This is a genomic window from Caballeronia sp. INDeC2 (genome assembly GCF_023631325.1).
Taxonomy (GTDB): domain Bacteria; phylum Pseudomonadota; class Gammaproteobacteria; order Burkholderiales; family Burkholderiaceae; genus Caballeronia.
Genome location: NZ_JALQDG010000033.1, coordinates 1 through 55945, shown reverse-complemented (window position 1 = coordinate 55945; position 55945 = coordinate 1). Strand labels below are relative to the sequence as shown.

The window sequence follows — 55945 nt, the reverse complement described above, 5'->3', positions numbered from 1 at the left end:
GCCTGTTCCGTCGGCATGTTCATATCGTCAAAGGGTCCCCGTTGCGGCGCGCTGCGCAAGCAGCAGATTCGCCGTGTTCAATTCGATGCGGTCGTTGCTGATCATGAGCGGCGCCGAATGCAGATCGCGCAGATGGCGCCCCACGCTGAACGGCGTGTCGTTCTTGTAGCCCGCCATGCCGCAGACCATCAGCGTTTCCTGCACGACATGCAGGGCCGATTGCGAGATCGCCAGCTTGAGCATGTTCAGGTCCGCGTTGATGCCGATCGACGCCGTGAGCGGCGCGTCGTCGTCATTGCTCTGGCTCGCCTTGCGCGCGGCGCGCTCTGCCTGTGCCGCTTCGACGTTCGCGAGCGATTCGCGCAGACGCGCCTGCATCATCTTGATGAGCGTGAGCACTTGCGAAAGCCGTGCGGCCGAAGGCGGCAATGCGGGCTTGCCGCGGGCCTGATTGCGGAAGAACTGATGCGCGCGATTGGCCGCGTCACTGGCGATGCCGCACCATACCGACGACCACAAGGTATGCGATACGGGCAACATGCTTTCGTCGGCGATGCGCGAGAACGGCGCGGGCAGGATCTGTTCGGCGATGCCGCTTGCGACCAGACGATGTCCTTCGCTGCAGGTTCCGCGCATGCCGAGCGTGTCCCACGTGCCGCGCTGCTCGAGCGTGAACGTATCGCGCGGCGCGACGATCAGCACCTGATCGGAGGGCGGCGCATCGGGATGACGGCGCGCCGTCACCAGAATGCAATCGGCATACTTGCCGTACGAGATGGTCGGCGCGAGCTTCTCGATGCGAAATGCATTGTCGATAAGATCCACCGCGCATGCGCTCGTGCGCATGTTGCCGCCGATGTTCTCTTCCGAGGTCGCCGATGCGAGCAACAGTTGTTCGCTGACCATGCGCGCGAGGAAGTCGCGCTGCCAGGCCACGTTCGCACCATGATCGACGATGCACACGACCTGGCTCTGATGCATCGCATAGATCATCGCGGACGATGCACAGCCTTGCGCCATCGCCTCGCACAAACGCGCGACGCCGGTGAGCGAAAGGCCGTCGCCGCCGTACATCGCCGGGATCATCGCGGAGAAGAGACGTTCCTCGCGCATTGCCGCAACGGCTTCGGCGGGGAAGCGCGCTTCGCGATCGACCGCATCGGCGTGCTGTGCCGCGACGGCGGCCACGCGCTTCGCGGCTTCGATCAACTCGCTTTCGCTGCGCGCGCCGGCGCTCTGCGCGAGTTCTGCAATTTCCATCTCTTGAGCGGGCGCGTTCATGCTGCCGCCTGCGAACGGCGCAGTTCGTTGACGGCCGATGCGAGCGAATCGACGCTCGAAAAGAGCCGGCGCGTGAGCATGTGATCGGGAATCTCGATGCCGAATTCGTCTTCGATCGCCAGCATCACGTGGACCGTGGCGAGCGAAGAGAGACCGGCGGCATAGAGATCGTCGCCATCGGCAAGCGTGTCGATGGGCACGTCGAGACGAGCGGACTCGGCGAGGATGCGGCGCAATTCAGTTTTCATTGTCTGTGTTTTCCCTTGTACCCGGCCAGTGGTGCAACAAATCCGGATTGCGACGATGAGTTCTTATCGAATGTCGCTAACTCCGGGGCGAATCGGCAGCGGTGTTGTTATGTCTCGTAAAGACGATTCCCACGAGCGCCCTCGCACGCACTGTCTTCTTGTTAATTTTCTTTGATCGTATTTAACGAATTTGCGGCCCCATGCGTCCGTGCGATGGCGCACGGTGCACCTCGAAGACGAATCCTCGCTTTGTGCGATATCGAGCATGTAGGGATCCGATGCCATCATGCAAACTCAAGTCAGCCGCGCGTCTGTATTGAATAGGTAACTCCTTCACGTCCTTCGACGAATACCTTGCAAAAACTATGCGCATTGCGAAAGCTGTTTGAAAAATAACGATCGGGGTAAGGTAATTGATACTGATATCTCTGCTGTTGATATGCGTTGCGCTGTTCATCGTGTGGAAGAAACGGCGCGGCATGATCCTGCTGGTTACGGGCGTTGTGTTCTGGCTGCTTGGCAGTTGTCTTCCCGGTTCGCTCGTGCGGCTTGCGAACGACACGTATGCCTCGATGAAAGAGCCGACCTTCGGCTCTCGCATGGCGATCGTCGTCCTCGGCGGCGGAACGTCTTATGATCGTGAGCGGCGGCTCGTGCCCAAAGGCGATGCGACGACGCGTATCGATCTCGCGGCGTCGCTTTATAAGCGCTGCGTCGAGATGGAGAAGGCTTGCTTCGTCATCGTGAGCGGCGGCAATCCGCAGCATCACGAGCAAAGCGAAGCGCAGGTGTACGGCGACTTGCTTCTTCGCGCCGGCGTGGCGCGCAAGGATCTCATCCTCGAAGATAAGAGCCTCGATACGTACGAGAACGCACGCAATTCCGAGAAAATCTTGCGCTCGCGGCAATACGACACGTCGGTGCTGATTACGTCGTCGCTGCATATGCGTCGCGCGATGCTCGCGTTCAATGCGTTCGATTTGCATCCACAGCCCGCGGTCGCGTACATTCGTCCCGCATTGACGTGGTGGCTGCCGCGCCGGAAAGGATGGTTCGATTCGAATAGCGCACTGCATGAACTGATCGGTATCGCACGTTTCTATGTGTGGCGATGGATCGGTTGGTATTGAGATGGAGTCGTTTGTGCGACGCATATACTTCTTTTTGCCCGCAAGGGAGACCATTCAATGAATCGACTGCCCCGGGCCATCGCGTTTGCCGGGGACAAGCATCGCAATCAGCACCGCTCGCGAATGAAAGCGGCATCGACGACGAACGCGTGCTGCTCGGGGCCGTTTTACACGACACGATCGAAGATGCGGCCATATAGCACGACGAACTCGTGCAATGGTTTGGCGCGGAGGTCGCGGACATCGCCGCTGAAGTGACGGACGACAAGTCCTTGCCGAACGCGCGAAAGAAAGCGCCTGCAAATCGAGCATGCGGCGCATATCGGTCACGCCGCGCAACTCGTGAAGCGTGCGGACAAGATCTGCAATCTGCGCGATATTCTCGCCATGCCGCTCTCGAACTGGAGCGAAGAGAGGAAGCGCGAATACTTCGATTGGGCGAAGCGTGTCGTCGATGGTTTGCGCGGCGCGCACCGGACTCGAAGCCGCGTTCGACGAGACGTATCGAAAGGGCGTCGCTTCAGGGCGCGCGGCGGCCTGATCCCAGCGCTTCCGTCAGATAACGCGCGGTGCGGCTCGCGGCATGTTCCGCAATGCGTTGCGGCGTGCCCGTCACGACGATCTTGCCGCCATCCTCCCCCGCGCCCGGGCCGATATCGATCACCCAGTCCGAGAGCGCGGCGACGCGCATGTCATGCTCCACGACGACTACCGTATTGCCCGCATCGACGAGCCCTTGCAGTTGCGCCATGAGCCGGTCCACATCGACGGGGTGCAGGCCTGTCGTGGGTTCATCGAGGATATAGAGCGTGTCGCCACGATGCGCGCGCTGCAGTTCCGTCGCGAGCTTGATGCGCTGCGCTTCGCCGCCCGAGAGTTCCGTCGCGGGTTGCCCGAGCCGCAGATAACCGAGGCCGATGTCGCGTAATACGGCGAGCGCGCGCATCACGTTCGGTTCATCGGCGAAGAACTCGCATGCGGTATCGACGGTCATGCCGAGCACATCCGCGATGTTCTTGTCGCGCCATGTGATCTCCAGCGTCTGCGGGTTGTAACGCGAGCCGTGGCATGTGGCGCATGAGCTGTAGACGCTCGGCAGAAACAGCAGCTCGACGCTGACGAAGCCTTCGCCTTCGCATGTCGGGCAGCGCCCTTGCGCGACGTTGAAGGAGAAGCGTCCTGCGCCATAGCGGCGCTTCCGGGCAGCGGGCGTATCCGCGAACAGCTTGCGCACGTGATCGAAGAGACCCGTGTAGGTCGCGAGGTTCGAGCGCGGCGTGCGGCCGATCGGCTTCTGATCGACGCGCACGAGACGACGGATCGTCTCCATGCCTTCGACGATGCGTCCGCCAGCCGATGCGTCGGCCGGCGCGAAGAGCGGGTCTTGTTCGTCTTCATCGGCGTCGTCGAGTGAGCGGCCCAGACGCTCCGCGATGAGCTCCGGCAACGCCTGACTGACGAGGCTCGACTTGCCCGAACCCGAAATACCGGTGACGGTCGTAAAGGCGCCGAGCGGAAACGCGGCATCGATGCCATGCAGGTTGTTGCGCGTGATGCCTTCGATCCGCAACCAGCCGCGCGGCTCGCGCGCGATGCGTTCGATCGTCTGTTCTGGCGCGAAGAGATGCTTGCGCGTTTGCGATGCCTCGATCGATGCGAGACCTTCCGGCGGTCCGCTATAGAGCACATGTCCGCCGCGTTCGCCCGCGGCTGGACCGACATCGACGAGCCAGTCCGCGCGCCGCATCGTATTCAGATCGTGTTCGATGACGAAGAGCGAATTGCCCGCGGCTTTGAGGCGCTGCAACGCGGCAAAGAGCGCTTCGCTGTCCGCGGGATGCAGGCCCGCTGAAGGTTCGTCGAGCACGTACACGACGCCGAAAAGTTGCGACGCGAGTTGTGTCGCGAGCCGCAGGCGTTGCAGTTCGCCGGAGGAGAGCGTCGGCGTCGCGCGATCGAGCGACAGATAGCCCAGACCCAAATCGATCAGCGTGCCGAGCCGTTCCAGCAAGTCGGCCGCGATGCGTTCGGCGGCGGCGCGTTTCTCATCGGAGAGATTGGCCGTACGGCGCACGTCGGGCGCGGCCTTGTGCGCCGAGCCGCCAGCCGCCACGCGCTTCGCCGTTGCCGCGATCCGGTCTTTCTTTGCGAGCGCGGTACTCGGTGCATCGTCCTGAGCAGGCCAATCGCCGCGTGCGATGGGTGCGAGCAGATCCGCGAGACGGCTTAGGGGAAGACGCGCGAATTCGGCGATGTCGAGCCCCGCGAACGTCACCGACAGCGCTTCCTTCTTGAGCCGCTTGCCGTGACACGTGTGGCAATCGCTGCCGACCATGAAGCGCGATACGCGTTTTTTCATGAGCGCGCTTTGCGTGTGCGCGAAGGTATGCAACACGTAGCGGCGCGCGCCGGTGAAGGTGCCCTGATAGCTCGGCTCGGCGCCGCGCTTCAACGCGGCTTGCGTTTCCTTCGGCGTGAGGCCGGCATACACGGGCACGGTCGGCTGCTCTTCGGTGAAGAGAATCCAGTCGCGATCCTTCTTCGGCAAGTCGCGCCACGGTGTGTCGACGTCATAGCCGAGCGTGACGAGAATGTCCCGCAGATTCTGGCCGTGCCACGCGGGCGGCCACGCTGCGACGGCGCGTTCGCGGATCGTGAGCGAGTCGTCGGGCACCATCGACTTTTCCGTGACTTCGTAGACGCGCCCGAGGCCGTGACAGACGGGGCACGCGCCCTGGACCGTGTTCGGCGAGAAGTCTTCGGCGTAGAGCATCGGCTGCTTCGGCGGGTAGCTGCCGGTGCGCGAATACAGCATGCGCAGGAGGCTCGATAGCGTCGTCACGCTGCCCACCGACGAACGCGCATTCGGTGCGCCGCGCTGCTGCTGAAGCGCGACGGCGGGCGGCAAACCCTCGATAGAGTCCACCTGCGGCACGCCGACTTGTTCGATGAGCCGCCGCGCATACGGCGCGACCGATTCGAAATAGCGCCGCTGCGCCTCGGCGTAGAGCGTGCCGAAAGCAAGCGACGATTTGCCTGAACCGGACACGCCGGTGAAGACGACCAGCGCATCGCGCGGCACGTCGACATCGACGTTTTTCAGGTTGTGTTCGCGCGCGCCGCGAACGCGCACGAAACCTGCTCTCGATGCAGACGCGGCATGGTCGTGTTCGGCTGACTTGCGGGTGTTTTTGCGGACATCCATGAGTGGGGTAGCTTTTCCTGCCGGACACGGCAACGGGAGTGAGAGGGCGAGCATGCAGCATGCCATATACCAAGTGGCATTTTGCGTTAGGCATCTTGCATGCGAAATGCACGCCGACCGGCAGTGAATTAATTGACGAGGGAAAAATGAGGAAAACTGGACTGAGGGTTTTGATCGCGCTGACAGCGGGCGCGACGATAGGCGTGACAGGCGTGGCGATGGCGCAGTCAGGCGGCAACGGCAATGGCGGAGCGGGCGGCGGCAACGCCCACGGTGCGGCGACGGCCGGACCGACCGCAGGCGGGGATAACACGTCCGCGCCCGGCAGCACGCGCCAGGGCGGCTTTCACTTCAAGCACAAGAAGAAGGCGAAGCCCGCGACGCCGGCGCTTTCCACGTCGATGTCGTCGGTGCCGAGGCGAGAGAAGATGTCGCACACAGCGCGCATCTCCGCTTCGTCGCGAATGCTCACGACTACGCGCGTGACGCCGCAGGACAGGTCCGCATCGCCGCCGTCAACGCCGAACGAGGGAAGGATGTCGTCGCTCGAAGCGTCCAGACCGTAGGGATAGTCGTGCGTGTCGACCACGCCCAGATGCTCGCCGTGGCCTGCGTACTCAGCCGCGATCCATTGCGTCTGCGCGTTGTTGCTCTGTACTTGCGAGGTATGGAAGTCTGCGAAGCCGCTCATGCTCGCCACGCGGACGCGATCGCTCGCAATGCCTTCCGCGCGCAAGTCTTCAAGTGCTTCATCCAGCTTACGCGAGCCGTAAAAAGCTCCGGTCACTTCACGCATCATTTGCTCGTCTCCTTGCCTGCCAACCTCGATGCTGCGCCCAAGTATCGCTGCGAAATCCGCGAATGTGAATACGGACGTACACCGGCTTTCGCCTGATCGATGAACGAGACGCGCGAGAGGCGCAAGGCGCGTGGGGTATCGCATAGACGCGCGCGGCGACGGGCCGGTGAACCGCTGCGACGGGCTCGCGACTGCGCGAGATGATGGCGGATCCAACGGATGCGGCATGGATTCGCGAGCCTTGTTTCAGATAAATAACGCCGCCGGCGCGCGACTGATGCCGCCTGGCTGGCGAGGTTTCACTTCATGCGGTACTTGAACTTTACGCCGCAACAGGCGGTTTATCAACGCTTTGTTTTGTCCCTAATCGCATGATTTTGATGGGGTTTTCCATCACGTCGATGGCGGCTTCAAGAACGCCCACGCCAAAATGGCTTTTCCTCGCTCACTGAAGCGAATTCTGCATCTAAGGTCGGCGAAGCAACGCGGTACATTGCATGCCGAATTCAATAGTCATCGTACAAGCTGTGACGCGCCCTATAATGGCCAATCGAGCATACAAAGATGGCCTTTCAATGTCACAAGCCCTGGCGTCCGGCGCGCTTCGCCGCTCCCGCAATCTCACCGAGGAAGTCGTTGCCGAGTTGTCGGAGCGGATTCGCAGCGGCGCGCTTCGACCTGGCGACAAGCTGCCGACGGAATCGGAAATCATGGCGCAGCTCGGCGTAAGCCGTACGGTCGTGCGCGAGTCCATCTCGCGACTACAGGCTGCGCGCCTCGTGCAGACGCGGCACGGCATCGGCACGTTCGTACTCGAAGCGACCGACCAAGACCGTTTCCAGATCGAAGCCGCGGGCGAACTTACGGTGCGCGACGTGATGGCGATTCTCGAACTGCGCATCAGCCTCGAAGCGGAGGCGGCGGGCCTTGCCGCCGTGCGCCGTACCGATGAAAATCTCGCGCATATGCGTCGCGCGCTCGACGACTTCGAGCGGCTCATCGAAGCGGGCGAGGGCAACGCGGTCGCTGCCGATGTCGCGTTTCATCTCGAGCTCGCGAAGGCTACGGGAAATCGTTACTTCCACAGCATCCTGAGCCAGCTCGGGAATACCATCATCCCGCGCACGCGCGTCAATTCGGCGGCGCTCGCGCACAACGATCCGGCCGGCTACCTCGATCGCGTGAATCGCGAGCACGAAGATATCTACGATGCCATCGAGCGTCGCGATCCCGAGGCGGCGCGCGCAGCGATGCGCATGCATCTCTCGAATAGTCGTGAACGGTTGCGGCGGGCGCAGGAAGCGTCGGTAAAGGCGCAGGACGCGGGTTGACTGCGATCGGCTGAAAGAGATCGAATGAATAACGCGTTCATTTGCGCTGTTTTAATCGACGCCGGGCTTTGATCCACGCCAGCGGTAAGCCTTACCTCAACGCGCTGTTGCAAGTGCGCCTGCAAGCATTGTCTAGAGACTGTCCATGGCTATTAATTCTAACGACGCAAAGCAAACGTTTGCGCGTCGCATAGGAATTCTTAGCGCTCTCGTAAGCGCGCGCACGGAAAAGGTTTAATGACAATCGACGCGCACTCACGCTAAGATCGCATAGCCCCAAGCTGACAAAACCGCCAGCTACGCGTCAACCAACTTGCTACCTCAGCCGTTAGCCCATCAGGTCATCAGGTCGCTTTGCCGAACATGTCCATCGACCTCGAAGCGGAACGACGATTGGTCATGTAAAGCCCGCCAGCAAATGCGCATTCATTGCGCTTGCGAGTCCTGCATTTCTTTTCGATAAGCCTCATTCGAGGCTTCGCTTCTAATTCCCTTGCTTTTTCTTTACGAATTACCAAGGGTGGAAAGGTATTCGAATTATTACCAAATATTTCCCGCCTCAATGCCGGGATTGTGGAGACCAGCGTTTGAAGATCTTACATAGCGAGTCCTCAAAGGGATGGGGCGGGCAAGAGATTCGCACTTTGAAGGAAATGGTCGCACTCCGAGAAAGCGGTCATACCGTCGAGCTGATTTGCCCGAGCGATGCGCGCATCGGGCAGCATTGCGCTGAACTCGGATTCGCCGTTCATCACGCGCGCATGCGCAGCGGCGGCGATATGCAATCGATGCTGCGTATCAAGGCGCTGTTGCGCCGTCGCGCATTCGACGTTCTCAACACGCATAGCGGTCACGACAGTCTCGTCGCCGGCACGGCAGGAAGGCTGGCAGGCACGCCGCTCATCGTGCGTACGCGACATCTCGCACTGCCCATATCTTCGCTCGCGACTTATACGTGGATTCCGCACCGCGTTATCGCGGTGAGCCATTACGTGCGCCGCTATCTGATTTCAGCGGGCGTCGCGGAAAAGCGCGTGCAGACGATCTATGACGGCATCCCACGGCCGCAGGCCGTCGCGCATTCGACGCTACGCGAGGAACTCGGTCTCGCACCGGATGCGTTCGTCGCCTGCATGGTCGCGATCATGCGCGACAAGAAAGGGCATGAAGATCTGATTGCCGCGGTGCGTCCGCTGGTCGATACGCATCCCGACTTGCATGTCGTGATGGCGGGCGATGGTCCGCGCTTCGATAACATCAAAGCTATCGTCGATAGCCTTGGTCTCGCGAATCGAATTCATTTGCTGGGCTTTCGCACCGATATCCCCAACATCTTTCGCGGTTCCGATCTCTTCGTGCTGCCCACGCATCAGGAAGCGCTTGGCCAGGCGTTTATCGAAGCGATGGCGGCGGGCTTGCCGGTCATCGGCACGCGTGTCGATGGCGTGCCCGAACTCATCGAAGACAACGTGAATGGACTGCTCGTGGCACCGCATGATCCGGTTGCATTGCGTGGCGCGATCGCACGCATGATCGACGATCCCGCTTTACGCCAGCGGCTGCGGGACGAAGGCCGACGCATCACCGAACGCGGCTTCACGGTGGGCGACATGGCGCACGAAACGGCGCACTTCTATCGGTGCGCATTGCACGAGCGGGGCTATCGCAGATGAGCGCCAAGCAGGCACGCGCCGTTCCCGTGCTGATGTATCACCACGTCAGCACGTCGCCCGGCATGATCACCGTGACGCCCGATAACTTCGCCGCGCAAATGGACTACCTTGCAAGCGCGGGTTATCGCACGATCGGCTCGGCGCAACTCGCTGCTTTCCTGAATGGCGACGACGTGCCCGCGAAATCGATTGTCATAACTTTCGACGATGGCTATCTCGACAACTGGGTGCATGCGCATCCGGTATTGAAACGCCACGGCTTCATGGCACTATGTTTTCTCGTGAGTAGCTGGCCCGGCGAAGGCGGCGTGCGTCCGAATGCATCGAATGCACCCTCGGCCCTTCCGCGTTTGCTCGATCATCACGCGGGTGAGCATGCCATCGAGAACGGAAGCGTCGACGATGTGATCTTGCGCTGGTCCGAAATCGAAGCGATGCGTGAAGCCGGCACGTTCGAGTTTCATAGCCACACGCATACGCATGTGCGCTGGGATCAGGTCACGGCATCGTCCGATGAGAAACGCAAGCGCCTTCAAGACGATCTTAGCGCCTCGCGTGCCGCATTGCGCGCGCGTCTCGGCGAAGTGTCCGATCATCTGTGCTGGCCACAAGGCTATTACGATGACGACTATCGCGAAGTGGCGCTTGACGCGGGCTTCAGGCAATTCTATACGTGCCATACGGGGACGAATGTCGGAGCAAATCACTTCGATCGCAATGCATCCATTGATGCGGAACGCACGGTCAAACGACTGGAAGTGCGCGACCGTTCCGCCTCATGGCTAGCCTCGCGCTTGTGGGTGCATACACGGCCCGCGATCAGTCGCGCCTATCTGAAGATCAAGCGTTGATTCAATCTCGATGCGCGCGCACGAAAGCGGCGATCGCATCGTTCACTTCATCGGTCGCATCGCGATGTGGTGAGTGCCGGCACTTCGTCAGCTTGACGAGTTGCGCGTGATCGACAGCCGCCTTGATCTTGTCGAGTTGCCGCATCGATGCATATTCGTCGTCATAGCCTTGAATGGCGAGCAACGGCCGCTTTATCGATGCTATTTCTTCAGTGATGTCCCAATGCAGAAACGCGGGATTCAGCCATGCATCGTTCCATCCGTAGAAGGCCGAATCTGCATCGTCGTGATAAGCCTGTAGCTTGTCTCTGAACGACGTTGTTTCATAGGTGTTGCGGGCTTTTTCGATGCCTTCAACCGTCATCGGTTCAACGAACACATGCGGCGCCATGATGGCGAGACCGGCAAGCGCTTCGGGAAACTCGCTCGCATAGAGCAGGGCGATCGTGCCGCCGTCGCTATGCCCGATGAGCCACATGCGGGAGCGTTCTTCAGCGTCTAAGCCGAGCGCATCGAGCAATGCAGGCAGTACCTGGTGCGCCTGTAAATGCAGAAACTTGACCGGCCAGCGTTCGCCTGTCTGGCGTGGCGTGGAGCGCCCATAACCTGGCCTTGAATAAGCGAGGCCCCGACAGTTCAGGCGATCGCAAAGCATCTGCGGCCAGCCTTTCCATAGCGCGACCGACCCCAGCCCTTCATGCAGGAACAACGCGATGGGGGCATCGACGCGTTCAGGATTCAACCACTGATATTCGATGCGTACAGGATAAGCGCCGCCGTTCAGTTCGATGAAAGACGTTGTATCGATACTCGTTGCTGGTTCGGTCATGTGTATGCGGAAGCTGAGCTTGAAGCGCTAAAGATTATCAGACGACGCGCGCGCCGATGAAACACAACGGTCGCATCCGTCATTTGCGTTCATACCGCCACATTTTTTTCTCTGGCGTCACGATGACTCTGGGTTGCAGTGCAGCGAGCTCCTTACGAATAACTGACGCAGCACGACGATCATTATCTTGTGTCGTGCCGCACGGACGTTTGTTTGTCGGCAAGGTCACGTTGAAGCATCATCTGCGCACTATCCTCCATAGTGCGACGGTGATCTTCGAGACAAGAGATAACTTCCGCGTAGGCAATCAGCCCGGCGTCGATGGCGTCAGTTGTGCATAGACATCGTGCGCGAGTTCGAGCATCACATTGCGATCGATGCCACCTGATACCGCATAGCCGAAATCGCCATCGATCCAGTAAAAAACGCTCACGGGCCCGTCCTGATACAGCTTGAATGCAGTGGTGGTCGTGCTTGTCTTGCGATGCGAGATGCAGAGCGTGACGCGTTCGCCTTTGGCGTCGCGATACATGAATTGCGCGGTGGGGCCGTTTTCGCCGGGCAGAATGCGTCCGCCCATCAGCTCGAAGCCGCTTTTCGTGAGCAGTGGCGGATGCACCTCGGTGCCGAGCTTGTTCGAAAGATATTGAACGAAGTCCTGATCGCGGTCCTTGCCGATATCGTCGGGACGATCGACAGCTGGCATATACACGACATGCGCGATCGCGGCCTGACGCGCCATGCCTTCCATGCCTTCGGCGCTCACGTCACGTGCGTTCGACGCAATCGATGCGTTCGTACCCGGAAGCGACACCGTATCGCGGCCCATGTTCGTGCCGATGCCAATGCCCAACACGAGCGCGGCCGCCATGCCCGCGACTTGCGGCCAATTCGCCGCGCTGAACCAACGCGGTTTTTTCAGCGTGCGCAAGCGCGCGGGAATGGGTTCGTTGAGCACGCGATCATAGCGCTCATGAAACATGTTATTGAGCGAAAAGTAGTCGCTCACGCGCGCGGCCAGCGCGGGATTCAGTTCGACAGCGCGCTCGACCTGTTCGCGACGCTCGGCCGAAAGCGCGCCGTCGACATACGCGTGCAGATCTTCTTCGCTGATGGGAGTCTGTTGATCGTTCATCGCACCACCTTCAACTTCGTGCTGAGTTGCGTGCCTGCCATCAGCGCGCGCAGGCGTTCGCGTCCACGCGACAGGCGTGACATCACTGTGCCGATGGGAATGTCGAGCGCAATCGCCACTTCCGCGTAGCTCATTTCTTCGAGCCCGATGAGCAGAACGACTTCACGTTGCTCGGCGGGCAGTCGCTGCAAAGCGTAGTCGAGATCGCGCACTTCGAGTGAGCGCATCTGACCGCCCGATGTTGCGAACTCGCGCTCGCCGATGTCGTCATCGTCGATAGATACATGAACTGCGCGCGCCGACGCCTTTCGCACCTGATTCACGAATACGTTATGCATGATGGTGAAAAGCCATGCGCGCAGATCGGTGCCCGCTTCGAAACCTTGCGCGCGCGATAAGGCCCGCTCGATCGTGTCCTGCACGAGATCGTCGGCGATATCCCGATTGTTCAACAGTGCGCGTGCATAGCGGCGCAGCCTGGGGATGTGTTCCATCAAGTCGTCGCGGATGTCCGGCATATTATTCCGCCTCTCGCGCCGTCATCGTCAACGCGTCGGCGGCGCGCATGATTCCGTGAGTGCTCGCGCGCCCCGCGAGCACATAGCGCTTGCCGCCATCAATATGCACGAGCGTTCCCGCACGCCGCGTCCGTGTCGCGATCAGTCCGAGGCCCACCGGCGTGAGTCCGATGAAATGCGGATCGTGCGACATGAGCGGGCTCGCCCTCGTGCCGCACTGATTCGCGCTTTCCATCAAAGCCATGACGGCGATTGAATCGAGCATATCGGCGGAGATGTGCGTTGCAGCGCACCAGCCCGCGGCGGCCGAGGCAACGCACAAGCCGACGAATACGCGCTGCAACGGACGTAGGCGCGCGATCTCATGCGATGCGGCGTTATCGAATGCACGCTGCCGATAAAACGCGACCTGTTCAGCGCGCACGCCGTCTGTGAAGGCTTGAATGTCTCGTCGGGTAAGCGGCTCGTCCATGTCGGTGCATCGATTTTCTAGGCTCTCGATGCGCTAACCTTTCGGACGAGCGGTTTATTCCATCGGCGTCGCGGAAATTTTAAAATCGGTCACGAGACGATAGAAAGCGAGAATCCGTCCCATCCCTTGCTGCCGACCGTCTGAATTGCCGTAGAAGAAACATGCGCGTCTGCGGCGAGCATATCCAGGAACGCTCGCACGCCTATCACGTCCGGATCGCTGCTTCGCGCATTCGCGACGCGGCCTTGACGAATCACGTTATCCGCGACGATCACGGTGCCCGGGCGGCTCAGACGCAACACGAGTTGCAGATACGCGGGATAGCTTTGCTTGTCGGCATCGAGAAAAATGAAATCGAAAGGAGGGATGCCATCGCGCACGAATGCTTCGAGTGTATCGATCGCATCGCCCACGATGACCGACACCAACCCCGACAATCCCGCGCGGTCGATATTCTTGCGCGCGACAACCGCATGATGCTCGACGGCCTCGAGCGTGAGCAGCGTGCCATCGGCGGGCAGGGCGCGCGCGAGCCAAATCGTGCTGTATCCGCCGAGCGTGCCGAGTTCGAGAATGCGGCGCGCGCCACGCAGACGGGCGAGCATCTGTAGCAGCTTGCCCTGATTCGGCGCGACGTTGATCGCGGGCAATCCCGCTTCCTTGCTGGACTTCAGGGCTGCGTCGAGCGCATCGTCGGGCGTTTGCGTTCGATCGCACAGGTATTCGTCCATCGCAATCCATTGCTGCTCGTCCATTGCATCTCCCTTTCGTTGCAGTGATCGCGCCAGGCGATAAACGATTCAGATAACCTTGAACATTCAGGCAATAGTGTTGACGAAGCCGCGCGATTCACGGCGCAACTCATGCCCGAGCTGATCGACGGTCAAGCGGATTGCATCGATCAACGCACGTGCCGCCGGCGATGGCGTGCCGCCTGCGCGCATCGTAAGGCCGATTTCACGCCGCGTGTTGTGTAGAGGAATGTCTATCACGACGAGCTGACCCGACTCGCATTCGTAGTGCAATTGCTGTGCCGAAACGGCCGCGAGCATATCCGTGTGCATCAAGAGACCGCGAATGACGGCGAGGTCGGCAGTCTCGACGGTCGGCATCGGCGGCTTCAGCTTCCCGCGTTTGAACTGCGCCTCGAACATGCCGCGCGCGGGCGCCTGACTGCGCGGCAAGATCCATTGCGCGGCGATCAGATCCTTCAGCGTCAAGCCGCTTTCATTCGCAAGCGGATGCCCGCGACGCGCGAGCACGACGATATCTTCCGACATCATGCGCTCGTTCACCAGTCCGCTCGACGCATCGTTTTGACGCAGTGCGCCGAGCACGAAGTCGATATCGCCCGCGCGCAGTCCTGCGACGAGCGTTTCATAGGCGCTCTCGTCGGTCACGATGCGCACGCCCGGATATTGCACGGCCACGCGCGCGATCGCTCCCGGCAGAATAAGCGTTCTGCCGAGCGGCAGCGCGCCGACCGTGACATAGCCCTGAATCGTGCCCCGCAATGCCGCGAGATCATCGGGGATGTGGCGCAGTTCGTTCAGCGCGCGGCGCACACGCAGGACGAATGTTTCGCCTTCGCTCGTGAGCAGCAGTCCGCGCGGACTGCGATAAAACAGTTGCATGCCCGAGCCCGTTTCCATGATGCGTATCGCGCTGCTGACCGCCGGCTGACTGAGGCCCAATGTCTGCGCCGCGCTCGGCATATGACGATGTCGCGCGAGCGCGGAGAACAATTGCAGCCGCCGTGTGTTGAGCAGAAAGGCGGGAAGCGCGTCGCTCATCGCGGTGCGGCGGCGCGATTGCCGCGTCGCGCACCAGTGCGCCAGTTCTTCCAGTTCCGCGAATATGCGTTGACAGCGCAACAGCACGGCGCGCCCCGCGGGCGTCGGCAACATGCCCGACGGACGGCGCTCCAGCAAGGTCTCGCCTACCGCCGCTTCGAGTTCTTGCAGCGAACGCGTGACTGCCGATTGCGCGCGGAATAGCGCGGCAGCAGCCCGCGTGGCGCTGCCTGTCTGCGCGACGAGACGAAACGCGCGCAAGTACGCGAGGTTGAGCAGTTCGCGATTGTCCATGTGTGAAAAGTGAATGGAGGCTATCAGTTTGATTTATCGCATCGTAACGCCTTGAAGCGGGCGCTCAGTTTCCGCTAATTATCGGCGCGGATCATGACGTCATGGAATCGAATGACAGGCGCCTAGAACGGCGCTCTTCAATGATCGGAGGGTTGCGCCATGTACCAACATATCCTTGTCGCCGTAGGACCGAGCTTCAGCGAAGCCGCCTTGTCTGCCGCCATAGCGCGGGCGCGCGATAGCAATGCGCGTTTGACCGTGCTGCACGTGATCGATTCGGTTCCGTCGTGGGCGGGCTGGCAGATGGAATGTCTTTCCGACATGCCCGCGCTCGTGAATCAGCTCGCGCTCGTGATTCGCCGCAGCAGCGAAAAGATGCTTGGGCGCGCGGGTATCGACGCGGACTGGCAAACGCGCAGATTGCCCGAAGACGGCCGCAACATCGGGCGTGTGATCGCCGATGAAGCCGATCGTCTCAATGCCGATCTGATTGTGCTCGGCGCGAGAAAGCGCGGACGCTTCCACCTGGGCGTGAACCACGTGCGTACCGTGGTGTGCCGCCGTACGAATCGTGAAGTGTTGATCGCTAACGCATCTGTCGCGGATAAGGTGCGTGTGACCGACTTGCGCGAGACAGCCTTGCAAGCTTCGTGATCAAACGTCGAGAATCCTGAAGCGTTGCAATGCTTCGATTTGCGTCTGAAGATTGCGAGCGCGATTCTTGCGACATAAAGCTTGGGCCGACGACACATCGCCTTGCCGCAATGCATCGACGATCGCGTGCAGATCCTGCGCTTGCGATTCGTCGAGTTCGATAAGCCGCAGCGTCAATTCACGCACACGACGCACCTGATCCTCGCATTCGCCGACGATCTGCGTGAGGCGCGGGTTGTCGCTCAGTTCGACGAGCCGCGCATAGAACGCTTCACGCGCGGCCGACCACGCATCGCGATCGTTTTTTGCGAACGCGCGATCCATTTCCATACATGTTTTTTCGAGCGCTTTCAGTTCTCTTGCGGCCGGCTTGCGCGCCGCGACGGTCGCGGCCGCTGTGGCTTCGAGACTCGTCTGTACTTGAAAGACTTCTTCGATATCCCCCATCGACACATTGCGCACGCGCATGCCGTGACGCGGAATGATCTGCACGAGACGCTCGTTTTGCAGACGGATGAGCGCCTCGCGCACCGGCGTGCGGCTCACGCCGAACAACGCTACGAGTTCCTGTTCGAGCATCTGCGTGCCGGGGCGCAGTTCATTGCTGAGTATCTTTTCGCGCAGCGCTTGATAGACCGTGTCGGTCGATTTCTCGCGCGGTTTGCTGATCGCTTCGGCGGGCCGGGCTGGAGCCATTGTGGGCATTCCGAAAACGTTGCCGTCGATGCACGGACGATAAATCCGCCGGGCCACGCACCGGCGGACGGAATGCCTTCATTATATGAAAAGAAATTCGCCGTATCGCTCAACGTATACGTTAGCGCACGGGAATCATTTATCCCAGACTTCTTCCGGCAGCGGCAGGCCTGCGAGGTCGTTCGCGGTCAAGGGACGATCGATCGTCACGCCGTCGCTTTCCAGCATCAGCATGACTTGCCGCGTGTGTTGCGCGCTATGCCACGCGGTGCGTTCGAGCACTTCATGCATCGAGCGGCGGCCGTAATAGGTCGGCACGTCATACGCGAGCGAGCGATCGGATTCATGCTCCCACCAATCCAATAACTTCTCGCGCACACCTTCGCCCCAGCGCGCGATATCTTCGGCCTGCCATTCCATTGGCGGTTGATCGTCGAAGCCTTCGAAACGCAATTCGATCTGATGCGCCGCCTGAACGCCCATTTCAGCCACGCGAAACACATGGAACGTCAAACCGGCCGGCGTGCGATTGCGATTGCGAAAAGGTTTGCGAAAGTATTCGGCGCCGAACTGACGCGCATAGCGCACATTGGATTCAAGCACATGCGCGAGTTTGCTGACCAACTCGGCGGGTGGCAAGGGCGGCGTCGGCGTGGTCTTGAGATCGAGAAAGCGGATCACATCGTTGATGGACTGGCATAACGTGTACTTCGATCCCAAAGCGACCACGGGCACGCTGCGCGCACCGAGCGCCGCAAGCGCGGCGCGGCCTTCGGGATCGTTGTGCACGTCGATCGATTCGAACTCGATGCCCTGACGCGCGAGAAATTCCTTCGTGCGCAGGCACGACGAACATCCCGGTTGCCAGAACACGCGGATTCGGCTTGCAACAGCGGCTTCCTGCATAGCGGCTCCTTGCGAGTGCATGATTCAAGGCATTTTCCGCGCGCTGCGGTGCGTGGCAAAGCTACGCTTCGTCATGCCGTCATCGCCATCCACGATGGCACGCGTTCTTTGAGTACACTGCGCACGTGACTGATAGAAGAAGACGCCATCCATGCAGCCGATCGATCCGCTTTCGCTGAGACTGTTCCTCGCCGTCGTCGATGCGGGCACGATCGCCGCGGCCGCACAGCGCGAACACATCGCGGCCGCGGCGGTGAGCAGGCGCATCAGCGAGATAGAGGCCATGTTCGGCGTGCCGCTATTGCGCCGCACGAATAAGGGCGTGGAGCCGACCGAAGCGGGCGACCGGCTCGCGGCGCTCGCACATCGTGCATTGCATCAATTCGACGACATCGCCATACAGATGCGCGATTTCGCGAGCGGCACGAGCGGCATCGTGCGCATTGCGGCGAACATATCTTCGATCGTTCAGTTCCTGCCGCGCGACATTCAATCGTTCGCGGCGCGTCACCCGCATGTGCGCATCGTGCTCGATGAAAAGCCGAGCGCGCAAGTCGTGCGCGCAGTGGCGGACAATGCGGCGGACATCGGCGTGTTCACGTCTGTTCCTCACGGCCATGCGATTCACGCGATTCCCTATCGCACGGATTACCTCGTGCTCGCCGCACCGCGAGGACATGCGTTGACGAAAGCGCAATCGATCATGTTCGCCGATGCGCTCGATGAAGAGTTCGTCGCCTTACCATCCGATACCGCGATCAGCCAGTGCCTCACGCGCGCGGCAAATGAACTCGGACGCTCGGTGCGCGTGCGCATTCAGGTGTCGAGCTATGACGCGCAATGCCTGATGATAGAAGCGGGCTTGGGATTCGGCGTGATGCCCGAGGCAGTGGCGAAACAACATGCGCTCGCCGTCGTCGCATTGAGCGACGCATGGGCCGCGCGCGAATTGCTCATCGGCGTGCGCTCGCTCGATGCGTTGCCGGAGGCGTGCCGCAAGCTCGTCGCGCACCTCACCGACGTTTGACGCGGTGTTACCATCGTCGCAAGACGGATATCCATCGGGGAGGTCAAGCGTGGCCGCTTCATTGAACGACAAACCCGTCGAAGGCGCGAAGCCTGCGAAACGCAACACGACCGAGCTTGCTTATCGCGAACTGCGCCGAAGGATCATTGAAAGCGAGCTCACGCCGGGCTCGTATTTGCTCGAGCAGGAATTGGGGCTGATGCTCGGCTTTAGCCGCACGCCGATCCGCGAGGCCGCACTGCGTCTGCAAGGCGAAGGCCTCGTACAGATCGTGCCGCGCCACGGCATCCGCATCGTGCCGACTTCCATCTCCGATATCAAACACATCTATGAAGTGCTGATCAGCCTGGAATCGACAGCGGCGGCGCTCGTCGCATCGAGAAAGGACGTGGACTTAGCGCCGCTCATTCACTCATGCGAGACGATGACCGCCGCACTCGAACGCGGCGACATGTTCACGTGGGCCGCGGCGGATGAAGTCTTTCATGAGACGCTCATTGCGTTGAGCGGAAATGCGCGACTTCATGCCATCGTCGTGAATTGCCGTGATCAGGTGCACCGCGTGCGCCGCTTCACGCAGATGGTCAAGCCGCATCCGCAGCCGTCGAAGTCGATACAAGAGCATTACGACATCATCGACGCAATGCGTTGCGGCGATGCAGCGAAAGCAAGCGACTTGTATCGCGCTCACCGCGAGCGTGGGTGGCGCGACCAGACCAACGTGCTGCAGCAATACGGCATTCAGCAAGCCTGATTCAAGACTCGCGCCCGATTCGACGAGGGTATCTACGCCCTCGATGAATCTGGACTTTCACGGATTTAATGCATACATTAACTTGCACGGTTATGCGATACGGCCGTGCGAGCAATGCATTCGTTTGCGGCGCTCGAGCAGACAGCAACGTATAGAGCAGGTCCGGAAAAACACAGTGCGGCCGCATGCGCCGAGCACGCTGCGAGACCGCCGATCATGGATGGAGACCCTACATGTTTGCGCTTGCAAAGATCGCGAGGTTCGCGTGCGGTGCCTGTCTCACGTCTCTTGCAGCCGGCTGCGTTTGGAGCACCGGCGCTCTCGCCGCACCGCTCACCGTCACGCATTGGGGCGACGGCATGTACGGCGTGCCCTTCGCGGTCGCGATGGAAAAGGGCTTTTTCAAGGAAGAAGGCGTTGACGTATCGGGCTTCATCACGTCCGAAGGCGGTGGCACCACTGTGCGCAACGCGATGGCATCCGAGATTCCTTATGGCGAAGTCGCACTGCCCGCGGCGATCTCGGCAGTGAAGCAGGGTGTCGATCTGACCATCGTGCATGGCGGCGTACAGAGCCTCGCCGATCTTGTCTGGGTCGAAAAGAAGGATGGAACGATCAACAATATCCAGCAGATGAAAGGCAAGACGATCGGCTATAGCAGTCCGAAATCGACGACCGATACGATCGTGACCATTGCGCTCGATCGCGCCGGATTGACGGGACAAGTACAGCGCAAACCCGTCGGAAGTTCGAGCGGCATGCTCACTTCATTGCAGCAGGGCGCGGTCGATGTCGCTTACATGACGGAGCCTTCATACAGCGCGAAGAAGGATCAGTTGCGCATCGCTTTTCGTTCGACCGATATCGTGCCCAATGAAACGCAGACGGTCGGCATCGTGCGCACCGATTATCTGAAGTCGCATCCCGAAGTGATCAAAGGGATCATCAAGGCGCGTCGCAAGGCGGTGCAATACATGGCCGCGCATCGCGACGAGTCCGCGCAGATTCTGGCGAAGCAGTACAAGATGGACCCGGCGGTGGCGGCTTCCGCACTGAATAATGTGCTGCAATCGGATCCGAAATACTGGAGCGAAGGCAGCTTCGATCGCAAGGGCATGGACGAAGTGCTAAAGGGTTTGATTCTCGTGAAGGCGATTCCCGATGGTCCGTTCGACTGGTCGAAGATCGTCGATGAATCGCTGCTTCCCGCCGATCTGCAAACAAAGAAGTGAGGCCGCGATGAGCGTGTTGTCACGTCGCACGAAGATATCGGTCGTATCGCGCGATTCTTCTCTCCAGGATGCGGAGCGCGTGCAGGCGCGTCTTATCGATGTCACACGCATCTATCCCGGCGTGTCGGGCAAGCCGCCGTTTCATGCGCTAGGACCGGTGACTCTCGAACTGCGCGCGGGTGAATTCTTTTCGGTCGTGGGTCCTTCAGGATGCGGAAAATCCACCTTGCTCGACGTGCTTGCGGGCCTCAATCCCGCGAGCGGCGGCACGGTCGAGTTCGAAGGGCAGCCGGTGAATCGCGAAGTGCCTGATGGCGTCGCTGTCGTGTTTCAGGAAGACGCGAGCTTTCCGTGGCTCAACGTGTTCGACAATGCCGCGTTCGCCGCGCGTCGCGCGGGCGTGGCGGAAAACGAAGTGCGCAAGCGCGTCGAGCACGCGTTGTCTTTCATGGGGCTGAAGTCGTTTGCACGCGCTTATCCGGCGCAGCTTTCCGGCGGCATGCGTCAGCGTGTATGCATCGCGCGCGCGATGGTCGTTCGTCCACGTCTCATGCTGCTCGACGAACCCTTCGGTGCACTCGATCAGCAAACGCGTCTTCTCATGGGCGATGAAACGCTGAAGCTATGGCGCGATACTGGCGCGACCGTGATGCTCATCACGCATTCGATCGATGAAGCCGTGCTTCTGTCGGATCGCATCGGCGTGATGTCGGCATGTCCGGGCCGCTTCATCGCGACGATCGAAACAGGCTGGCCGCGTCTGCGCGACAGCAAGATCGCACTCGATGCGCGCTTCGGCGAACTCACGGCGCAAGTGTGGGGCCTGTTGCGCGACGAAGCGTTGAAAGCGCTCGGGAGCCAGCCGTGAACAAGGCGGCGCGCTGGCGAATCGGGCTCATCGTCGGGTTGATAGCCTTGCTCGAAATCGCCACGCGTCTTGCATGGATCAATCCAGTTTCGTTCATTCCACCTTCGCGCATGGCGGTGAGCGCGTGGGACATTCTCACGTCGGGGCAATTCACCGTCGATATCGTGCAGACGCTCGGCAGCGCATTGGCCGCGGTGGCGCTTGCCGTGATCGTCGGATTCATCGGCGGCGTGTTGCTCTTTCGTTTGCCGCGACTGCGCCGTGTCCTCGATCCCTTGCTGCTGTCGTATTACGCGGTGCCCGTATTCGTGCTTTATCCGATTCTCATCGTGATCTTCGGGCTGAACCGCTGGCCGCTCGTCGGCATCGGCTTTCTGTTCGCGGTCGTCGCGATGGCCGTGAACACGCTCAATGGCCTCGAACGCGTGCCGCGCGTGCTCCTACGAACCGCGCGCGTATGCCGTCTGAGCACGCTCGATGAGATTCGTTTGATCACGCTGCCCTCGAGCCTTCCGTTCGTCTTCACGGGCATCAAACTGACGGTGGTGTACGCGTTCATCGCGGTCGTCGCGGGCGAGTTCGTGTTGTCGGGATCGGGCTTCGGCTATCAGATTGCATTCGCCTACAACGCATTCGATAACCTGACGATGTACGGACTCATGGTCCTCATGCTGGTCTTCGTCACTACGATCAACGGCTTGCTGCGGCACGCCGAAAGGCGCTTGTACCGGCGCATCAGAAGGGAGGCGGCATGAGCACCGTCGTCATCACGCATGGTACGAGAACGCGCCACGCGCAGCGCTGGACCGATGCGTTCGTGCTGATCGTCGTGCTCGTCGCGCTATGGCAGATCCTGAGCGAAGTGCTCGGCCCCGATGTTCTGACGACGCCTGTGCATACCGTGCAGCGCGCGGTGCATATCGTGAGCGATGCGGATTTCCCGACGAGCCTTTACGTGACCTCGCTCGCGTTCGCATCGGCGTTCGCGATATCCGCCATCGCAGGCGTGTGCCTCGGCTTGCTCCTAGGGTCGCGCCGCATGGCCGGCGACGTGATGGAACCGCTGATGATGGGCTTCTACTCGATCCCGAAGGTCACCCTCTATCCCGTCGTGCTGCTCGCGTGCGGCCTCGGCCTATGGGCGAAGATCGTCTTCGGCGTGATGCACGGCATCGTGCCCATCACGCTCTTCACCATGAACGCAGTGCGCAACATGCCGCCGATTTACGCGCGCGCGGCGAGGACATATCGCATGAGCCCGGGCGATTTTGCGTGTCATGTGCTGCTTCCCGCATGCGTGCCGGAAGTGGTATCAGGCTTGCGCATCGGCTTTTCGTTGACGTTGCTTGGGACGCTGATCGGTGAAATGTTTGCATCGCAGAGCGGCATCGGACGTTTGCTGATGATCGCGATGAACCGCAACGAAACCAGCACGATCATGGCGCTCGCGCTGATGCTCTTCGTGTTCGCGACGCTCGTCAATATGTTGTTCCTCGCCTGGCAGCGTCATCTCACGCATAGCGACTGATCATGAAAACGCTCTTCGACAAGCTGTGGGACAGTCATGCAATTGCGCATCTAGCAGGCGGCATCGATCTTCTGCAAGTGGATCGTCATCTGATGCACGAACTGACTGGCGTCGAAGCGGTTCGCGTGCTCGAACGACGCCACCTGAACGTGGATAGCCCCGCGCTGACGTTCACAACGCTGGACCATGTGATCTCGACGATGCCCGGTCGCACGGCAGGCGATGCCGCCTGGAGCACGGAGATGGTCGATGCAATGCGCTTGCAGGCGGCACATCACGCGATTCCTATCTTCGATATCGGTAATGATGGCCAGCAAGGCATCGTGCATGTGATCGGGCCGGAGCTTGGGCTGTCGTTGCCGGGCACGTCGATCGTATGCGCGGATAGCCACACCTGCACGCACGGCGCGATGGGTGCGCTTGCATTCGGCATCGGCTCGACGGAAGTGGTTCATGTACTGGCCACGCAAACCATTCGCCAGAAGCGGCCGAAGACGATGCGCGTGCGCTTCGAAGGCCGCGTGCGCGAAGGCGTGAGCGCGAAGGACATGATTCTGTATGTGATCGGCAAGATCGGCGCGGCGGGCGGCACCGGACATGCGGTGGAGTATGCGGGCGAGGCGATCGAAGAACTGTCGATGGAAGGGCGTCTTACGCTATGCAACCTGAGCATCGAACTGGGCGCGAAGTTCGGGCTGATAGCGCCCGACGAGAAGACGTTCGCGTATCTGCGCGATAAACCGTATGCACCGCAAGGCGCGCAATTCGATGCCGCGCTCGCGGACTGGAAGGCGCTCGCGAGTGATGAAGGCGCGCACTTCGATTCTGAAGTGATCGTCGATGCAGCCGCGATACGCGTGCAAGTGACATGGGGCACGAGCCCCGAACATGTGATCGCACTCGACGACACGATTCCCGATCCGGCGGCACTCACGGACGAATCGCGTCGGCGCGCCGCGCAAGACGCGATCGACTACATGGGCGTTCATGCGGGACAGCATCTCGATGAGCTTGCCGTGGATCGCGTGTTCATCGGCTCATGCACGAACAGCCGTATCGAAGACTTGCGAACGGCCGCGCGTATCGTCGATGGTCTTCATGTTGCGGACAACGTGAAGGCGTGGGTCGTGCCGGGTTCGCTCACGGTCGCACGTCAGGCGCATGAAGAGGGGCTCGACGATATCTTTCGCGCGGCAGGCTTCGAATGGCGCGAGCCGGGCTGCTCGATGTGCGTCGGTGCGAATGGCGATGTCGTCGGGCGCGGTGAGCGTTGCGTATCGACGTCGAATCGCAATTTCATCGGCAGACAAGGGCCGGGAGCGCGCACGCATCTGGCGAGTCCCGCAGTTGCGGCGGCGAGTGCGATTGCAGGCCATATCGCCGCGCCGCAATCGGGAGTATCGCGATGAAAGCCGTCACGACGATCATCGGTCCGGCCGCGCCGCTCTTGCGCGATAACATCGATACGGATCTCATCATTCGCATCGAACGCATTTCGCAATTGAAGCGCGGTCAGCTTGGACCTTATTTGCTGGAGACATTGCGCTATCGCGGCAATGGACCGGAGAGCGGCGAGCGGGATGACTTCGTGCTGAATCAGCCGGCCTTCCGTCACGCATGCATCATGCTTGTCGGCAAGAACTTCGGTTGCGGCAGTTCACGTGAAATGGCCGTGTGGGCGCTCGAGGAAGCGGGCATTCGCTGCGTGATCGCACCATCGTTCGGCGATATCTTCTATAGCAATTGCCTGCAAAACGGCTTGCTCGCGGTGCAACTCGATGCAAACGTTATCGAACGAATTGCCGCTGTTTCGCGCGACGGCGCGAATGTCGAAGTCGATTTGCGTGCGCTCGAAATACGCGCTCCGGCAATCGATCCGATTCGCTTCGAGTTCGACGAAGCACCACGCGAGGCGCTGCTCGAAGGACTGGATGAAATCGACCAGACACGACGCATGAGCGAACAGATCGCGCGATATCGCGCCGACGATCGCAAGGCGCGCGGCTGGGCTTACCGTGGCTGACTTCCGGAGACTCATCTTGACCCGTTCCGCACGTTTTCGCGAGTTGTTCAAGGAAGGTCCTTTCGTTTGTATGGGCGCGCATGACGCGATCACCGCCATGCTTGCCGAGCAGGCCGGCGCGAAGTCCATCTATGTATCGGGCTTCGTCGCGTCGGGTGTCGTCGCCGGACAGCCCGATGTCGGCGTGCTGTCGCAAACGGAGATGTTCGAGCATATTCGCCGCATATGCCGAGTGACGTCGGTGCCGATCTTCGCCGATGCCGATACGGGTTATGGCGGCATTCTCGACGTGCAGCGCACGATGCGCCTTTGGGAAGAAGCGGGCGCCTCCGTGCTGCATCTCGAAGATCAGGCGCTGCCGAAGAAGTGCGGGCACTATGCGGGCAAGCAGCTCGTATCGAAGGAAGAAATGGTGCTGAAGTTGCGCGCGATGATCGACGCGCGTCGAGATCCGGATTTTTTCATCGTGGCGCGCACGGATGCGATCGCGGTCACGGGCATCGACGACGCCATCGCACGACTCGAAGCGTACGCGCAAGCGGGCGCGGACGGTCTCTATGCCGACGCGCCGGAAAGCATCGAACATATGCGCGAGCTCACGCGACGCTTGAAGCCGCTTGGCAAGCCGATTCTCTTCAATCAGGCGCGTACCGGAAAGAGCCCCTACGTGTCGATGAAAGAGGCCTACGAAATAGGCTTCGATTACACGTTGAGCCCCATCGAGCCGATGCTCGCGATGCACAAGGCGGTGAAGGACATGCTCGCCGTGTTCATGCGGGAAGGCTCGACGGATGCGATCGCCGATCGCTTAACGCCGTTCGAGGAGTACAACCGCTTTGTCGGGCTGGACAAAGCGGTCGATGTCGAGAAACGCTTCGCCATCGTGCAGCCGAAATAGCGGGCGTGATTGTTATTCTTTTATCCGCGTGGAATCACGCCTCGCGTTTGCGTCGCGCGCAGGAAGTCGAAATCGACGCCCTTGTCCGCTTGCGTCACCGTGTCATAGAACAGCTTGCGATAACCGCGATCCGCGCTCGGCACGCTGACAGGCGATGCCTTCGCGCGCGCGTCGAGTTCTTCATCGCTGACGAGTAAAGTTATCTCGCGTTTCGATACGCTCAGGCGAATGCGATCGCCCGTCCGAACGTGCGCGAGCGGTCCGCCCACTGCCGATTCGGGCGTCACATGCAGCACGATAGTGCCGAACGCCGTGCCGCTCATGCGTCCATCCGAGATGCGCACGATATCTTTCACGCCCTTCACCGCGAGCTTGCGCGGAATCGGGATATAGCCGGCTTCCGGCATGCCCGGTGCGCCTTTGGGTCCGATGCTCTTCAGCACGAGGATATCGTCAGGTGTGACGTCGAGATCGTCGGAATCGATGCGCGCCGCGAGATCCACGCCATTCTCGAACACGACCGCGCGGCCTTCGTGTTCCATCAACTTCGCATTCGCCGCCGATTGCTTGATGATCGCGCCGCCCGGCGCGAGATTGCCTTCGAGCACTGCGATGCCGCCTTGCGGATAGATCGGTTTGTCGAAAGGACGCACGACGTCCTGCTCGAATGCCGGGCCCGCGGTTTCGATCTCTTCGCCGAGCGTGCGGCCCGTTACCGTCAATGTGTCGAGGTTCAGAAGCGGCTTCAATTCGCGCAATAGCGTCGCCATGCCGCCGGCCTTGTGAAAGTCCTCCATGTAATGCGAACCGGATGGCTTCAGGTCGACGAGTACGGGCGTCTCGCGTCCCATTCGATCGAGCGCTTTCAGATCGACGTCATAACCCATGCGTCCGGCAATCGCCGTGAGATGCACAATGCCATTCGTCGAGCCGCCGATCGCGAGCAGCACGCGCATTGCGTTTTCGAATGCCTCGGCGGTGAGAATCTTGTCGATGGTGAGGTTATCCAGCGCCATCTGCACCGCTTGCGTGCCCGTGAGTTCTGCGATGCGCATGCGATCCGACGTGACCGCGGGCGGCGATGCGCCTCCCGGCACCGTCATGCCGAGCGCTTCGGCGATGCATGCCATCGTGCTCGCCGTGCCCATCACGGAACATGTGCCCACGCTTGCGACGAGCTGATTGTTCACGGCCGCGATTTCCGCTTCGTCGATTTCCTCCGCGCGAAAACGCCCCCAATAGCGGCGGCAATCCGTGCATGCGCCGACGCGCTCGCCGCGATGCGCGCCCGTCAGCATCGAGCCCGTGATGAGTTGAATCGCGGGAATGCCGGCCGATGCCGCGCCCATCAATTGCGCGGGCACGGTCTTGTCGCATCCGCCGATCAGCACGACCGCGTCCATCGGCTGGGCGCGAATCATCTCTTCCGTGTCGATCGACATCAGATTGCGCAGGTACATGCTCGTTGGTTGCGAGAACGATTCGGCGACCGATATCGTCGGGAAGTCCATCGGCAAGCCGCCTGCCAGCATCACGCCGCGCTTCACCGCTTCGATCAATTGCGGCGCATTGCCGTGACACGGGTTATACGCGCTGCCCGTGTTCACGATGCCGATCAACGGGCGATCCAGCACACTGTCGGTATAACCCGCACCCTTGATGAACGCTTTGCGCAGGAACAGCGAGAAGCCGTTGTCTCCATAGCTCGTCAGCGATTTACGCAGGCCGCCTGCTTGCACGGGCTCTTCGCTGGGCTTTTTCCCGAATGTGTCGGTCATGGTCGCATTACCGTTCGATGAGCGTTGAATGTCTCCGTTGCCACGATTATCGCGGCTTTGCGCTCACTGTGCGTCGAACCATGCTGGATGCTGTCAGAAAGAATTGAATCAGCCTTCGATCGTCTCGTGTACGCCTTGTTCGCCGCGCTTCCAGTAAGCGGAAGCACGAATGCGCTTCTTGTCGACGCCGCGTTCATCGCACAGCAGCTTGCGGACTGCGCGCATCAGCGTGGCTTCGCCCGCGGCCCACACGTAGCCTTCGCCTTCGGGCACGTAGATTTCGCGCAAGGCAAGCAGCAGCGCGCCGCCGGGATGCTCGCTCTCGTTACGATAACGCCATTGCGCATAGAGATCGGCGCGCGTATCGAACTCGATACGTGCGGATTGATCGGCAACTTCGATCAGCGTCGCCACGCGCGTCCCTTCGGGCAGCTCTTCCAGACGACGCGCGATGGCGGGCAACGCGGTCTCATCGCCGATCATCAGATGCCAGTCGAACTGCGTCGGAATCACGAACGATCCACGCGGCCCGCCGATGCCGAGATACTGACCCGGCGCGGCTTGCGCGGCCCATGCGGTCGCGGGACCGGCTTCGTGCAGCGCGAATTCGATATCGAGTTCGCGCGCTTCACGATCGAAGCGGCGCGGTGTGAAATCGCGCGCGATCGGACGCGGCTTCGCAGGATCGAACACGGGTCCATCGGGACCGGCTTGCGGCAGCGCGGGCATCGTCTCGCCGGGCTGCGGGAAGAACAGCTTCACGTGATCGTCGAATGAGGCGCTCACGAAATCGTCGAGCGAATCGCCGGTGAAGGTCACGCGTACGAGATACGGATTGAGCGCCGTCACGCGCGTGACTTGAAGCAGGCGAAACTTGAGCGCGTGGCGCACGCGCGTGACTTCGAGCTCGGGCCGGTCTTGCAGAACGGAATCTGTCATCGTGTATGGCTTCTTTTCACGCCTGCTTCGGCGCGGGGTTCTGTTCGATTTCGGCTGTCGCGCGCGCAAGGATCGCGGCGATCCGGCGTTGCTCGTCCTGTGATGCATCGGTGCGCAAGAGCAGCGCTTTCTTCAGCGCGCGCCGCGCGGCGATCAGCTCGGGCGCCCAGCCGCTGTCGGCGGCGTCATCGACTTCCTCGCCCATGTAGGCGCGGCGCACAAGGTCCATCTTTCGTGCAAAATGCGTGAGCTTCGCGAGCATGATGTCGACGCGCTCGCGATTCGATGCGAGATAGTCGCGACCTGCATCCGAGAGCGCGTAGCGCTTGCGATTGCCTTCCAGTTCGACGGTCGCATAACCCAGTTCCTCCAGATACGTGAGCGCCGGATAGACCATGCCGGGGCTCGGCGTATAGAAGCCGTTCGAGCGGTCTTCCAGCGCCTTGATGAGCTCGTAGCCATGACGCGGCGCTTCGGCGAGCATCGCGAGCAGCAGCAGTTGCAGATCGTCGGAGGAGAACTTGCGGCCGCGCGGCATGCCGTCCTCGCCACCAAATCCACCCATGCCGCCCATGCCACCACCCATGCGGCCGGGACCGCCGCCGTGGCGATGGCGCCCGATCATGCCCCAGCGCTCGAAGATCGAGCGTTCGGCCCACTCGGGGGTGTCGAAGGGAAAGCCAAATCCGAATGCGCGGAAGCCGGCTTCACGTGCGCGGTGAAAGCAACGGGATTTCATAGAACACTCCAGATATGTCGTAAAACATATCTAAAGATATATATCGAAAGACTGTCTGTCAAGCGAGAGTTGCGATCACGCAGTGGATGGGCGGTGAGGCATCCACGAGGACAATGCATTCAAAATTCCGAATGCCAGGCGCTGGTTGGCCGGGAAGGTTGCGCAACTCAACCCGCGAGCGCAGCCGGATCGATCTCGGGAATCGCCTTGAATGCAGGTCTCGCCAGAAGATAGCCCTGCATCAGAGTCACGCCGTTTGCCGCGAAGAAATCGCGCTCCCCGCGCGTTTCGATCCCTTCGGCAATCACCCGGATACCCAAATCACGGCAGATGGAAAGCACCCCGCACACGATCCGCTGGCGCACGAAATCCGTATCGATTCCCCGCACCAGTTCCATGTCGAGCTTGATCAGATCGGGCTGAAAGTCCGCCAGCAGCGTCAGTCCGGAGTATCCCGCGCCGAAATCGTCGATGGCGGTCTGGAAGCCAAAGCGCTTGTACGCGCGAAATATGTCGACCAGATGCGGCCGGCTGATGATGTTCTCGCCCTCGACCGTCTCGAAGATGATCCTCTCGATGGGAAAGCCGTAGCGCTCGGCCGCCTCGAGCGTGCTGCGGATACAGGCTTCCGGCCGGTAGACGGCGTTCGGCATGAAGTTGATGGACAGAAGCCCGTCCATCTTCAGCGCGGCGGCCTGGGCGATCGCGGTCGTCCGGCAGCGCTGGTCGAAGTGATAGCGATTGGTCGCGTCGACCTGCGCGAGCACCGATCCCGCCGACTCGCCGTTCGGACCGCGCACGAGCGCCTCGTGCGCGTATGCGCGGCCGGCGGCCATATCGACGATCGGCTGAAAGGCAAACGCGAACTCGAATGGCGTGGCTGAATCGTTTCTGCAACCCGCGCAACCACTCTTCACGGCGGAAATTTCGGGGATGCTGGCGTCGGACGTCTTCGTCATGCGTTGTGCTCGATCAGTGCAACGAGGGAATGTGTTCTGCGGACTTGCTCTTGTTTAACGGACGACGCGTTCGGATCTTGAGCGCAGCGAGAACGGCTCATGTTCATCAATGCGTCGCGAGCCGGAAAAACGACACGGCCTCGGTCGACGGCGTCCCTGATCGTCGAGCGATTGCGATGCCGCCGCGTCTTCCTCGACGAGCGCCGCGTTCTGCTGCGTCACCGGATCCATCTGCGCGATCGCCTGACTCAAATGCTCGATGCGGCGACTCTGTTCATTCGACGCCGCCGCGATTTCGTTCATGATGTCGCGCACTTTCATTACCGCGTGCAGGACTTCGGACATCGTCGTGTCCGCAAGGCAGGGTCTATGATGCTTTGACTTTCCCCATGCACGCATTTGTATTGCAACGATTGCGCGCGTTGCTTCGAACCTATGAAATCGGCAGGAGATTGGCAATGATTCGAAACGCTCTCATCTCCGGCGCCGGCGTCACTGGCCTGGCCCTTGCCTTCTGGCTGGATCGTGCGGGTGTTGCCGTCACGCTCGTGGAACGCTCCGATGGATTCCGGCGCGGCGGTCAGGCGGTCGATATCCGTGGCGTTGCGTTGCATGTCGTCGCGGCGATGGACCTGATCGATGACGCCCGCACCTTGCGCACGCGGCTCAAAGGCATGTCGATGCTCGACGCCGAAGGCAATGAGATCCATCGGACGGAAGAACGCACGTATAGTGCCGGCCGCCTCGACAGCGACGACATCGAGATCTTTCGCGACGACCTGTGCGAATTGCTGATCAACGCATTGAGCGAGGATGTCGAACTCATCTACGGGGACAGCATTCGCGCTATCGATCAACGCGCGGACGGTGTCGCTGTCGCATTCGAAAGCGGTTCGGACCGATCGTTCGATCTCTTGATGGGCGCCGATGGCGTCTACTCGAACGTCCGTAAGCAAGTGTTCAACGCTGAGGCGGATGTCGTATTCCCTATGGGCGTGGTGCTTGCGCTATTTTCGACGCCCAATTTCATCGGGCTCGATGACTGGCAGATAGGGCATCGCATGAACGATATCGGCTATGTCATCTACCCGAGCCGGGACAAGCGCGAATTGCGCATTGGCGTGGGATTCGAGGCGCCCGAGCCGCCGTTGTCCCGAAGCGATATCGATGCGCAGAAGCTCGCCGTGTCGAAGAGTTGCGCGCATCTGAAGGGCGACTTCCCCCGGTTCCTCGATGCGATGAAGAGCACAGACCAGTTCTACTACAACGAACTTGCGCAGATACACATGCCTGCGTGGTCGCAAGGACGTGTCGTGTTGGCGGGCGATGCGGCACACTGTGCATCGCCGTGTCGGGGCAGGGCACGAGCCTTGGGCTTGTCGGCGCGTTCGTCCTTGCGCATGAACTCGTGCGTCACCCGCAAGATCTCGCGGGTGCTTTCGCGGCTTATGAAGTGCGCATGCGGCCGTATGTCGATCTGAATCAGGCGCTTGTCGATCTCGAACGCGAAGGACCGGTGCCCGACGAGCAACTGGACGAGGCGAAGAACGGGATCGATCTGACGGATTTGCTGGCCGATAGGATCGGTCCGCAGAGAGGCTGAAGACTGCGGCTCGCCAGGCGCCGATTTTCACCGCGCGCCATTCTGGGTCAGAAAATCACCCACTGAGTCGATTGCCGGACGCAAGCTCAGGCGAGCCCGGCCATCAGTGTCCGGAAGCGCGGATGAGCGTTTCTTCGTTCCATGCGCATTTCAGAGCTACGACGAATACATCGCCCTTGCTGTACCTCAAATCGACGCGGCTTCAACACGCGCATCTATTGATGGCGAGATAAGGCATGACTGCGGCAGCGGCGAGCGCACAGGTCGGATATGAAAGTCCTCGCAATTCAGCCGGGAGTTCAAGCGGCTCTTTGGGGCACGCCTTCGCAGGAGATTTTGCGGATGAAGCGAATGTTTGCAGTGCCGGATGGGGATGCGGATGTGAGCGCGGTTTGTGTGTCGTCGCATTGAGCGTCGATGGTGTCGGGGCGCCCGCGCTCAGGGTCACGTGGTCCGCCCCGCCAGGGGTCAACTAGTCCAATGCGACGGCAGGCGCCTGCACGCGCGTTCGAGAGGGTGCCGTTTCCTTCAGACTGAGCGTCACGACAAACCCGATCGCAAGCGCGGCCAATCCGAGGTGCATGATGTACTGAATGCCGAAATGCTTTGCGATGTAACCCGCGATCGCCGGGGCGAATCCACCACCAAATACCTCGCCGATGCCGACCACCAGTCCCGAAGCCGTCGACATTAGCTTCGCCGGCACCGATTCCGCGCTCAAGGGTCCTACGGTCAGCGTGATCATGCTGAAGACGAAGAGAAGCGCGAGCGTCAGGTAGGTGAAGAGCAAAGTCGGGCTCGCGCCGGTCCGCATGAGAAGAAACAGGAAGACGGCTGCGCCGATTACCGAGAAGATCATGACCGGTTTCCTGCCGAGCTTGTCGGAGAGCGCGGGCATCACGAGCGTGCCGAGCGTGCCGCCGAAGCCGATCGCGGAAAGCACGTAACCCATCTGCTGCATGCTCAGGTGCAGATAGTCGATCAGGTAACTGGGGAAAAGCGCGCTCAGCACGACGAGACACGTCAGCCAGCACAACATGCCGACGATGTTCAACGTTATGTTGCGGTAGCGAAAGACGTCGGTCCACTTGTGGGCGGTGACATCGCGCGTCGCAGTATGCTGCGCAGCGGACGAAGCTTGCGTGTTGCGCAACACCTTGAACATCAGGTAAGCCACCAGCAAACCAGGAATCGACACCACCGCGAAGATCCAGTGCCACGGCAGCACTTTCAGCAACTGCGTGACGAGGATCGGCGCGATACCTAAACCAAAGAGCGGCAGCGCCATCTGCTGAATGCCGATATTGCGGCCGTGACGCGCCGGCTTCGATGCATCGAGCGTCGCGATGATGCTCGCAGGCGTGTAGGCGCCTTCGGCGAAACCCATCACGGCGCGGATCAGGATCAACGAGCCGACGCCGGTTGCAAGACCGCTCAACCCCGCAAGCAACGAAAACACGATGATCGCCGGAATGATGACCTTGCGGTGGCCCACGCGGTCGGAGAGGTTGCCCATGAACATCGCCGAGATGCCCCACGCGACGGCAAGCGCGCCGGTGATGTGCCCGAGGTCCTGATAGTCGAGATGCAGATCCGTCATCATGACGGGAAAGAGCGGCATGATCATGAACCGGTCTATACCGACCAGTCCGAAGCCCAGCGACAGCAACGCCACGGCTTTCCACTCGTAGGCGACATCCCACTTTGAAGCGTTGACGTGTTCCATGTTTTCGATCTCCAGATCGTTTGCGCCGTCGTCGGATGCGACGTTCGATTCATGTCAGAAAATAGTCTGCAGGCCGAGGCGGCCAATGACCTGATGCGTGGTGCTCGATTGACTCGCACCGTTGATCCAGGCGTTGTGCCCGCCTTCGACGTCGCCGCCGGTCCACTGGCAGACCGCTTCGGCGTACAACGTAGTGCGCTTGGAAAGAAGATACTGAGCGACACTCGTGACTTGCTGCGCCCTGTTGTGGCTCAGTTGCGCGTTGCCCTTCATGTATTGATAGTTCGCGCCGAACCGGATATCCGGCATGAACGTGTACAGGCCGCCGACCTGAACTGCTTGCACGACGCCGCCCGTCAGCGTATTGCGCGTGTTGGTGTAGAGCGCGTTGAGATACACGTCGCCGATGGTCTGACTCAGTCCGCCTCCGAAATTGCGGATGCCGTCGTGGCCGTCGTTCAGCGCCGCATACCGGGTTTCGTTGTACGCGGCCGCGATACCGAAGCCGCCGATCGCATAGTTCACGCCGAAGCCGATCGTGTTGTTCGCGGAGAACGAGCCGGGCGTGTTGCCGAAGCCGTACAGTGCGCCGAGTCTCAAGCCTGCGAAGGCGGCGGATACGACCTTGATCGAGTTCGACACGCGCGACGTACCGCCGGTCTGGTCGAAGTCGAACGAGCCGGTCGGATTCTGTGGAATGCCGAGCGCGGCGAACGGCCCCTGACGCATGTTGTAAAGGCCGCCGTAGGTGAACGCGCCATCCAGTCTCGCGGGCGGAAAGAAGAGGAAGTCGGCCATCAGGTTGTATTGCTGGCCGAAGGTGATGCGCCCGATGTCGTCCTTCGACAGACCGACGAAAGCCTGCCGGTTGAAGTCGGCACTAGGTCCCGGAATCCCCGCGCCGCTGTTCACCGAGAACTGCGAGGCAAGCTCGAAGAGCGTCTTGTAGCCGCCGCCGAGATCTTCGACGCCACGCATACCCCAGATGCTCGGCGTCCAGATCGAATCGTCGGCTTTGAAGTTGTGGCTGCCGTTTTCGTTGCTCACATAGCTCACGCCCACGTCGAGAATACCGAACAGCGTCACGCTGCTTTGCGCTTGTGCGTGCGTAGTGAGCGCGCATGCCACGGCCAGCGCGCATAGTGTCTTCCTCATGCTCTTTTCCTTTTTGTTTGAAGTCAGAGGACGACCGCTTCCGTGTGTTCGTCGATCGAAAGGCGCGACACGAGATCGCTCAACAACGTCGGAAGTTGGTCGAGCGTCTTCACGCCACCGAAGATGTAGAAGTCCGGCCGCACGACGATGGCTTTGACGCCGTGCTCGTCGAAGAACTGCTTGTACTTGCCGCTGACGTCGAGCAGCACGCGATCCTTGACGACTTTGTCCTCGTCGGTCGTGATGCCGATCGAGCGCCCGCCGATGGCAGCGAGAGCGGCCTTGCCTTGCGCGTCGAGATACCGGTTCGGGTGCGTATCGAGCGTGACGACGTGAAAGCCGTTGGGCACCGCGTCGTCGTAACGGGATGCATCGCCCAGGTTCTTTATCTGGCCATGCACGCTCAGCAGTCCGGCCACGCTCTCGCAAGCGAACGCCGGGTCCTTGCAGATCAGGCCGTCGGTGAGACCCGGGAACGGCGGCAGCGGAGGTACGTCGCCTGCGAGATACGCCTCGTCGCGTCGAGCCGCTTCTTCCTTGTCGGAGATGCAAACGACCTGTCCCATAGCGATGGATGCATCGATCACGGCGCGCACTTGCGGACGACGCTCGGGCGTATAGCCTTCGAGCACACGGTCCGATGCAATGCCCTTGAGGATAAGGTCGAAGCGCCAGGCGAGATTCCATGCGTCCCGAATGCCTGAGCACATGCCCTGGCCCATGAACGGCGGCATCTGATGGGCAGCGTCGCCCGCGAGCACCACGCGCCCGTTATGCCAGTTTCTTGCGATCAGCGAGCGGAACTTGTAGACGGCGAAGCGCACGAGCGTCGCGTTCTCCGGCGTGACCCAGGGCGACAGCAGTTCCCACACCTTCTCAGGCTTTTGCAGGTCTTCGATCGATTCGTGCGGCAGACGCATGAACTCCCAGCGACGAAAGCCAGGACCGCCCGGCACCATCGTCGTCGGGCGCGCCGGGTTGCACCACTGGCCGATGTCGGGCACGTCGAGCTTCACGCCATCGTTAGGCTTCAGATCGATGACGAGCCAGTCTTCCTGGAAGCCGAGATCATCGAACTCGATGTTCTGCGACTTGCGCACGAAGCTGTTCGCGCCGTCCGCGCCGACGACGTATCGCGCGCGCACCGTCTGTGTCTCGCCGGTCGGCTCCCAAATCGCGCCGTTCATTACGCCGCGACGCAAAGTCAATTCGCAGCAGTCGGGCAACTGGCGCAAATCGGTTGCTTCCCAGCCTTGTTGCACGGAAACGTTGGTAAGCGACTTCGCTTTCCTGTCGAGGAGCGCTTCGAGCGACGGTTGATTGAAGAGATAACCGACCGGTCCATCGCTGATCGATTCCGCCGACCAGTCGATCTCGACGAGCGTTTTCCAGTCCGCGTTGAACCACTGATACTTGGACGACGGTTGCGAGATGCGCTCGACGTCTTCTCCAATGTCCATCGCATGGAATACGCGACGGATCTCATGGTCGTGGAAAACGGCACGCGGAAGCGGATACAGCGAAGGCCAGCGATCGAAGACCGCGACGTTATAGCCGCGTTCTCCAAGCAATATCGATAGAGATTGCCCGACCGGTCCGTATCCAACGATCGCGACGTCGAGAATGGTTTGATCTGTCATTTCGGTTCACCTGCTGAAAAAAGAGCGAGTTGTGCCCTGGCGCCGGATGAACCGGCTGCCATCGAATCGATGCAAGGGGTGTGAAGCGATCAGTCTTTCAGGACGACGCCGGCTTCGGTGTTGTGGATGAAGTCGTCGGGAACCGGCGGACCCCAGAGATACAGCGAGTCTTCCGGCGCGAAGTCGCCAGCGGGCCACGCCTGCCCTGCGGACACGAAGTCGATATCGGCGGAGTACTCGCAGAACGAGCCCCACGGGTCCTGCACATAGTGGAAGTAGTTCGAGCCCAGAACGTGCCTGCCGGTACCCCAGCCTTTCGTAAAGCCGGCCGCGGCCATTTGCGACGCGCCTTGACCGACGAGGTTCACGGTATCGACGTCCCACGCCGCGTGGTGCCAGCCGCGCGCGCTGCTCTTGGCGAAAGCAACCAGATGATGGTCGCTGCCGTGCGGCGCATGCGTGAACGCGATGATGTCGAGCGACTTGTCCGACAGGCGCAGGCCGAGCGCCTTGCCGTAGAAATCGAGCGCGCCGAGAACGTCCGGCGAAAACAGCAACACATGAGAGAGACGTCGCGGACGCACGGTCTTCGCTTCCGAGCGCATGTGCGCGCCGCGCTCGTCCGCATTGCTCGATGCGACGACGCACGGTGCCTTGCCGAACGGCGTCGTCTTGGGGCCGATCTTCACCTGGATCAGATTGCCGTCGGGATCGTGGAACCAGAAGCCTTCATCGGGTGATGCAACCACGTCCGCGCCTGTCGCCTTCACCTGTTCGCGGATCGCTGTGAAATCCGCTTCGAAGCAGTTGAAACTCAAATACGCCAGCGACTTGCTCGATGCGGGAAGGATGCGCGCCCAACGATGTCCATCGGCTGCGCGCAACTCGAGTTCCTCGGCGGTCGCTGCCACATCGAGACCGAACGCGCTGAAGAAACGCTCGGCATCGGCAAGCGAGGGAACGTTGAGCGCGAAGTGATCGATCGAGTGAACACTCGCGCATGCGGATGCTACGTTGGGGTCGCTCATGACCGCGTCTCCATGTTCGGTATATTCGATAAGCGCCGGCTCTGCGGCCGGCTTCGCGAGTAGGAATTAGCGCGCGGCTTCGTCGGCGATGACATTGCGCAGCGTGCCGATCTTCTCCACCGACACTTCGCAAACGTCGCCGGCTTTCATCAGAAGCCGCGGCGTGCGCGCCCAGCCGATGCCCGAGGGCGTGCCGGTCACGATCACGTCGCCCGGTTCGAGCGTGATGGCTTCGCTGATCACGCTGATGAGCGTCGCGACGTCGAAGACCATGTCGTCGGTGCTGGCCGACTGAACCACTTCACCGTTCACCCGCGTTTCCAGCAGCAGACCTTTCGCCCCGACCGGCAGTTCGTCGGCGGTCACGAGATCGGGACCGAACGCGCCTGTGCCGTCGAAGTTTTTGCCGACGGTCCACTGCGGCGTCTTGAACTGATACTCGCGCACAGAACCGTCGTTGAAGAGCGCATAGCCCGCGACGTGCGAAAGCGCGTTCTCCTTCGAGATATGACGGCCGCCCGTGCCCAGCACGACCGCGACTTCGCCTTCGTAATCGAGCCCTTCGGAATCGGCGACGCCCGGACGAATCATCGGCTGATCGTGCGCGACGAGGCTCGTATTGACGCGCAGGAACAGAGTCGGATAGTCGGGTTGCTCGTACTTGCTTTCCTTCGTGTGGTCGGCGTAGTTCAGACCCACGCAAACGATCTTCGGCGGTTTTTGCAGCGGCGGAAGGTACTTCAGGCCGGCGGCAGGAACTTTGTCCTCCGTCGCGTTGGTCTTGGCGTATTCATCGAGCCGGACGCCGCGCGCGAGCAGCGATTCCAGCGGCTCGCCGCCGACGATGCGCACGTAATCGCCTTCGCGAACGCCGAGGGTTGCACGGCCATCCTTTTCGAAACTGACGAACCTCATTTCTGCCTCCTGTGACCCCGAAGACGAAGCGCCTCAGGGTGTGCTGAATCTCGTATTGACGAATTTGTCAGTTCCAATTCTATGCAAATTGACAAACTCGTCAACTTGAATTCGCTCAGGACAAACCCGCACAGTGCATGCTGCTAAAATCAAACCGGATCAACGGGATAGCCAATGGAAGTGACAGAATCGAGCGAGAATCATCGGACGCGCGTGGGTGCATTGCGGCGCGAAAAGACACGCATTCGTCTGATCGAAAGCGCGCTGGCGGTTTTTGCGGAGAAGGGCGCAGATGCTCCGACCATCGACGATTTCATCGCTGCGGCGGGCGTCGCGCGCGGGACGTTCTACAACTACTTCCGCACGACCGCGGAACTGCTGTCGGCGGTGGCGGGCGAGAGCAGCGACGAAGTGCTCGCGGTCATCGATCCGCTCGTGCGCGCGATCGACGATCCGGCGCAGCGCGTGGTAGTGGGTTCGCGCCTCTATATGGGCATGGCGGCACGTTATCCGCTGTGGGGCGCGTTCATCACGCGAGTGGGCACGAAACGTGGATCGCGAGGCCGCTTGCTCGACGAATACCTCATGCGAGATCTGCAGATGGCGCTGGATGCCGGTCGATTCGACGTCGCGGATGTGGTTGTCGCGCGCGATATCGCTCTCGGCTCGATCATGTACGGCATCGAAACGCTTTTATCCGGCGACGCGCCTGTCGACTACGCCGAGCAATCGATGTACGCGCTCATGCGCGCCTTTGGCATCGGCGCGAAGGAAGCCCGAAAACTTGCCTATGCGCCGATCACCGATCCTTCCGCGCCACGTGGCGCCATCTTCGAGCGGGTCGATGCATTGGCAGACGAAGACGACGGTCTGCATCGTGACGGGGCGAGTTAGCGCCGAGCCAGTGTGATGCCGCGGCGCAAGCGAACGGCCGCTCCATACAGCCCAGCGCCTACGCTCCCATCCAACTTACATGCGCGCTCACCACGCGCCAACCCTCCCTCATCTTCACCCACGTCTGACTCTGTCTGCCAATGCGCGGCTCGCCATCGCGCCGGAACTCGATATTAGCAACGGCGAACGCCTCGCCGTATGTCGTCACGACACGCGCCGTAATCTCCCGCGCAAGTCCTTTACCCGGCCGCGCAGCGCGAAACGCGCGGATCGCATCGTAGCCGTAGAGGTTTTCCGTCGCACCGTAGCGCAAGGTATGCGGCGAGTCGAAGAACAGCGTGTCGAGCACGGCGACGTCGTTGGTGACGAGCGCTTGCTCGTACGCGTCGAAGGCCGCATCGACTTCGGCGAGCACGTCGGGCCGATTGATCTCGTTCATGCGTCCGCCCCCGGGGAAAGAACCGCCTCGTCGAACACCGGCGGCGGCGGGCAATACGCGACCTGCGCCGTCTCCAGCCTGCGCGCCGCTTCGAACGCGAGATCCTCGCGCCATGGCGGCGCGATCAGTTGCACGGCGATCGGCAAGCCGCTTCGCGTGCGCATCGGCGCGGCGACGACCGGCAGTCCGAGGCACGACACCGGCTGAGTCAACAGACCCAGATTCGGCCGCACAGCAAGCCGCTCGCCGTCGATGTCCATGAACTCGTCGCCGATGCGCGGCGCGACCATCGGCGTGGCCGGCGCGATGAGCACGTCGTAACGTTCGAACAGTTCGAGCACGCGCGTCCGTAACGCAGCGCGCACGCGCTGCGCCTGCACGATCCACGCCGCGGGCAACAGCGCGCCCGCGATCAGACGATCGCGCGACAACGGTTCGCGTTCGTCGTAACGCGCGCGCAGGTTCGCCATATGCAGTTGACCGCCCTCGGCCGCCGTGATGAGAAACGCCGCACCGCGCGCGGCATCGGCATCCGGATACTCGACGGTCTCCGACGCGCCGAGCGCCTCGGCCGCCGCATGCGATGCGTGACGCGCGTCGTCGTTCGCGTGTTCGTCGAAATAGCCGCCCAGCCGCGCGACGCGCAATGCGCCGTGCTTCGTATGCGCGGATTCGAAAGCCCGCTGCGCGCATGCAGGATCGAGCGGATCGGCGAACTGCAATGCGTCGTAGATTGCCGCGAGGTCGTCGACGCTACGCGCGAAGGCGCCCATGTGATCCAGGCTCGCGACGAACGGATAAGTGCCGTGGCGCGACAGACGTCCATAAGTCGGCTTCACGCCGAACACGCCGCACAGCGACGCGGGCACGCGCACCGACCCGTTCGTGTCGGTGCCGAGCGTGACGGGGACGAAGCCCGCCGCGACAGCGGCTGCGCTGCCGCCCGACGATCCGCCCGCCGAGCGCGTCGGATCGTGCGGATTGCGGCACGGCCCCGCATGATGATTCTCGGTGGTGAAGCCATAGGCGAACTCGTCCATGTTGAGCGCGCCGATCAAGATCGCGCCTTGGTCGATGAGACGCGTCACGAGCGTCGCATCGCGGACGGCGGCCGGCGCATCCGCTAGCACGCGCGAGCCCGCGATCGTCGCGATGCCCTCGATATCGAAGAGATTCTTCGCAGCGAACGGAACGCCCGCGAGCGGCGGCAACGTGTCGCGACGCGCGCGGCGGGTATCGAGCGCGTCCGCTTCGGCGAGCGCGCGTTCGCGTGTGACGGCAGTGAACGCGTTGACCCGCGCATCGTATGCATCGATGCGCGCAAGCGTCGCTTCGATCAGTTCGCGCGCGCTGAAGTCGCCGTCGGCATAAGCGCGCGCGATGGCGAGGGCGCCATAAGGGAAATGGTTCGATGTCGTCATGGGCGATACACCGGCGCGGGTTCGTCGTTTGCATCGACGGGATAAGCGAGCACGGGCGCGGCGAGTTGCACGATGCGCGCGAATTGCGCTTTCACGCGCGCGGCGGCTTCGTCGGAAAGCGACGGAAAATGCAACGCGAGCGCGGCGTCGGCATAGGCGTCGAGCGTGGCGTCGATGGGAGAGGACATGGCGTTCATGCTCATGAAACAGTGGGAAGGAGTCGACGCACGCGGGCGATCAGCGCGCGATCGCTGCCGCGCGGACCGATGAGCGACAGCGCGAGCGGCCTGCCGGGTTCGTTCACGACAGGCACCGTGACTTGCGGCAAGCCCGCGAGCGCGGCGACCGCGTTCATCGTGAGCGCATCGCGATAGAAAGCGCCGATGCCGTCAGGCGATTCGTGCTTGTCGAGCAGCGCGCGTGGTGTCGTCGGAAGCACGATCAGTGCTTGGTTCACGATGCTTTCTACGCGAACGGCGAGTGTCGTGCGCATCGCGCGGCAGCGTTCGACTTCCGTATCGTCGAGCGACTTCATCCGCGCGAAACGCGTGGCGATGTCCGCGCCGAAGCGCGGCGCATGCGCATCGATCCACGCGCCGAGCGAGGCGCGAATGGCATCGTCCTGCAAGTGCTGATAGACGTGCAGCCAGCGCGTGCGATCGCCTCCGAAGATCTCGATCTCGTCATGCGTCGTCGACAGCTCACGCAGGCGTTGCGCATCGTCCGGCTCGTGGGCCGCACGCGTATCGAATGCTTCCTTGAAGAGCACGAACGATGCGGGCACGTCGAGCGCGGCGACGTCATCGAGCAATACGTCGGCCACGCGCGCGAGCATCTCGCCCGAACGCGCGAACAAGCCGACCGTATCGAAGCCGGGCGCGAAGGGCAGCACGCCGTCGAGCGCGGCGTCGTCGTGCGTCGGACGGATGCCCCACAGGCCGCAGAACGCGGCGGGCACGCGCACGGAGCCGCCGGTGTCCGTGCCGAGCGCGAAGTCGACGTCGCCATTCGCAACCGCCGATGCCGAGCCGCTCGACGATCCGCCCGGCAACGCGCGCGGCCAGCGCGGATTGAGCGGCGTGCCGTAATGCGCGTTCACGCCTTCGAGGCTATAGGCGAGCTCATCGGTGATGGTCTTGCCGTCCACGCTCGCGCCGGCGGCGAGCAGTTTAGCGACACAAGCCGCATGGCGTGCAGCGGGTTCGTGCGTGGCGAGCCAGTCGGGATTGCCGCCGCCCGTCGTGACGCCGGCCACGTCGATCAGATCCTTGACGGCAAAGCGCAGACCATCGAGCGGACCGCCCGAAGTCGCGGCGACTTGCACGCGCGTGCCGGGAACGAAGGCGCTCATCGGTCCGTTCCCCTCAACGCATCGGCGAACTGCAGCGAGTCCGCGACGAAGCCATAGCATTTCTTCACGTTCCAGACGCTCGCCTCGGTGCAGAACGCGGGCGATGACGTCGCGCAGCAGTCGGTCAGCATCACGCAGCCGTAGCCGAGGAAGTTGGCGTCGGTGAGCGTGTGCATCACGCATTGATCGGTGTTCACGCCCGCGAAGAAGAGCGTGCGCGCGCCGAGATTGCGCAGGATGCTGTCGAGCGGCGTGTCCCAGAAACCGCTGATGCGGTACTTGTCCACGCGAATGTCCTGCGGCTCGATCTTCAGTTCATCGACGACGGCTGCGGCCCACGAATCTTTCTCCAGCACGCGCGCGCCGTGTTCCGGCAACGGCTCGCCGAGGCCGATGCCCGTGCCCTTCGGCTTGTACAGATGAAGCTGGTTCGGCGGCATGTTGGCGAGATCCGGCCGGTTGCCCCAGTTCACCCAGATCACCGGCACGCCGCTCTCTCGCGCGATCGGCAGCAGGCGCTGCAGTGGTGCAATCGGCGCGCGGTCCGCACCGTAATCGCCCCCGATATGGTCCACCCACCCGCCTTTGGTGCAGAAGTCGTTCTGCATGTCGATGATGACGAGCGCCGATTTTTCGATGTCTAAGCGCACTTTCTGCGGCGCGGAATCGAGTATCGCGATGCGCGGCGCGGGCGCTTGCACGGCCATGTCGACGAGCGCATCGGTCGCATGCCAACGGGTCTGCGCGAAGGCGCCGAGCGGGCCGCCGGGCTTGGTCGGCTCTGGGTTTGAAGCGTGGTCCATCGGGTTCTCCGAAGCGTTGGATCAGTGAGGCGCGCGTGCATCGGAGACGCGGTGCAACCGCGTCGTCAGATGGCGTTCTGCGTGGCATCGAGGAAGCGGTTCTTCATCGCACTGAAGGCGCATTGGCATCGAAGTTGCAATGAGCGTTTCAGTCATGAATAACCTACTTACCGAAAGTCAACGCAAAAGGAGTGCCAGTGATGTTCAGCTTGCAGCAGGCTTCCCGCGAAAAATTGCGCCGTCGTCTAACGTCGCGCCTCGTCGTGTCGGCCGGTGTCGTCGCGCTCGCCGCGCCCGCGTTTTTTCTCTCCGATGCGCACGCCGCCGATGACGCGATGCGCGTCGGCGTGCTGATTCCCGGCTCGAAGACGGACAAGGGCTGGATGGAATCGGGCTACGACGGCGTGCTCGCCGCGCAGAAGGAGTTCGGACCGAAGCTCAAGACGCAGATCATCGAGAACATCAACTACGCGGACATGGAGCAGGCGCTCACCAATCTCGCGACGAAGAATCAGCTCGTGATCGGCATCGGCGGACAGACACAGGCGGCCGTGCTGAAGATCGCGAAGCGTTTTCCGAACGTGAAGTTCTCCGTCGTCGGCGGCAACAAGGGCGAGAACATGCCGCCGAACGTCGCGGGCTATGACGTGAAGCAGGCCGAGATCGCGTTCGTCGCGGGGGCGGCGGCCGCGATGCTGTCGAAGAACGGCGCGGTGAGTTATGTCGGCGGCATGGAGATTCCGTCGATCGTCAACGCGGGCAAGGAGTTCGGCAACGGCGCGCGTTACATCAATCCGAAGGTCAAGTACTTCGAGAGTTATACCGGCGACTTCGACAACGTCGCGAAGTCGCGCGAAGCAACGGCGGCGGCCATCGCGCAGGGCGCCGACGTGCACTATCACATCCTGAACCTCGGCTTGCGCGGGCTCGAACAGGCGGCGAAGGAAAAGAACACGCATATCATCGGCAGCTATACGGACCGCTGCGGAAGTGATCCGCTCTATATCGCATACAGCATCACGGGCGTGGGCTATCAGGCGCAATACGCGATCGAGCAACTGGAGAAGGGACAGTGGCAGCCCGGCTACAAGGCGTTCGGCCTCGCGATGGGACCGAAGGCGTCGGGCATGGTCGTCTGCAAGTCGACGCCCGCGATGGACGCGAAGCTCAAGCAGATCGAAGACGACATCCTGAGCGGCAAGATCAAGGTGTCGGAGGGATGAGCACGCTGCCTTCTCCTTCGTCCGATGCCGCGCCGATCCTCTCGCTCACGGACATCGGCAAGCGCTTCGGCACGTTCACCGCGCTCGAAGGCGTATCGCTCGATCTGATGGCCGGCGACGTGCATTGCCTGCTCGGCGAAAACGGCGCGGGCAAATCGACGCTATGCAATGTGATCTTCGGCGTGCATCAGCCGGATTCCGGCGCCATGCGCGTGAACGGCACGCCGTATCGTCCGCGCAATCCGCGCGAGGCGCTTGCGCACGGCATCGCGATGGTGCATCAGCATTTCAGTCTCGTCGACGATGCCAGCGTGCTCGACAATCTGCTGCTCGGACAAGCGCGTGGATGGCTTCATCGGCAGCGTGAAGCCGAACGCGTGCGCAATGTGCTCGCAAGCGTCGGACTTGAGCTGGCGCTCGAAGCGAAGGTCGCGGATCTTTCCGTCGGCGAGCGGCAGCGCGTGGAGATCGTGAAGTGCCTGATGCGCGAGCCGCGTCTTCTGCTGCTCGATGAACCGACCGCCGTGCTCCTGCCCGCCGAGATCGATGCGCTGCTCGGCACCTGCGAGCGCGTGGCCTCGCGCGGCTGCGCGGTGGTGCTCGTCACGCACAAGCTGAAGGAGATCAGCCGCATCGCCACGCATGCGACCGTGCTGCAATCGGGCCGCGTGGTGGCGCGCTCGGCCTCGCCCGCGACCGAGATCGACAGGCTCGTGCACGCGATGATCCATCGCGAAGGCGACGATACGCCCGACGATCTCGCCGGCCGCCTGTCGCTCGTGAATAGCGCCTCGCCATACTCGCGCCCGTTGCAGGACGAAGTGCTGCAGATCGACGGCCTCAGCGCGAACGATGCCGAAGGCGTCGCGCGGCTCAGAGACTGCACGCTCGTCGTGAATCGCGGCGAGATCGTCGGCATCGCGGGTGTGGAGGGCAATGGTCAGAGCGAACTCGGCGCGGTGCTCGCGGGCATGGCGAGCGCATCGGCGGGGCGCTTTTTCATCGCGGGGCGCGACATGACTCAGGCAAGCCCGCGCGAACTCACGCAAGCGGGCGTGGGCATCGTGCCGGAAGACCGGCATGCGGTCGGCTGCGTGACCGGCATGAGCCTCGCCGACAATCTGCTGCTCAATCATCTCGACCGCTACACGCGCGGCGGCTTTCTGAAGCGCCGTGCGATGCGCGCCGCCGCGCTCGAACTGATGCAGCGTTTCGACGTGCGCGCGAGCGGCCCCGATGCGCTCTTCGGCGGCCTGTCGGGCGGCAATCAGCAAAAGGCCGTGCTCGCGCGCGAACTCACGCTCGATCCGCTGATCTTTCTGCTCGCCGCGCAGCCGACTCGCGGTCTCGATGTCGGCGCGGTCGCCGCCGTGTATTCGCACATCCGCGCGGCGCGTGATCGCGGCGTGGGCGTGCTGCTTATTTCCTCCGAACTCGACGAGCTGATGAGCGTCGCCGATCGCATCGTCGTGCTGTATCGCGGCCGCATCATGGGCGCATGCACGCCCGATGCGAGCAATCGCGGACGTATCGGCGCGTGGATGGCGGGCTCGGGAGACACTGCATGAATCCGCATATGAAGCTGCAAACACCGCTCGCGTCCGCGCATCGCACGCAACGCCTGCGCGCGCGCTGGCCGCAATTGCGCGTGGCATGCGTGATAGGGGCGGCCGTCGCGTTCGCGATGCTCGCCGCGCTCGCCTTGATCGCGCTGATGCACGTTTCCATCGCCGAAGCGCTCGCCGCCTTCGCCGATGGCGCATGGGGCTCGCCTTACGCAATCGGCGCGTCGGTCAATCGCGCCCTTGCGTTCGCGCTCGTCGGCACGGGTTTCGTCGTCGCGAACCGCGCGAAGCTCACGAATGTCGGCGGAGAAGGGCAGCTCGCGATCGGCGGCATCGTCGCGACCGCGATGAGTCTCTACGGCGGTTGCGCGCATCTGCCCTTCGGTATGTCGTTCATCGTGCCGATGCTGTGCGCGGCCGCGGCGGGCGCGGTATGGGGCGGCGTGCCCGGCGTGCTGAAGGCGAAGGCCGGCACCAACGAAGTCATCAGCACGTTGCTGCTCTCGTTCATCGCGGTGTGGCTGCTTTATTGGTGCGTGCAAAGTGAAGCGCTGCTGCGCCAGCCGATGACGACCGGCGCCACCTTGCCCGAGTCGCTCGAAATCGCCGATCCGACCAAGCTGCCCGCGATCCTCGCCGCGAGCGGCATGAATCTGAACATCGGCTTGCCGGTGACGATCGTGCTCGCGGTTGCATCCGCGATCCTGCTCGCGCGCACGCGCTTCGGTCTCGCGCTGCGCGCCGCCGGGCTGAATGCCATGGCTGCGAAACGCGCTGGCTTGCCGATCACGTCGTCGCTGGTCGGCGCGCTCGCGCTCGCGGGCGCGTTCAGCGGACTCGCCGGCGCGCTGATGCTGCAAGGCGATCAATACTCGCTCAAGGCGGGCTTCTCGTCGGGCTATGGTTTCGATGGGCTCGTCGTCGGCCTGCTCGCGCGCGGGTCGATCACCGGCGTGTTCGCCGCGGCGCTGCTGTTCGGCTTTCTGCGCTCGGGCGGAATCAACATGGAGATGGTCGCACAGGTGCCGTCGGCGCTCGTGCTGATCGTGCAGGGCATCGTCACGATCGCGCTGGCGGGCGGCGCGTTGTGGCTCGATAAGGGAGAAGCACGGCGATGAATCTCGAACTTCTCGCGGTCTTCGCGGGCGCATCGATCCGCCTTTGCGCGCCGATGATGCTTGCCGCAACCGGCGAGCTCGTGAGCGAGCGCGCGGGCGTGCTCAACATGAGCGTCGAAGGCATGATGCTCACCGGCGCGTTTCTCGGCGCGACGTTTTCGTGGCTCACCGGCAATCCGACGATCGGCCTCTTGTGCGGCATGCTCGGCGTGATTCCGCTCGCGCTGCTGCAAGCGTTCCTGAGCGTGACCTTGCGCGCGAACCAGATCGTGACGGGCATCGGCATCAATATTCTCGCGCTCGGCGGCACGACGCTCGCTTATCGCGAGATCTTCGGCGAACGATCGAGCGCCGCGATTCCGGGACTCGCGCACTGGTCGCCGCCCGTGCTCGGCACATTGCCGCTGATCGGCGAACCGGTATTCGGGCAAGTGTGGCTGCTCTATGCGGGGCTCGCGGTGCTGCTCGCTACATCGGTCGTCATGCGCCGCACGGCGCTCGGCGTCGCGCTGCATGCAACGGGCGTCGCGCCGCGCGCGGTCGATCAGTCGGGGCTGCCCGTCGCGCGCATTCGCTACGGCGCGGTGCTGTTCTCGGGCGTGATGTCGGCGGCGGCGGGATGCTTCATTTCCATCGGCGATATTCATACGTTTACCGAAGGCATGACCAACGGCACGGGTTATCTCGCGATTGCGGCGATCATCTTCGGCAACTGGAAGATCGGCCGCACGGCGCTCGCATGTCTGCTGTTCGGCGCGGCCACCGCCATGCAGTTTCAGTTGCCGATGTTCGGCCTGCACGTGCCGACGGCGTTGCTCATCATGCTGCCGTACTTGCTCGCGCTGATCGCGGTAGCGGGCCTGATCGGCCGGCAGACCGCGCCGCCCGCGCTCACGCAGCCCTTCAAACGCTAGCGGCGGCGGTGCGACGGAGTACCATCGTGTTCGTCGCGCCGCGTTCAACTCATCGATCGAATTCATGCCACGTACCGCTGTTTCCGCGAAGAACAAGAAAGACGAACCCACGCGCCGCCAGCAGCTCGCCGCGAAAACGCGCGAGCGCATCTTCAGGATCGCGATCCGCGAGTTCGCGGACAAGGGCTTCAGCGGCGCGCGCGTCGAGACGATCGCGAGCCGCGCGAAGGTGAATATCCGCATGATCTATCACTACTTCGGCGGCAAGGAAGCGCTGTATGTCGAAGTGCTCGAACATGTGCTCGCGCGGCTGCGCGAAGCGGAACTCGCGGTGACGCTCGACGTGCGCACCGTCGATCCCGCGGCCGGCATTCTACAACTCTACGACTTCACCGAAGGCCATTTCTCGGCGCATCCGGAATTGCTGTGTCTGCTGTCATGGGAGAACCTGAATCGCGCGCGCTTTCTGAAGCGCTCGAAAGTGATCCAGGCGATGTCGTCGCCCGTGCTCGACAAGCTGCGCACGCTGATCCGGCGCGGCGAGACCGCAGGCACCTTGCGTCGCGGCATCGATCCGCTGCATTTGTACGTGACGCTCGTGAGCCTCGCCTATTTTCACAAGTCGAACGCGTACACGATCTCGCGGATGTTCGATACCGACATGCTCTCGCCCTCATGGCAGGCCGCGCACAAGACGCAGGCGCATGAACTGGTGCGCGCGTTTCTCGCCGGAGAGCGCGTGCTCGAACTGACGTAGGGCGCTTCAGTCGGCGAGCTTTCGACGCCTGGCAATCGATCTCACGATCAACAAGCCGCCGACCATCACCGCAAGCGACATCAGCGTGGTCATCGTGCCGAGCGCGTAGATGACGGGCGTCGTCACCGATGTCGTCAAGCCCTGCAATTCGAGCGGCAGCGTGTTCTGATCGCCGATCGCCTGCGACGTTCGCGCGATTTCATCCCACGACAGCGTGAAGCCGAACATGCCTACACCGATCACGGAAGGCCCGATGATCGGCAGCACCACATGCTTGAACGACTGCCACGGCGAAGCGCCGAGATCGCGCGCCGCTTCCTCGTACGCCGGATTGAAACGGTTGAAGACCGCGAACATCACGAGCAAGCCGAACGGCAGCGTCCACGTGAGATGCGCGCCGAGCGCCGAAGTGAAGAGACCCATCGACGTGGTCCAGCCATCCGCGAACGACTGGAAGCCCCATTCGTTCGCCAGATATTTGATGAGCGTGTCGAGCAGACGAAAGGTGAGGCCGATACCGAGCGACACGATGATCGACGGCATGATGAGGCTCGCCACGGAGACATAGAACACGGCCGTATCGCCGCGAAAGCGCCGCCTGAACGCAAGGCCCGCGCTTAGCGAGAACAGCACGGTCAAAACCGTCACCGTGAGCGCGAGCTTCACGGAGCGTCCGAACGCGGCCCAGATGTCGATATCGCCGACGCCGTCGCGCAAGACGGCGAACCAGTGCAGGGAGACGCCGCGCATCGGGAAGGTGAGACCGCCTTCCGGACCCTGGAATGACAAGATGAAGATCGTGATGACCGGTCCGTACAGGAACAGCACGAAGAGGGCGAAGACGAGCGCGAGCCAGTAGAAGCTCGCGGGCCGATGTTCGCGATGCGCGATTGCACCCGCCATGTCACAGCTCCTTTCTAATATCGACGACGCGCGTGAGCGCCCACACGATCATCAGCACGACGGCGAGCAGGATGATCGCGTTGGCCGCCGCGGCGGGAAACTGCAGATAGCCGGTCTGCACCTGAATGATCTTGCCGACCGACGCGATCTGCTGTCCGCCCATCACGCCCACGGTGAGGAAGTCGCCCATCACGATGGTCACGACGAAGATCGAGCCGATCACGATGCCCGTCTTCGATAGCGGCAACACCACGTCGCGAATCACTTGCCAGCCGCTCGCGCCGGCATCGCGCGCGGCTTCGAGCAAAGCACGATCGATGCGCATCATCGCGTTGAAGATCGGCACGATCATGAAGAACGTGTAGAGATGCACGAACGCGAGCACGACCGAGAAGTTCGAGTACAGCAGCCATTCGATCGGCCGGTCGACGAGATGCGCCGACATCAGCGCCTGATTCACGAGTCCGTTGCGCCCGAGAAGCGGAATCCACGAGATCATGCGGATCACGTTCGAGGTCCAGAACGGAATGGTGCAGACGAGGAACAGCACGGTCTGCATTGCGGTCGTGCGCACGTGAAAGGCGAGGAAATACGCGATCGTGAAGCCGAGCGCGAGCGTCACCGCCCACACGATCGCGCAGAACCTGAGCGTCGACCAGTACGTCTTGAAGGTCACGCAGACGTCCGTGAAGGAACCGCAGCCGTCGAAGATCGCCGCGTAGTTCTTCAGCGTGAAGGCCGGGATGATCTGATATTCGTTGAAGTCCCAGAAGCTCACGATCAGCGTGATCACGAGCGGCACGATGAAGAACAGCAGGAAGGTCAGCGTGAGCGGCGTCGCTTGCAGCCACGCACTCACGCGACGGTGACGCACCGGCGTTTGCTTCGCCGGCTGGAGATATTCGACCGAAGCCATCGTGAGCGGCGCTCCGTTATGCGGCGATGAACTCGTTCCATTTCTGGACCATGTAGATGTTCTCGTCCATCACCGCGTTCCAGCAGGCGATCGCGCCCATGCGCTGGTTGTACGATCCGCCGTCGCGCACGGTGCCGGCCTTTTCGAGCAACTGGCCGTCGGGCGCCTTGATGTCCTGCGCGGCGGGCTTGCCTTCCATCCAGTAGTCCCACTCGTAGGCCTGCATGTGTGACTTGGCCGTTTCGGTCACGCCGGGGTAATAGCCCTGACGCATCAGATACGCGCCTGCCCAGCCGTCCTGGAACCAGTTGACGAATTCATACGCGGCATCGAGCTTCTTGCCTTGCAGCGAGCGGGGAAAACCGAAGCCCGAGGCCCACGAGCGATAGCCTTCCTTGAGCGGCTGGAACTTGCACGCGATGCCCATCGTGCGGACCTTGGTGACGGCGGGCGACCACATCGACTGGATCACCACTTCACCCGAGGCCATCAGGTTCACGCTCTCGTTGAAGTCGCGCCAGAACGCGCGGAACTGTCCGGCGCGCTTCGCTTCGATCAGCACCTTGATGGTCTGATCGATCTCCGCCTTCGTCATGTTGCCCTTGTCGCCGTACTTGACGTGACCGGTCGCCTCGATCGCCATCGCCGCATCCATGATGCCGATGGCCGGAATGTTGAGCAGCGCCGCCTTGCCCTTGAACTGCGGATCGAGCAGGTCCGCCCATGTCGTCACAGGCCGTGAGATCAGATCGGGGCGGATGCCGAGCGTGTCCGCGTTATACGTCGTGGGGATGAGCGTCATCCATTCGGTCGGTGTCGTGCTGAACTCGGTCGAGCGCGCGCCCTTGAGGAACATCACCTTCTTCGGCGCCGTGCCCTGATCGCCGATCTTCTTGCCGTTCACCTCGCCTTGGGTCAAGACGGGCGTGATCTTGTCCGCGAGCTTGATGCGCTTCGCGTCCATGCCCGCGAGCGTGCCCGCCGGAATCAGCTTCTTGAGCGAGAAGTATTCGGTGTCGACGATATCGAACGAATTGGGCTGCGTGATGATGCGCTTGGTCACATCGTCGGTCGTGACGGGAATGTATTGAATCTCGATGCCCGTATCTTCCTTGAACTTCTTCGCGATCTCCGCGCTCTGGTTCACCGCGGTGCCGAGATAGCGCAGCGTGATCTTCTCCTGCGCGTGCACATACGGAAACCCGGCGATGCCCGCCGCCGCTACCGCGCCCTTGATGAACGTGCGGCGTGACATGCCTGCGTTCGTGGTGTCTGCTTCGCGTGCGTTGGCTTGTTCGTCGTTCATGGACTCTCCTCGAATTTAAAGTTGTGAATGCCTGATTTCACGCGGCGAGCGGATGCGCGTTCTGTTCGTCCCACCACACCGTCACGCGCGCGCCGGGGCCGGCGCGTTGCGCGTCGTAGTCGGCGTCGCTGATCATCGAGACGAGCTCGGGAGAGCCGTCGAGCGGATCGAGCGTCATGCGCAGATGCGTGCCTTGATATTCGGCTTCGCGCACCGTGCATGCGAGTCCGCCGATGCGCAGCAGGCCGCCTTCGCCCGCGCTCGTGCCGGGCGCGACGCCCTGCGGCGCGATGCGCAGATGATCCGCGCGCACCGTGAAGAGCCGCCCGTTCGAGCCGAGCACGTTATGACCCCCCAGAAAGCGCGCGACGAATTCCGTGCGCGGCCGGTTGAACACGTCGAAAGGCGTGCCGCTCTGCTCGATATGACCGTGACTCATCACGACGACGAGATCCGCGAGCGCCATCGCTTCCTCCTGCGAATGCGTGACATGCACGAAGGTGATGCCGAGTTCCTTCTGCCAGCGCTTGAGCTCGGCGCGCATCTGCACGCGCAGAAACGGATCGAGTGCGGAGAGAGGCTCGTCGAGCAAGAGGCAGCGTGGCTCGTTGAGCAGGGCGCGCGCAAGCGCCACGCGCTGCTGCTGCCCGCCGGACAGTTGCGCGGGCTTGCGATTCGCGTAGGCCGACATCGCGACGAGTTCCAGCAGTTCGCCCGCGCGCGTCCGTCGCGCTTCCTTCGCGACGCCGCGCACCTTGAGGCTGAACGCGACGTTGTCGAGCGCCGAGAGATGCGGGAAGAGCGCGTAGCTCTGAAACACCATCGCCGTGCCGCGCGCGACCGGCTGTTCGCGCGTGACGTTGCGCCCGCCGATCAGCACATCGCCTTCTGATACCCACTCGTGGCCCGCGATCATGCGCAAGGTCGACGTCTTGCCGCAACCGGAAGGCCCGAGCAGACAGCAGTACGCGCCGCCGGGAATGCGCAGGTCGATGGCGTCGACGGCGAGCGCATCGCCATAGCGCTTCGAAACATGCACGAGCTCGATATCGGCGGGGCTCGCTCGAACCACCGTGGATGCCGGTTGAACCATGAAGGCTTGTCCTGTTGAAGACGCTGATGGAATGCAGCGGGCAAGCCATTGCAAGACATATGCCATTGGTGTCCGGCGTCACGGTCGATACGGGCGACGACCAACGCTGCAACGTGCGCTGACAACAGGTGTCGACGAATTGGCGCGCATATTGCACACGATCGCGGACCTCGATCGTCGGCATCCGCGAATGCCTGACGTGTGCAATCGAGGTGCGGATCACGTCCGCCTTGGGGCATGACCTAACCAAACCGGTTCATCACATTCGACAATGAACGACTTCGCTCCGTTGAAGACGCATGGACGCTTCGACTATCGGCCGATACACGAAAGCGATGGTTATCGATGGCCGAACGGCGCGGGCCTCGCGGTCTATCTCGGCTTCAACCTCGAACACTTCGCGTTCGGCGCAGGGCTGGGCGCGGCGCTCGGGCCGCTGTCGCCGCATCCCGACGTGCTCAATTACAGTTGGCGCGAGTACGGCAATCGCGTGGGCGCGTGGCGCTGCATCGAACTGTTCGATGCGCTCGATCTGCCCGCGGGCACGCTCATCAATACGTCGCTCTACGATCACTGTCCCGCGCTCGTCGAAGCATGCGCCGCGCGTGGCGACGAACTCATCGCGCATGGTCACACGAACGCCCAGCGTCAAAGCGATCTCGACGAAGACGGCGAACGCGCGCTGCTCGCGCACTGCCGCGCGCGCATGCTCGAACGTTCCGGCGCAGCGCCTTCGGGATGGCTCTCGCCGTGGATCTCCGAATCGCATCGCACGCCGGATCTGCTCGCCGAAGCGGGTTTTCGCTACACGCTCAACTGGTGTCACGACGACCGGCCCGTGCGCATGAACACGCGCGGCGGCCCGCTCTGGTCGATTCCCTATCCGCAAGAGCTGAACGACCTGCCGATGATCATGGCGCGTCACATGGACATGCGCGACTTCGCGGACATGATCGTCGATCAGTTCGACGAGATGCTCGAACAGACGCTGCGCGCGCGCACGCCGCAGGCGCTCGTGATGGGCATCGCGCTGCATCCGTATATCGTCGGGCAGCCGTACCGGCTGCGGCATTTGCGGCGTGCGCTCGCGCATATCGCGGCGGCGCGCGAGGACATCTGGCTCGCGACGCCCGGTGCGATTGCGCGTCATGTCGAAGAAGCCGTGCCCATGCCGGCGCAGGCCGCATGAAGAGCGGGCACGAGAGCGCGGACGCTCGCATATATCGGTCGATCTTCGAAGGCGTGCTGAATCGCAGGCTTACGCCCGGCACGAAACTGCCCGAGCCGGAGCTATGCGCGCTGTTCGGCGTGGGCCGCGCGGTCGTGCGGCGCGCGCTGGAAAAGCTCGCGTACGACGGCATTGTCGTGCTGCGTCCGAACAAGGGCGCGGTGATCGCGCAGCCGACGCGCGAGGAGACGCGCGCGATCTTCGAGGCGCGGCGGTCGGTGGAGCGCGGGCTCGTCGAACTCGCGGCGGAGCGTGCGAGCCCCGCCGATATCGCCATATTGCGCGCACAGCTCGACGAAGAACACGAGGCGATGCATCGCTTCGACCAGCCATCGTGGGCGCGGCTTGCGAGCGCGTTTCATCTGCGTATCGCGGCGCTCTCGGGCAATGCGATCCTCGAACGCTATCTCGGCGAACTGATCTCGCGCTGCTCGCTGATCGTCGGCGCTTACGAGCCTGTCGGCAACGCGCCGTGCGAGCACGACGAGCACACCGCCATCCTCGATTGTCTCGAAGCGCGCGATGCCGCGGGCGCGATCGCGCATATGACGGCGCATCTGCAGAGCCTCGAGGCGCGCATCGAAACATCGCGCATGCCGGGCGCAAAGGGCCTCGCGCAACTGCTCGGCATCGATCCCGCGCAACGAACCGCAGTGGAGTGACATGGAAATCGATTTCGAAGCGATCACCGAGTACCAGCGTTACAAGCTGATGGCGAGTCTCATCGTGCCGCGGCCCATCGCGCTCGTCACCACGCTCGGCGTGGACGGCACCGTGAACGCCGCGCCGTTCTCGATGTTCAACATGCTGGGCGAAGAGCCGCCCATCGTCATGATCAGCATCAACCGGCTGGCGGACGGCACGTTGAAGGACACGGCGGTGAATGTTCCGCGCGAAAAGGAGTTCGTCGTGCATCTCGCCGATGAAGCCATCGCGCAGCAGATGCATCGCTGCGGCGAGCGCTTCGACGCGGATGTCTCCGAGCTCGACGAAGTCGGATTCACCGCGCTCGCCTCGACGCGCGTGAAGCCGCCGCGCATCGCCGAGGCGCCCGTGGCGTTCGAGTGCGCGTTGTGGGAGACGCTCGAAACGGCAAGCCGCCACATCTTCATCGGCCGCGTGCTGATGCTGCATGCGCGTGACGAGCTCATCGATATCGACACATGGCGCGTGCGCCTGGAGCATTACTTTCCGGTAGGGCGATTCGGAGCGAGCGATTACGTGACGACGCGAGACCGGTTTCGGATGTGATGGGGTGGGAGAGGCGGGGGGGGGGGGGGGCCCCCCCCCCCCCCCCCCCCCCCCACACCCCCCCCCCCCCCCCCCCCCCCCCCCCCCCCCCCCCACCACCCCCCCCCCCCCCCACACCCCAAAAACCAAAAACCCC

The 55945-nt window shown here is 62.1% G+C and carries 56 protein-coding genes and 3 pseudogenes (1 of these 59 cut by a window edge); 27 read left to right on the top strand and 32 right to left on the bottom strand.

Features of this window, described 5'->3' with window-relative positions; genetic code table 11:
• The 3 genes in view from NCS28_RS22210 to NCS28_RS22200 are tightly spaced (at most 4 nt apart) and all read right to left on the bottom strand, a layout consistent with a single transcriptional unit that may run on beyond the window.
• Positions 1-23, bottom strand: the 5' end (the start) of a protein-coding gene (locus tag NCS28_RS22210) for an amino acid--[acyl-carrier-protein] ligase (protein WP_250515932.1). Its footprint begins 1045 nt before the window's first position; 23 of the gene's 1068 nt are visible here — the first part of the coding sequence; the start codon lies at positions 21-23; its stop codon lies beyond the left edge, outside the window.
• 4 nt (positions 24-27) lie between these two features.
• The gene (locus NCS28_RS22205) at positions 28-1281 is read right to left on the bottom strand and encodes an acyl-CoA dehydrogenase family protein (RefSeq protein WP_502801229.1); all 1254 of its coding nucleotides are present in this window, start codon (positions 1279-1281) and stop codon (positions 28-30) included.
• Positions 1278-1529, bottom strand: coding sequence for an acyl carrier protein (locus tag NCS28_RS22200; RefSeq protein WP_061117164.1), 252 nt, complete (start codon positions 1527-1529; stop codon positions 1278-1280). The genes NCS28_RS22205 and NCS28_RS22200 overlap by 4 nt, the downstream gene beginning before the upstream one ends.
• 479 nt (positions 1530-2008) lie before the next feature.
• Here NCS28_RS22200 and NCS28_RS22195 point away from each other — a divergent pair, with 479 nt between their 5' ends.
• Positions 2009-2659: a YdcF family protein gene (locus NCS28_RS22195; RefSeq protein WP_250515931.1), complete on the top strand. Its 651-nt coding sequence runs from the start codon at positions 2009-2011 to the stop codon at positions 2657-2659.
• A gap of 57 nt (positions 2660-2716) precedes the next feature.
• A pseudogene (locus NCS28_RS22190) lies at positions 2717-3200 on the top strand (HD domain-containing protein).
• Here NCS28_RS22190 and NCS28_RS22185 read toward each other — a convergent pair.
• Together NCS28_RS22185 and NCS28_RS22180 are read right to left on the bottom strand one after the other, a co-directional pair.
• Positions 3180-5864, bottom strand: coding sequence for an excinuclease ABC subunit UvrA (locus NCS28_RS22185; protein WP_250515930.1), 2685 nt, complete (start codon positions 5862-5864; stop codon positions 3180-3182). The pseudogene NCS28_RS22190 and the gene NCS28_RS22185 overlap by 21 nt on opposite strands.
• A gap of 346 nt (positions 5865-6210) precedes the next feature.
• Positions 6211-6663: a hypothetical protein gene (locus NCS28_RS22180; RefSeq protein WP_250515929.1), complete on the bottom strand. Its 453-nt coding sequence runs from the start codon at positions 6661-6663 to the stop codon at positions 6211-6213.
• A 575-nt stretch (positions 6664-7238) separates the two neighbouring features.
• Between NCS28_RS22180 and NCS28_RS22175 the strand changes: the two genes are divergently transcribed.
• The 3 genes from NCS28_RS22175 (at position 7239) to NCS28_RS22165 (ending at position 10518) form a co-directional block, all read left to right on the top strand.
• On the top strand, positions 7239-7994 hold the full coding sequence (locus tag NCS28_RS22175; protein WP_250515928.1) for a FadR/GntR family transcriptional regulator: 756 nt from the start codon (positions 7239-7241) through the stop codon (positions 7992-7994).
• Between the two features lie 587 nt (positions 7995-8581).
• A complete protein-coding gene (locus NCS28_RS22170; protein ID WP_284505520.1) occupies positions 8582-9667 on the top strand; it encodes a glycosyltransferase in 1086 nt (361 codons plus the stop codon).
• Positions 9664-10518 (top strand): polysaccharide deacetylase family protein, encoded by an 855-nt coding sequence (locus tag NCS28_RS22165; protein WP_250515926.1) that lies wholly within the window; start codon positions 9664-9666, stop codon positions 10516-10518. The genes NCS28_RS22170 and NCS28_RS22165 overlap by 4 nt, the downstream gene beginning before the upstream one ends.
• Position 10519: 1 nt before the next feature.
• On the opposite strand, the gene NCS28_RS22160 is transcribed toward NCS28_RS22165, so the two are convergent.
• The 6 genes from NCS28_RS22160 to NCS28_RS22135 all read right to left on the bottom strand — a co-directional run bounded on the left by NCS28_RS22160 (position 10520) and on the right by NCS28_RS22135 (position 15559).
• Positions 10520-11347 carry an alpha/beta fold hydrolase gene (locus NCS28_RS22160; protein ID WP_250515925.1) on the bottom strand — a complete coding sequence of 276 codons (828 nt, stop codon included), beginning with the start codon at positions 11345-11347 and terminating at the stop codon, positions 10520-10522.
• 307 nt (positions 11348-11654) lie between these two features.
• Positions 11655-12482, bottom strand: coding sequence for an anti-sigma factor family protein (locus NCS28_RS22155; protein ID WP_250515924.1), 828 nt, complete (start codon positions 12480-12482; stop codon positions 11655-11657).
• Positions 12479-13000 (bottom strand): RNA polymerase sigma factor, encoded by a 522-nt coding sequence (locus NCS28_RS22150; RefSeq protein ID WP_250515923.1) that lies wholly within the window; start codon positions 12998-13000, stop codon positions 12479-12481. The genes NCS28_RS22155 and NCS28_RS22150 overlap by 4 nt, the downstream gene beginning before the upstream one ends.
• 1 nt (position 13001) lies before the next feature.
• On the bottom strand, positions 13002-13472 hold the full coding sequence (locus tag NCS28_RS22145; RefSeq protein WP_250515922.1) for an anti-sigma factor: 471 nt from the start codon (positions 13470-13472) through the stop codon (positions 13002-13004).
• 89 nt (positions 13473-13561) lie between these two features.
• Complete coding sequence (locus NCS28_RS22140; RefSeq protein WP_250515921.1) at positions 13562-14227, bottom strand: O-methyltransferase; 666 nt, start codon at positions 14225-14227, stop codon at positions 13562-13564.
• Between the two features lie 63 nt (positions 14228-14290).
• Complete coding sequence (locus tag NCS28_RS22135; protein ID WP_250515920.1) at positions 14291-15559, bottom strand: LysR family transcriptional regulator; 1269 nt, start codon at positions 15557-15559, stop codon at positions 14291-14293.
• A 159-nt stretch (positions 15560-15718) separates the two neighbouring features.
• Here NCS28_RS22135 and NCS28_RS22130 point away from each other — a divergent pair, with 159 nt between their 5' ends.
• Positions 15719-16213 (top strand): universal stress protein, encoded by a 495-nt coding sequence (locus NCS28_RS22130; protein WP_250515919.1) that lies wholly within the window; start codon positions 15719-15721, stop codon positions 16211-16213.
• Here NCS28_RS22130 and NCS28_RS22125 read toward each other — a convergent pair whose 3' ends face one another.
• Both NCS28_RS22125 and NCS28_RS22120 read right to left on the bottom strand, forming a co-directional pair.
• On the bottom strand, positions 16214-16909 hold the full coding sequence (locus NCS28_RS22125) for a GntR family transcriptional regulator (RefSeq protein ID WP_250515918.1): 696 nt from the start codon (positions 16907-16909) through the stop codon (positions 16214-16216).
• A gap of 135 nt (positions 16910-17044) precedes the next feature.
• Positions 17045-17815, bottom strand: a complete 771-nt coding sequence (locus NCS28_RS22120) for a glutaredoxin domain-containing protein (protein WP_250515917.1) — start codon at positions 17813-17815, stop codon at positions 17045-17047.
• Positions 17816-17966: 151 nt separating this feature from the next.
• Between NCS28_RS22120 and NCS28_RS22115 the strand changes: the two genes are divergently transcribed.
• The 9 genes from NCS28_RS22115 to NCS28_RS22075 all read left to right on the top strand — a co-directional run bounded on the left by NCS28_RS22115 (position 17967) and on the right by NCS28_RS22075 (position 26145).
• A complete protein-coding gene (locus NCS28_RS22115; protein ID WP_250515916.1) occupies positions 17967-18842 on the top strand; it encodes a LysR family transcriptional regulator in 876 nt (291 codons plus the stop codon).
• Between the two features lie 49 nt (positions 18843-18891).
• Complete coding sequence (locus NCS28_RS22110; RefSeq protein WP_250515915.1) at positions 18892-19596, top strand: GntR family transcriptional regulator; 705 nt, start codon at positions 18892-18894, stop codon at positions 19594-19596.
• Positions 19597-19829: 233 nt separating this feature from the next.
• A complete protein-coding gene (locus NCS28_RS22105) occupies positions 19830-20828 on the top strand; it encodes an ABC transporter substrate-binding protein (RefSeq protein ID WP_250515914.1) in 999 nt (332 codons plus the stop codon).
• A gap of 7 nt (positions 20829-20835) precedes the next feature.
• A complete protein-coding gene (locus NCS28_RS22100; RefSeq protein WP_250515913.1) occupies positions 20836-21696 on the top strand; it encodes an ABC transporter ATP-binding protein in 861 nt (286 codons plus the stop codon).
• Complete coding sequence (locus NCS28_RS22095) at positions 21693-22451, top strand: ABC transporter permease (RefSeq protein ID WP_250515912.1); 759 nt, start codon at positions 21693-21695, stop codon at positions 22449-22451. The genes NCS28_RS22100 and NCS28_RS22095 overlap by 4 nt, the downstream gene beginning before the upstream one ends.
• On the top strand, positions 22448-23224 hold the full coding sequence (locus NCS28_RS22090) for an ABC transporter permease (RefSeq protein ID WP_250515911.1): 777 nt from the start codon (positions 22448-22450) through the stop codon (positions 23222-23224). The genes NCS28_RS22095 and NCS28_RS22090 overlap by 4 nt, the downstream gene beginning before the upstream one ends.
• A 2-nt stretch (positions 23225-23226) precedes the next feature.
• A complete protein-coding gene (gene leuC, locus NCS28_RS22085; RefSeq protein WP_250515910.1) occupies positions 23227-24633 on the top strand; it encodes a 3-isopropylmalate dehydratase large subunit in 1407 nt (468 codons plus the stop codon).
• Positions 24630-25247, top strand: a complete 618-nt coding sequence (gene leuD / locus NCS28_RS22080) for a 3-isopropylmalate dehydratase small subunit (RefSeq protein WP_250515909.1) — start codon at positions 24630-24632, stop codon at positions 25245-25247. Before leuC ends, leuD begins: the two co-directional genes overlap by 4 nt.
• 16 nt (positions 25248-25263) lie before the next feature.
• The gene (locus tag NCS28_RS22075) at positions 25264-26145 is read left to right on the top strand and encodes an isocitrate lyase/PEP mutase family protein (protein ID WP_250515908.1); all 882 of its coding nucleotides are present in this window, start codon (positions 25264-25266) and stop codon (positions 26143-26145) included.
• Positions 26146-26165: 20 nt separating this feature from the next.
• Here NCS28_RS22075 and NCS28_RS22070 read toward each other — a convergent pair whose 3' ends face one another.
• The 5 genes and pseudogenes from NCS28_RS22070 to NCS28_RS22050 all read right to left on the bottom strand — a co-directional run.
• Positions 26166-27923 (bottom strand): IlvD/Edd family dehydratase, encoded by a 1758-nt coding sequence (locus NCS28_RS22070; RefSeq protein ID WP_250515907.1) that lies wholly within the window; start codon positions 27921-27923, stop codon positions 26166-26168.
• A gap of 108 nt (positions 27924-28031) precedes the next feature.
• Complete coding sequence (locus NCS28_RS22065; RefSeq protein ID WP_250515906.1) at positions 28032-28862, bottom strand: siderophore-interacting protein; 831 nt, start codon at positions 28860-28862, stop codon at positions 28032-28034.
• Between the two features lie 16 nt (positions 28863-28878).
• A complete protein-coding gene (locus NCS28_RS22060; RefSeq protein WP_250515905.1) occupies positions 28879-29601 on the bottom strand; it encodes a PadR family transcriptional regulator in 723 nt (240 codons plus the stop codon).
• A gap of 167 nt (positions 29602-29768) precedes the next feature.
• Entirely contained in the window at positions 29769-30560 is a 792-nt protein-coding gene (locus NCS28_RS22055) for an EAL domain-containing protein (RefSeq protein WP_250515904.1), read from the bottom strand.
• 106 nt (positions 30561-30666) lie between these two features.
• Positions 30667-30917: pseudogene (locus NCS28_RS22050) on the bottom strand (methyl-accepting chemotaxis protein); the annotation flags it as partial.
• Positions 30918-31018: 101 nt separating this feature from the next.
• On the opposite strand from NCS28_RS22050, the gene NCS28_RS22045 reads away from it, so the two are divergent.
• The 3 genes and pseudogenes from NCS28_RS22045 to NCS28_RS22035 form a co-directional block, all read left to right on the top strand.
• A complete protein-coding gene (locus NCS28_RS22045) occupies positions 31019-32041 on the top strand; it encodes an FAD-dependent monooxygenase (RefSeq protein WP_250515903.1) in 1023 nt (340 codons plus the stop codon).
• Positions 32020-32163 (top strand): hypothetical protein, encoded by a 144-nt coding sequence (locus tag NCS28_RS22040; RefSeq protein WP_250515902.1) that lies wholly within the window; start codon positions 32020-32022, stop codon positions 32161-32163. The genes NCS28_RS22045 and NCS28_RS22040 overlap by 22 nt, the downstream gene beginning before the upstream one ends.
• A gap of 113 nt (positions 32164-32276) precedes the next feature.
• Positions 32277-32574: pseudogene (locus tag NCS28_RS22035) on the top strand (helix-turn-helix transcriptional regulator); the annotation flags it as partial.
• A gap of 61 nt (positions 32575-32635) precedes the next feature.
• Here NCS28_RS22035 and NCS28_RS22030 read toward each other — a convergent pair.
• The 5 genes from NCS28_RS22030 to NCS28_RS22010 all read right to left on the bottom strand — a co-directional run bounded on the left by NCS28_RS22030 (position 32636) and on the right by NCS28_RS22010 (position 38627).
• Positions 32636-33889: an MFS transporter gene (locus tag NCS28_RS22030; RefSeq protein ID WP_250515901.1), complete on the bottom strand. Its 1254-nt coding sequence runs from the start codon at positions 33887-33889 to the stop codon at positions 32636-32638.
• A 54-nt stretch (positions 33890-33943) separates the two neighbouring features.
• On the bottom strand, positions 33944-35044 hold the full coding sequence (locus NCS28_RS22025; RefSeq protein WP_250515900.1) for a porin: 1101 nt from the start codon (positions 35042-35044) through the stop codon (positions 33944-33946).
• A gap of 23 nt (positions 35045-35067) precedes the next feature.
• Positions 35068-36684 carry a bifunctional 3-(3-hydroxy-phenyl)propionate/3-hydroxycinnamic acid hydroxylase MhpA gene (gene mhpA, locus NCS28_RS22020; protein ID WP_250515899.1) on the bottom strand — a complete coding sequence of 539 codons (1617 nt, stop codon included), beginning with the start codon at positions 36682-36684 and terminating at the stop codon, positions 35068-35070.
• Between the two features lie 89 nt (positions 36685-36773).
• A complete protein-coding gene (locus tag NCS28_RS22015; RefSeq protein WP_250515898.1) occupies positions 36774-37712 on the bottom strand; it encodes a VOC family protein in 939 nt (312 codons plus the stop codon).
• A gap of 66 nt (positions 37713-37778) precedes the next feature.
• Complete coding sequence (locus tag NCS28_RS22010; RefSeq protein WP_250515897.1) at positions 37779-38627, bottom strand: fumarylacetoacetate hydrolase family protein; 849 nt, start codon at positions 38625-38627, stop codon at positions 37779-37781.
• Positions 38628-38801: 174 nt separating this feature from the next.
• Between NCS28_RS22010 and NCS28_RS22005 the strand changes: the two genes are divergently transcribed.
• A complete protein-coding gene (locus NCS28_RS22005) occupies positions 38802-39521 on the top strand; it encodes a TetR/AcrR family transcriptional regulator (protein ID WP_250515896.1) in 720 nt (239 codons plus the stop codon).
• Between the two features lie 58 nt (positions 39522-39579).
• Here the strand turns inward: NCS28_RS22005 and hpxZ are convergent, their stop codons facing one another.
• From hpxZ to NCS28_RS21980, 5 genes are read right to left on the bottom strand one after another with little or no spacing between them, the layout of a single operon-like run.
• Positions 39580-39960 (bottom strand): oxalurate catabolism protein HpxZ, encoded by a 381-nt coding sequence (gene hpxZ / locus NCS28_RS22000; RefSeq protein WP_250515895.1) that lies wholly within the window; start codon positions 39958-39960, stop codon positions 39580-39582.
• A complete protein-coding gene (locus NCS28_RS21995; RefSeq protein WP_250515894.1) occupies positions 39957-41381 on the bottom strand; it encodes an AtzE family amidohydrolase in 1425 nt (474 codons plus the stop codon). Before NCS28_RS21995 ends, hpxZ begins: the two co-directional genes overlap by 4 nt.
• On the bottom strand, positions 41378-41569 hold the full coding sequence (locus tag NCS28_RS21990; protein ID WP_250515893.1) for a DUF4089 domain-containing protein: 192 nt from the start codon (positions 41567-41569) through the stop codon (positions 41378-41380). The genes NCS28_RS21995 and NCS28_RS21990 overlap by 4 nt, the downstream gene beginning before the upstream one ends.
• 11 nt (positions 41570-41580) lie before the next feature.
• The gene (locus NCS28_RS21985) at positions 41581-42732 is read right to left on the bottom strand and encodes an amidase (protein WP_250515892.1); all 1152 of its coding nucleotides are present in this window, start codon (positions 42730-42732) and stop codon (positions 41581-41583) included.
• Positions 42729-43535, bottom strand: a complete 807-nt coding sequence (locus NCS28_RS21980) for a cysteine hydrolase family protein (protein WP_250515891.1) — start codon at positions 43533-43535, stop codon at positions 42729-42731. The genes NCS28_RS21985 and NCS28_RS21980 overlap by 4 nt, the downstream gene beginning before the upstream one ends.
• A 197-nt stretch (positions 43536-43732) precedes the next feature.
• Here NCS28_RS21980 and NCS28_RS21975 point away from each other — a divergent pair, with 197 nt between their 5' ends.
• From NCS28_RS21975 to NCS28_RS21955, 5 genes are all read left to right on the top strand, one after another.
• On the top strand, positions 43733-44758 hold the full coding sequence (locus tag NCS28_RS21975; RefSeq protein ID WP_250515890.1) for a BMP family protein: 1026 nt from the start codon (positions 43733-43735) through the stop codon (positions 44756-44758).
• Positions 44755-46326, top strand: coding sequence for an ABC transporter ATP-binding protein (locus NCS28_RS21970; protein ID WP_250515889.1), 1572 nt, complete (start codon positions 44755-44757; stop codon positions 46324-46326). Before NCS28_RS21975 ends, NCS28_RS21970 begins: the two co-directional genes overlap by 4 nt.
• On the top strand, positions 46323-47441 hold the full coding sequence (locus NCS28_RS21965; RefSeq protein ID WP_250515888.1) for an ABC transporter permease: 1119 nt from the start codon (positions 46323-46325) through the stop codon (positions 47439-47441). Before NCS28_RS21970 ends, NCS28_RS21965 begins: the two co-directional genes overlap by 4 nt.
• Entirely contained in the window at positions 47438-48355 is a 918-nt protein-coding gene (locus NCS28_RS21960) for an ABC transporter permease (protein WP_250515887.1), read from the top strand. The genes NCS28_RS21965 and NCS28_RS21960 overlap by 4 nt, the downstream gene beginning before the upstream one ends.
• 64 nt (positions 48356-48419) lie before the next feature.
• Positions 48420-49112 carry a TetR family transcriptional regulator gene (locus tag NCS28_RS21955; protein ID WP_250515886.1) on the top strand — a complete coding sequence of 231 codons (693 nt, stop codon included), beginning with the start codon at positions 48420-48422 and terminating at the stop codon, positions 49110-49112.
• Between the two features lie 6 nt (positions 49113-49118).
• On the opposite strand, the gene NCS28_RS21950 is transcribed toward NCS28_RS21955, so the two are convergent.
• Genes NCS28_RS21950 through NCS28_RS21935 form a run of 4 tightly spaced genes read right to left on the bottom strand, consistent with a single transcriptional unit; the run spans position 49119 to position 53330 of the window.
• On the bottom strand, positions 49119-50015 hold the full coding sequence (locus tag NCS28_RS21950) for an ABC transporter permease (protein WP_250515885.1): 897 nt from the start codon (positions 50013-50015) through the stop codon (positions 49119-49121).
• 1 nt (position 50016) lies between these two features.
• Positions 50017-50931, bottom strand: coding sequence for an ABC transporter permease (locus tag NCS28_RS21945; protein WP_250515884.1), 915 nt, complete (start codon positions 50929-50931; stop codon positions 50017-50019).
• A gap of 16 nt (positions 50932-50947) precedes the next feature.
• Positions 50948-52237 (bottom strand): ABC transporter substrate-binding protein, encoded by a 1290-nt coding sequence (locus NCS28_RS21940; RefSeq protein WP_250515883.1) that lies wholly within the window; start codon positions 52235-52237, stop codon positions 50948-50950.
• Between the two features lie 37 nt (positions 52238-52274).
• Positions 52275-53330 carry an ABC transporter ATP-binding protein gene (locus tag NCS28_RS21935; protein WP_250515882.1) on the bottom strand — a complete coding sequence of 352 codons (1056 nt, stop codon included), beginning with the start codon at positions 53328-53330 and terminating at the stop codon, positions 52275-52277.
• Between the two features lie 271 nt (positions 53331-53601).
• Here NCS28_RS21935 and NCS28_RS21930 point away from each other — a divergent pair, with 271 nt between their 5' ends.
• The 3 genes from NCS28_RS21930 to NCS28_RS21920 are packed head-to-tail and all read left to right on the top strand — an operon-like array spanning position 53602 to position 55809.
• On the top strand, positions 53602-54519 hold the full coding sequence (locus NCS28_RS21930; protein ID WP_250515881.1) for a polysaccharide deacetylase family protein: 918 nt from the start codon (positions 53602-53604) through the stop codon (positions 54517-54519).
• Positions 54516-55220 carry a GntR family transcriptional regulator gene (locus NCS28_RS21925; RefSeq protein ID WP_250515880.1) on the top strand — a complete coding sequence of 235 codons (705 nt, stop codon included), beginning with the start codon at positions 54516-54518 and terminating at the stop codon, positions 55218-55220. The genes NCS28_RS21930 and NCS28_RS21925 overlap by 4 nt, the downstream gene beginning before the upstream one ends.
• Position 55221: 1 nt before the next feature.
• Positions 55222-55809 (top strand): flavin reductase family protein, encoded by a 588-nt coding sequence (locus NCS28_RS21920; RefSeq protein WP_250515879.1) that lies wholly within the window; start codon positions 55222-55224, stop codon positions 55807-55809.
• Positions 55810-55945 lie beyond the last annotated feature (136 nt).

Coding starts and splice junctions, on each gene's coding strand:
- NCS28_RS21950 (WP_250515885.1), bottom strand. CDS start 50,015: ATGGCGGGTGCAATCGCGCATCGCGAACATCGGCCCGCGAGCTTCTAC.
- NCS28_RS21945 (WP_250515884.1), bottom strand. CDS start 50,931: ATGGCTTCGGTCGAATATCTCCAGCCGGCGAAGCAAACGCCGGTGCGT.
- NCS28_RS22120 (WP_250515917.1), bottom strand. CDS start 17,815: ATGCAGGAAGCCGCTGTTGCAAGCCGAATCCGCGTGTTCTGGCAACCG.
- NCS28_RS22155 (WP_250515924.1), bottom strand. CDS start 12,482: ATGAACGATCAACAGACTCCCATCAGCGAAGAAGATCTGCACGCGTAT.
- hpxZ (WP_250515895.1), bottom strand. CDS start 39,960: ATGAACGAGATCAATCGGCCCGACGTGCTCGCCGAAGTCGATGCGGCC.
- NCS28_RS22145 (WP_250515922.1), bottom strand. CDS start 13,472: ATGGACGAGCCGCTTACCCGACGAGACATTCAAGCCTTCACAGACGGC.
- mhpA (WP_250515899.1), bottom strand. CDS start 36,684: ATGACAGATCAAACCATTCTCGACGTCGCGATCGTTGGATACGGACCG.
- NCS28_RS22205 (WP_502801229.1), bottom strand. CDS start 1,281: ATGAACGCGCCCGCTCAAGAGATGGAAATTGCAGAACTCGCGCAGAGC.
- NCS28_RS22025 (WP_250515900.1), bottom strand. CDS start 35,044: ATGAGGAAGACACTATGCGCGCTGGCCGTGGCATGCGCGCTCACTACG.
- NCS28_RS22185 (WP_250515930.1), bottom strand. CDS start 5,864: ATGGATGTCCGCAAAAACACCCGCAAGTCAGCCGAACACGACCATGCC.
- NCS28_RS22040 (WP_250515902.1), top strand. CDS start 32,020: ATGCGGCCGTATGTCGATCTGAATCAGGCGCTTGTCGATCTCGAACGC.
- NCS28_RS22180 (WP_250515929.1), bottom strand. CDS start 6,663: ATGATGCGTGAAGTGACCGGAGCTTTTTACGGCTCGCGTAAGCTGGAT.
- NCS28_RS21965 (WP_250515888.1), top strand. CDS start 46,323: ATGAATCCGCATATGAAGCTGCAAACACCGCTCGCGTCCGCGCATCGC.
- NCS28_RS22055 (WP_250515904.1), bottom strand. CDS start 30,560: ATGACGAAGACGTCCGACGCCAGCATCCCCGAAATTTCCGCCGTGAAG.
- NCS28_RS21985 (WP_250515892.1), bottom strand. CDS start 42,732: ATGAGCGCCTTCGTTCCCGGCACGCGCGTGCAAGTCGCCGCGACTTCG.
- leuC (WP_250515910.1), top strand. CDS start 23,227: ATGAAAACGCTCTTCGACAAGCTGTGGGACAGTCATGCAATTGCGCAT.
- NCS28_RS22030 (WP_250515901.1), bottom strand. CDS start 33,889: ATGGAACACGTCAACGCTTCAAAGTGGGATGTCGCCTACGAGTGGAAA.
- NCS28_RS22060 (WP_250515905.1), bottom strand. CDS start 29,601: ATGAAATCCCGTTGCTTTCACCGCGCACGTGAAGCCGGCTTCCGCGCA.
- NCS28_RS21930 (WP_250515881.1), top strand. CDS start 53,602: ATGAACGACTTCGCTCCGTTGAAGACGCATGGACGCTTCGACTATCGG.
- NCS28_RS22015 (WP_250515898.1), bottom strand. CDS start 37,712: ATGAGCGACCCCAACGTAGCATCCGCATGCGCGAGTGTTCACTCGATC.
- NCS28_RS22090 (WP_250515911.1), top strand. CDS start 22,448: ATGAGCACCGTCGTCATCACGCATGGTACGAGAACGCGCCACGCGCAG.
- NCS28_RS22150 (WP_250515923.1), bottom strand. CDS start 13,000: ATGCCGGACATCCGCGACGACTTGATGGAACACATCCCCAGGCTGCGC.
- NCS28_RS21940 (WP_250515883.1), bottom strand. CDS start 52,237: ATGAACGACGAACAAGCCAACGCACGCGAAGCAGACACCACGAACGCA.
- NCS28_RS21920 (WP_250515879.1), top strand. CDS start 55,222: ATGGAAATCGATTTCGAAGCGATCACCGAGTACCAGCGTTACAAGCTG.
- NCS28_RS21970 (WP_250515889.1), top strand. CDS start 44,755: ATGAGCACGCTGCCTTCTCCTTCGTCCGATGCCGCGCCGATCCTCTCG.
- NCS28_RS22140 (WP_250515921.1), bottom strand. CDS start 14,227: ATGGACGAGCAGCAATGGATTGCGATGGACGAATACCTGTGCGATCGA.
- NCS28_RS22165 (WP_250515926.1), top strand. CDS start 9,664: ATGAGCGCCAAGCAGGCACGCGCCGTTCCCGTGCTGATGTATCACCAC.
- NCS28_RS22100 (WP_250515913.1), top strand. CDS start 20,836: ATGAGCGTGTTGTCACGTCGCACGAAGATATCGGTCGTATCGCGCGAT.
- NCS28_RS21995 (WP_250515894.1), bottom strand. CDS start 41,381: ATGACGACATCGAACCATTTCCCTTATGGCGCCCTCGCCATCGCGCGC.
- NCS28_RS21935 (WP_250515882.1), bottom strand. CDS start 53,330: ATGGTTCAACCGGCATCCACGGTGGTTCGAGCGAGCCCCGCCGATATC.
- NCS28_RS22115 (WP_250515916.1), top strand. CDS start 17,967: ATGCAGCCGATCGATCCGCTTTCGCTGAGACTGTTCCTCGCCGTCGTC.
- leuD (WP_250515909.1), top strand. CDS start 24,630: ATGAAAGCCGTCACGACGATCATCGGTCCGGCCGCGCCGCTCTTGCGC.
- NCS28_RS22130 (WP_250515919.1), top strand. CDS start 15,719: ATGTACCAACATATCCTTGTCGCCGTAGGACCGAGCTTCAGCGAAGCC.
- NCS28_RS21990 (WP_250515893.1), bottom strand. CDS start 41,569: ATGTCCTCTCCCATCGACGCCACGCTCGACGCCTATGCCGACGCCGCG.
- NCS28_RS22045 (WP_250515903.1), top strand. CDS start 31,019: ATGATTCGAAACGCTCTCATCTCCGGCGCCGGCGTCACTGGCCTGGCC.
- NCS28_RS22065 (WP_250515906.1), bottom strand. CDS start 28,862: ATGACAGATTCCGTTCTGCAAGACCGGCCCGAGCTCGAAGTCACGCGC.
- NCS28_RS22175 (WP_250515928.1), top strand. CDS start 7,239: ATGTCACAAGCCCTGGCGTCCGGCGCGCTTCGCCGCTCCCGCAATCTC.
- NCS28_RS22105 (WP_250515914.1), top strand. CDS start 19,830: ATGTTTGCGCTTGCAAAGATCGCGAGGTTCGCGTGCGGTGCCTGTCTC.
- NCS28_RS22125 (WP_250515918.1), bottom strand. CDS start 16,909: ATGGCTCCAGCCCGGCCCGCCGAAGCGATCAGCAAACCGCGCGAGAAA.
- NCS28_RS22010 (WP_250515897.1), bottom strand. CDS start 38,627: ATGAGGTTCGTCAGTTTCGAAAAGGATGGCCGTGCAACCCTCGGCGTT.
- NCS28_RS21980 (WP_250515891.1), bottom strand. CDS start 43,535: ATGGACCACGCTTCAAACCCAGAGCCGACCAAGCCCGGCGGCCCGCTC.
- NCS28_RS22160 (WP_250515925.1), bottom strand. CDS start 11,347: ATGACCGAACCAGCAACGAGTATCGATACAACGTCTTTCATCGAACTG.
- NCS28_RS22195 (WP_250515931.1), top strand. CDS start 2,009: ATGATCCTGCTGGTTACGGGCGTTGTGTTCTGGCTGCTTGGCAGTTGT.
- NCS28_RS21960 (WP_250515887.1), top strand. CDS start 47,438: ATGAATCTCGAACTTCTCGCGGTCTTCGCGGGCGCATCGATCCGCCTT.
- NCS28_RS21955 (WP_250515886.1), top strand. CDS start 48,420: ATGCCACGTACCGCTGTTTCCGCGAAGAACAAGAAAGACGAACCCACG.
- NCS28_RS22200 (WP_061117164.1), bottom strand. CDS start 1,529: ATGAAAACTGAATTGCGCCGCATCCTCGCCGAGTCCGCTCGTCTCGAC.
- NCS28_RS22005 (WP_250515896.1), top strand. CDS start 38,802: ATGGAAGTGACAGAATCGAGCGAGAATCATCGGACGCGCGTGGGTGCA.
- NCS28_RS22135 (WP_250515920.1), bottom strand. CDS start 15,559: ATGGACAATCGCGAACTGCTCAACCTCGCGTACTTGCGCGCGTTTCGT.
- NCS28_RS22070 (WP_250515907.1), bottom strand. CDS start 27,923: ATGACCGACACATTCGGGAAAAAGCCCAGCGAAGAGCCCGTGCAAGCA.
- NCS28_RS21925 (WP_250515880.1), top strand. CDS start 54,516: ATGAAGAGCGGGCACGAGAGCGCGGACGCTCGCATATATCGGTCGATC.